Source organism: Dongia sp., from assembly GCF_041906375.1.
Lineage (GTDB): Bacteria > Pseudomonadota > Alphaproteobacteria > Dongiales > Dongiaceae > Dongia.
Genome location: NZ_JAYRJJ010000003.1, coordinates 170806 through 227639 on the forward strand (window position 1 = coordinate 170806; position 56834 = coordinate 227639).

Genomic DNA, 56834 nt, shown 5'->3' on the forward strand with positions numbered 1-56834 from the left:
ACCGTGCTTGGTCATGTACAGCGCGGCGGCACCCCTGAGCCTAAGGACCGCGTGCTGGGCTCAGCCTTCGGCGTGCATGCGGTCGATCTTATCGCCGCCGGCAAGTACGACCGCATGGTCGCCTGGAACGCGCGGCAGGTGATTGACGTGCCAATCCTGGACGCCATCAAGGGAGCCGCCACCGTCGACCCGCAGGGGACTCTGGTGAAGACGGCGCGTGGCTTGGGGATCAGCTTTGGCGATTAGATTGAATGCCGACGATTTCTGGGAATTCAGCCTGGCACTTTATTGCCGGGAGGCGGTCGCAAGCGCGTGCCTGTCCTTGCAGGACCGGCGCGGCGCCGACGTCAACCTCATCCTCGCAATCTGCTGGCTGGCGCGGAGCGGTTACACAGCGAACGATGCCGCGATCGAGGCCGGGCTCGCTGCAACGGGCCCCTGGTCCGATGCAATCCTGCGGCCCTTGCGCGCCGTGAGGCGACGGCTCGGCACGGAATTCCCGGATGTTGCCGCCAATGACCGCCAATCGATCAAGCACGGATTGCTGTCGGTCGAATTGGAGGCTGAACGCGTTTCGCAGCAGAAGATCGTTGGCGCCTTGGCCGAGCATATGGACGGCCTCAGCACAGAACCTGCGCGCGGTCTTGCAGCAATCGGTCTGGAACTCTATTTGGCGCGGCTCGTGGCGGAGCCTGACGCGCAAGATCGCGCTGATTTGGAGGCTGTTCTCGCCGCTCTCTGAGCCCTACGGTTTCATCGCGGGCAGCCAAGAGTCTTCAGAAAATCAGCGCCGTAAAGCAAGGGTCAGATGGGCGCCAGTCCTGGGCTCGCGGCACTGACCTTAACCCCGGATCCCTCTTCGATACCTTGTCGCACCTTGGCTACGATGCGAGTCCGGATCTTTTCCTCGATCTCGGCGCGGGCGTCGGCATCGAGGCCCTGGAGGGATTCTTCCGTCAGGCCGAGTTCGGCAAGGACCATGGCGCGCATCTGCTCGGCCGGGGACTTGCGGGCGAAATCGAGGAAGGTGTCGGTCACATCCTTGATCTTATAGGTCTCATCGAACTCGCCCATGGCGCCGGGAGCAGCATCTTCGGCGCCGGCGTCGATCAGGATGGCGGGTATGACCACATTGCCCGGCCGACCGCTCACCATGCTTACGTCGGAGGTTGCGCCGGTCTGCGACAGGAGGCTGGCAAAGGCGCTGTTGGCGTTGGCTTCCGCGGCCTTCTGCTGGGCATCTTTTTCCGCATCGGTGACAAGTTTTGCGCCGTTGCTGACGGCGCTGATCAGATTAATCGACATGGCGCTGGGCCTTTCTTGCCGCTGTGGCAGGTATTGACGGCAAACAAGCAAGAGCCGTGCCGATGTCAATTTGGTTAACGAATCCGTCTTCTGGAAATGCGTGGTCCTGTCTATTGTACGGCGGCGTAAGAGGATGACGATGATCGACGACGAGGCAATGCGGGGAAAGGTTGAGCAACAGCGCTTCATGGCGCTGCTGGGCCTCTATGCGAGCATTTTCGCCTTCGGCATCTCCTTCGGTGGCCTCGTTCCCTGGATGGCGACCGATATGGATGGCCGCGGCATTTCGGGCTTCTGGATTGGCGTGGTTTCCGCCGCGCAACCTGTCGGAGTCCTGATCATGGCCCCTTTTACCCAGCACATCGTCAGGCGCTTCGGCAGCGGAAATGCAATGATCTGGTGTGGCGTCATTTCGCTGGCGACCATGCTGCCTTTGGCCGAGTGGAACTCGCTTGTCGGATGGATCACCTTGCGTTTTATCAGTGGCCTCGCCGGCAGCGTGCCCTGGGTGGTGACGGAGACATGGATCAATGTCGCCTCTAGCGACCGCAACCGCGGTCGTTCGGTGGCACTCTATGCGGCCGTCATGGCGGCTGGCTTTGCCACAGGTCCCGAAACGCTGAAATGGGCCGTCGAGCTTGGAACGTCGCCCTTGCCCTGGTTCATCGGGCTCCAATTCCTGTCTCTCTTGATCATCGTTCCGCTGCGTCGCCTGGCGCCCCTGCTGGAACACAATGACGGTACGCATGTATTCGGCGTCATCCGGTCGCTGCCGGCGCTGATGTCAGCAGCCCTTATCTCCGGTGCGCTCGACGCGTCGTTCTTCAACTTCCTCGCCATCTGGGGAGAACGCGTCGGTCTGGGTGAATCTTTTGCTTTGACGCTGCTCAGTGTTTTCATCGCCGGCAATGTCCTACTGCAGTTTCCGATCGGCTGGCTCGCCGACCGTTACGGGCCTTATCCGATCATGCTGCTATGCGGCGGTCTGTGCATGTTGGGGCCCTTGCTGTTATGGGGTGGATTGGCAGCCCATCCCGTTCTCCTGGGCGGCGTCGCGTTCGTGTGGGGCGGCTGTGTCTGGGGTGCCTATGCCGTGGCACTTGTTGCCATGGGACGCCGCTATTCCGGCGGAACGCTCGCGGTCGTCAATGCGGCCTTCGTCATGGCCTACACTTTCGCCAATATCGTGGCGCCCCCGATTGCCGGTTCGGCGATGGATTTGATGAACCCGCACGGGCTCATGCTGGTGGCGCTGATCGTTGCCGTCAGCTTCACGCTGCTCGTGGCACTGCGGCGTGCGGAGTTTTAGCGCTCATTTGCGCCGCTTGGCGTCCTTGTCCCAGCGCGTGACATGGTCGAGATGCAGGCCGAAGAGATCGAGCACGCGCCCCAGGCTCTGATCGACCATCTCCTCGATCGATTGCGGCTGGGCGTACATGGCGGGGACCGGCGGCGCGATGATGCCGCCCATTTCCGTCACCGCCGCCATGTTGCGGATATGTCCGAGATGGAGCGGTGTTTCGCGCAGCATCAGGACCAGGCGACGGCGCTCCTTCAGCACGACATCGGCAGCGCGGGCGATCAGGGTCGGCGTGACACCGCTCGCGATCTCCGCCAGCGACTTGGCCGAACAGGGCGCCACGACCATGCCGAGTGTCAGGAACGAGCCGGAGGAGATAGGGGCCGCCAGATCTTCGTTGTTATGGCAGTGATCGGCGAGGGCCTTCACGGCGGCCACCTTGCGGTCGGTCTCATAGGCCAGGGTGAGTTCTGCCGTGCGGGACATGACCAGATGCGTTTCGATCATCGACCCCTTGAGCAGTTCAAGGAGTCTGATCCCATATAGGACGCCAGACGCCCCCGAAATGCCAATTATGAGTCGGGAGGGCGGGTGCGGCTGCTCGGTATCGCGAGGATTCTTATTCATTCCATTATACAATACATATTGTCCGGCCGATTGGGTCAGCCAAGCTTAATCATATGGCGATTTTACCGTGACATCTTGAAGCGCCAAGCCCTCTCTCTCATTTACTTGAAGAGCGGAATGGCGCTAGGATTCCAACCGGTCCAACGAGGGAGATAAAGAACCAGCAAAGCGCGACGGCAAGCAACCGTAATTCTGATCTGATGATCCTAAAACAGATGGGAGAAAGGGTATGGCAATGACTGCGCATTTGGACTCGCTTAAGTCAAAGCACGCCGATTTGGACGCCAAGATCGCCGACGAGGAACGGCGCCCACACCCTGACGAAGCCACCATCCACGCGCTGAAGAAATTGAAACTCCGCATTAAGGACGAACTGACCAGCCTCGAGAAGGTGCACTGAGCGCCTCTCCAGCGGATTTTCGAACAAAACAGACCGCCGTCGATAGCCCGGAAAGGGCCGTCCGGCGGTCTTTTGTTTCGGCCTTGACCTGCCGGCGACCGGCTGGGTAAGGTCACCCCATGAGCATCCTGACGCAAATTCTGGCGCTTACGCTTCGACTTACCGCCCCGGCGTGCTGAATCGCGCCGGCCGCGTGGCCGTTTGGCCCACCCCCGCCAGAAGCTTCGTTATCGTCAGGGATTGCCGATGATCCTTAAAATCGTCATAACCGCCAATATGTTAGAGTGTCTGGGCCAGCCTTTGGGCACGACCTCGCTTAGCCGCCGCCGTCGGAGCTGACAGCGACATCCCCCACCCGGACTTGTCTCCAGGGGGATCCCGGCGGCGGCGCAAAGTCGCTCAACCCATGAACCCAGCAGATGAAATTCCTTCGAGGAAAGTGCCATGCGTATCGATCCCAGCAGCAAATACCGTCCCTTCCAGCCCATTCCCTTGCCTGACCGACAATGGCCGGGAAAGACCATCACCCAGGCGCCGATCTGGTGTTCGGTCGATCTGCGCGACGGTAACCAGGCCCTGGTCGAACCGATGGGGCCGGAGCGCAAGCTCAGGATGTTCCGCACCCTGGTGAAGATGGGCTACAAGGAAATCGAGGTCGGTTTCCCCTCGGCCAGCCAGACAGATTTTGATTTCTGCCGCGAACTCATCGAAGGCGGCCATATCCCGGACGACGTCACCATCCAGGTGCTGACCCAGGCCCGTGACCACCTCATCACCCGCACCTATGAGGCGCTGGTGGGCGCCCGCCGCGCCATCGTGCACGTCTACAACTCGACCTCGACCCTGCAGCGCCGGGTCGTGTTCAATCAGGACATGAAGGGCATCAAGGATATCGCCGTCCACGGTGCGACCCTGGTGCGCGATCTGGCCAAGCAGCAGAAGGGCAATACGGAATTCGTCTTCCAGTACAGCCCGGAAAGCTTCACCGGCACCGAGATCGATTATGCGATCGAGGTGTGCGAGGCGGTGATGGATGTCTGGCAGCCGACCAAGCAGAAGCCTTGCATCATCAATCTGCCGGCCACCGTCGAGATGTCGACGCCCAACATCTATGCCGATCAGATCGAGTATTTCTGCCGCAAGATGAAGAACCGCGAGGCGGCGATCATCTCTCTCCATCCGCACAATGACCGCGGCACCGGCGTTGCCGCGGCCGAACTCGGTGTCCTGGCCGGCGCCGACCGGATCGAAGGCACGCTCTTCGGCAATGGCGAGCGCACCGGCAATGTCGACCTGGTGACATTGGGCCTCAACCTCTTCACGCAAGGGGTGGATCCGCAGGTCGATTTTTCGGACATCAATGAATTGGTGCGCACGGCAGAATACTGCAACCAGCTGCCGGTGCATCCGCGCCACCCCTATGCCGGCGATCTGGTCTTCACAGCCTTTTCCGGATCGCATCAGGATGCGATCAAGAAAGGCTTCTCGGCCATGAAGCAGTCGAACAGCGGCCAGTGGGCCGTGCCCTATCTGCCGATCGATCCGGCCGATGTCGGCCGTTCTTACGAAGCGGTCATCCGCATCAACAGCCAGTCGGGCAAGGGCGGCGTCGCCTATGTGCTCGAAACGGATTACGGCCTCTCGCTGCCGCGGCGGCTGCAGGTCGAGTTCAGCCAGGTGGTACAGGACGTGGCTGACAAGACCGGCAAGGAGATCACGGCGAGCCAGATCTGGCAGTCGTTCAATGACGAATACCTTTCCCTGGCCGAGCCATACGCCTTTGTGAGCCATCAGACCCTTGCTGACAGCCATGCGAGCGAGGTGCGCAATCTGAGCGCCAGCATTCGCGACAAGGGCAAGGAAATCACCATCACCGGTCGCGGCAATGGGCCGATCGATGCCTTCATGGATGCGCTGAAAAAGCATTCCGGCATCGACCTCAAGGTGGTCGATTACCGGGAGCATTCAGTGGGTGGCGGCAATGACGCCAATGCGGTTGCCTATGTCGAGATGGCGATGCCGGATGGCCGCAATGTATTCGGTGTCGGCAAGGACTCGAACATTGTCACGGCCTCGCTGAAGGCGATCATCAGCGCCACCAATCGCGTGGCCAGCGGCAAGGTGGGTGCCGCTGCGAATTGATCGCGCTTTCATCGACTTGAGATATGCGGGCCGTCCTCATGCGTGAGGGCGGCCTTATCTTTTGGCGCAAAAATATTGCGACCTAAGTAGGGGCACGCTAATTCCTTGCCTATGTCATGGTTATGACGATACTGCGGCTCCAGGACAGAGCCGCCAAGCGGTCGCGGGATTTCGGGGAGGGTATGCCGACATGTCAGGGAAGTTCGACGCCATCTATCGCCAATCGATTGAGCATCCGGAGGTTTTCTGGGCGCATGCGGCGAGTGAACTTCACTGGTTCAAGACCTGGGACGATGTGATCGACGGCAGCAATCCGCCGGCAGCGCGCTGGTTCTCCGGCGCCGAATTCAACACGGCATTCAATTGTCTCGACCGGCATGTGGCCGCCGGCCACGGCGCGCAGAATGCCATCATCTATGACAGCCCCGTCACTGGCACCGTCCGGCACATCTCTTATAGTGAACTGCTGGACGAGGTCGCCCGCTTTGCCGGCGGCTTGGCCAAGCGGGGCGTCGTAAAGGGCGACCGTGTCATCATCTACATGCCGATGGTGCCCGAAGCCCTTGTGGCGATGCTGGCTTGCGCGCGCCTGGGCGCTATTCACTCCGTGGTCTTCGGTGGCTTCGCCGCCAAGGAACTGGCGACCCGCATCGACGATTGCCAGCCCAAGCTTATCGTGGGTGCTTCCTGCGGCATCGAGGTCAACCGCGTCGTCGCCTACAAGCCGATGATCGACGAAGCCATCAGCCTGTCGAAGCACAAACCGGCGCATTGCATCATTCTGCAACGTGACCGGGCCCGTGCCGAAATGGTGCCGGGCCGCGACCTCGACTGGAAGGATGTCATCGCAGCCGAGCCGCATGATTGCGTGCCGGTAGCAGCCACCGATCCGCTCTATATCCTCTACACGTCCGGAACGACCGGCGCGCCCAAGGGCGTCGTGCGCGACAATGGCGGCCATGCCGTGGCGCTCAACTGGTCGATGCGCAATATCTACAACATGGAGCGGGGCGAGGTCTTCTGGGCGGCCTCGGACGTGGGTTGGGTGGTGGGCCATTCCTATATCGTCTATGCGCCGCTGCTCTATGGATGCACCACGGTCCTCTTTGAAGGCAAGCCAGTGGGGACGCCTGATGCCGGCGCTTTCTGGCGTGTCATCGAACAGCATAAGGTTGCGACCCTCTTCACCGCACCGACCGCCTTCCGCGCCATCAAGCGCGATGACCCGGACGGGAAGTTGATCGGGAACTACGATATCAGCTCGCTACGCGCCTTGTTCCTGGCCGGCGAACGATCCGATCCGGCAACCTTGGAATGGGCGGAGGAGAAGCTCCGCGTGCCGGTGATCGATCATTGGTGGCAGACGGAAACCGGCTGGGCCATTGCCGCCAATTGCCTGGGCATCGAGCTTCTGCCCATCAAGCACGGTTCGCCGACCCGCGCGGTGCCGGGTTGGGACGTGCGCGTGCTGGGCGATGACGGGCATCCGGCCAAGCCCGGTGAGATCGGCAACATCGTCTGCAAGTTGCCCTTGCCGCCCTCCGCCTTCCCGACGCTGTGGAATGCGCCGGAGCGCTATCGCAAGAGCTATTTCGACCACTTCCCCGGCTATTACGAGACCTCGGATGCCGGCTTCATCGACGATGACGGCTATGTCTACATCATGGCCAGGACCGACGACATCATCAACGTCGCCGGCCACCGCCTGTCGACGGGCGGCATGGAGGAGGTGCTGGCCAGCCATCCGGACGTCGCCGAATGCGCCGTGATCGGTGTCTTCGACGAGGTGAAAGGGCAATTGCCGCTGGGCTTCCTGGTACTGAAATCCGGCATCACCAAGCCACATGAAAAGGTGGTGGCCGAGGCCGTCAAGCTGGTGCGCGACAAGATCGGCCCGGTGGCGGCCTTCAAGACCGCCACCGTGGTCAACCGCCTGCCCAAGACGCGCTCCGGCAAGATCCTGCGCGGTACCATGCAGAAGATCGCCGATGGCGAGGCCTATAACATGCCGGCCACGATCGACGATCCGGCCATCCTGGGCGAGATCGAAGGTGCCCTGAAAGAGGTCGGCTACGCGCATAAGTGAAGTTGATCGCGTAAAAAGTTAGTGTCAGGATATTTTTTCACTTTACAGTACGCTATTTGTTCCCCAAGGATTGCGCGTCATCGCGTGAGCCGAGGGGGGACAATTCATGGGTATCGACGATCTGTGGTGCAGCTGCCGGCTGCCGGGCTTGTGCCTGGCTCTGATCCTGGCGTCGACTGCCTGCACTGGTACTCATGTGGCGCCGGTGCCGCAGCGGGCGAGCGCTGCCGGTCAGGGCGAGGATCTGGCGCCCATCCAACTCGACCGCGTGGTCTTTAATCTGGAACGCGGGCAGTTGATTGGCTCGGCCCGCGGCGGTGGACCCTACACAGGCTGCACACAGAGGGTTGTCGGCGAGCAGATTTATTGGTCGCAAGGCAAGGTCAGCGTTCGCGATGAAGAATTGATGGACCTATTCTATCGGGAACTCCGCGACGCCAACTACAATGTGATAGGCGAGCCGGATGCGTTGTTTGCGAACTATGGCGACAGCCAGCGTGAACCGGAATTTCTGGTTGGCGGCCGGATCGATTCGATCAGCCTCGACATCTGCGATGAAGTGACTGCGTGGGACGCAATACGACTTGGTCAGCAAAGTGGGCTTGGCTCTGTGTCAGTCACCTGGCAGATATTCTCCCCACTTGAAGAAAAGGTGGTTCTGGAAACGAGGACCGAAGGCTCTGCCGAGATCAAGGAAGGAATTCCAGACGGGGACATCGCTCTTGTCTTGCGTGCCTTTGGCGCGGCGGCTCGCAATCTTGCCGGTGACCCGCGGTTTCACGATGCTTTGCTGCACAAGAACAGGAGCCAGCAGGTTGCGGCCAAGGCGGCGCCTCTCGGCGGATGGGGTGACGTGCCGGCGCAGCCGACGCTGGCCTTGCCGGCGACAACTCTCTTTTCGACTCCGATCGGCGCCAACATGTCCCGCATCCAGGCCTCGGTCGTGACCGTCACCACCGGCAGCGGACAGGGGTCCGGCTTCTTCGTCGCGCCGAACCTCGTGATGACCAATCACCACGTCGCACGCGATGCGGCTCGCTTGAAGCTGACCCTTGTCAACGGAACCGAAATCTATGCCACCACCTTGCGCAGCGACAGCAAGCGCGATGTGGCCTTGCTGCAGATCGAGAACGGTGTCTTCACGCCGCTGCCGCTGCGGCTTTCACCGGTTGCAATGACAGAAGAAGTCTATGCGGTAGGCTCGCCGCTCTACGAAAGCCTGGCCGGCACGGTGACGCGCGGTATCGTCAGTCAGCTGCAGCACAATGAGTTCGGGCAACCGCTGATCCAAGCCGATGCGACCATTCAGCCCGGCAGCAGCGGTGGCCCCTTGCTTGACGGTCAGGGCAACGTCATCGGCATCTCTCAGTCAGGTCTTACCGACGGCACCGATCATCTGGTCGGCATCAACTTCTTCATCCCCATCGGCGATGCCTTGCAGCGCATCGGCCTGCAGGTGCAATGACCCCTCCCACAGCCGATCTTGCAGCGGCTTTCAGCCGGCAGGATCGAACGTTGCAACATCTCTAGGGCGCATCAATCGCTCTAGTGCTATCATCGCGCTTGGTCGTCGCGAAAACCCGCAACTTGGCATCGATTTGTTGTGACGTGCGGAAGGTTCGATCGTGCAAGCATCGTCGAATTCCACTGCCCGGCTGTATTTGGTCCTACTGTTCATTGTCTCGGGCGGGCTGCCCGTTGCGCAAGCTGATGACGCCGCCCTGAAATACGGGTGCAATCGTCCAATACGCGTCGGTGTAGAGGAATTCGGCGCAATGTACCACGCGGGTGCTGGTGTCGACGCAGACCTCCTCCAGGAAATGTCGCGCCGGTCAGGTTGCCTTTTCGAGATCAAGAATCTGCTGCGTGTGGATCTGTGGCCGGCCATGACCTCCGGCGAGATCGACATGGCGACAAGTTCGATCTCGACCCATGAGCGCGCCAGGATCGCCCGCTTCGTGACCTTCTTGGGCTTCAAAAATATGATGGTGATGCCGACCAAGGAAGTCGGCACGACTTTTTCCCTGGCGGCATTGGTCGCCAAACCAAAGTGGCGCCTCGGTCTGGTGAAGGGTTTCCGCTATGGGAATTATTATGACTACAATTTGAAGATGCTTCTGGGTGACAATCGGATTGTTGAATTCGAGACGCATGAGCAACTCTTTGCAGCATTGCGCATGGGCAGTGTTGAGGCGATTCTGGCGCCCTCGGTGCACTTCTTCTTCTACCTTACGGCTGACGAACAGCAGCACTTCACGATGATCAACGCGTCACCGGCGCCGCCGACGCCCTCTGGCTTCGCATTCGCGCGGACGCAGTTCACGGCACCACAGGTCGACAATTGGCTGCGGCTGATCGAATCCATGCGCTTAGACAAGACGTTGCATCGCCTGGTCGAACGCCGCATCTCGAAGGCCGCCATGGCGACCCTGATCGAGTACTGAATCGGATAGACCGGGCAACATTTCGAATTTCCTGGGGAGATTGGCCGCATGTCCGCCATTCGTCAGCGCACCAGACCTAGCCTGGAAGTGCCGTTGCATCTGTTGGGCACCTTGGGCGTCACCACGCTGCTCGTCCTGGTCATCACTATTTTTGCCTGGCAGACCTATCGCGGTGCGCAAGACATCCTGCTGCAAACATCGACCGAAACGACGCGCTATATACGCGATACGCTGTCGGAAAAAGTCCAGCGCATCCTATCGCCGGCCCGCAACCAGATTACCTTGCTGGCGCACAGCGCCTTCTCGAGTGCTGATACGCTGGCGCAGCGCCTTGAACAATTGCCGCTGATCGTCGACGCCCTGACCGAAAACCCCATAACCGATGCACTCTATATCGGCTACCCGAACGGCGAGTTCATTCTCTTCCGGCCTTTGCGCAGCGATGGCGTCCGCAAGACTGTCAAGGCACCAGCAACGGCGTCGCTCCTGGTGCAGTCCATCAGCCAGGATGCCGTCGGTGCGATGATTGGGGAATATCGTTACTACGACGACCAAAGTCGACTGCTCGATGCGCGCTTCATGCCGAATTATACCTATGATCCGCGCACCCGGCCCTGGTATCAGACGGCTTCGAGGCAGCCCGGCACCGTGCTGACCGAACCCTATATCTTCTTTACGACCAAATCCGTCGGCGCCACTTTGGCAAGCCGGTCTGCCGACAGCGCCGTGGTGGTCGCATTGGACCTCACCCTGGAATCGATCGCTTCGGAACTCAAAAGCATCAGCATCACGCCGTCATCAGAACTTGCCCTGGTGGGGCCGAGCGGTCAGGTCGTCGCCTATCGTGACAGCGCCAAAATGACGGCGCTGCAGGCCGATGGGTCCTTGCGGCTGGTAACCGTGCCTGAACTGAAAGTGCCGATCCTGGAGCGCGCGGTGGAATTGCTTAAGAATGACCGACCGCGCGACGAGGCCGAGTTGAATGGCCGAAGATGGCAGATCTCCACCACGCGCATAACGATCGAAGGCAGCAATGCTGTCACCATGCTGATCGCCATCCCTGAAGATGAGCTTTTCGCGGGCGCCAGGGACATCGTCGAGGGTCAGGTTACCCTCGCTTTTCTTATTCTACTGGTCGCCATTCCTTTGGGTTGGCTCGGAACGCGCCTGCTGGTGAAGCCGCTCAATCGCCTGGCAAAGGAGACGACGGCGATTGCTGCCTTTGACTTCGAGAAAGACGTCAAGGTGAAAACCGTCATTTCGGAGGTGGGCGATCTCGGTCGCTCGCTCAGCCGCATGAAGGTGACGTTGCGGAAATTTCTGGCGATCGGGCATGCATTGGGGGCCGAGCGGGATCTGCGTCCGCTCCTTGACCTGGTTTTGCGCGAGACGATCGAACTGGTAGAGAGCGACGGCGGTGCCATCTATCTGCTGCATGAGGATTCGCACCGGCTGCACCCGGAAGTCATTCGCTGGCATGACGACAAGCTGCGCGGCCCGGAATTCCACGCCGCGCCGCTGTCGCTGACCGGTGTCGGTCTGGAGGGGGAGATAGACGCGTTGCTGCGCAATGGGCGGATCGGCCTCATCGAGCGACGCCTCGGTTATGACGAACTGGATGTTATGGGGCTCCGCGACCTGGTCGAGCGGGAGCAGCCCGCGCGCATGGCCCTGCTGGTGGTTCCGCTCTTCAATCGCAAGCAGGAAGTTATGGGTGCGCAGATCCTCATCAAGGCGCGACAAGCGGAAGACACCGCCTGGACTCTTGGCGATCGTTTGAAGGAGCTTATTCGCGCCGTCAGCGGCTCGGCCGGCATCGCTATCGAAAACAAGCAGTTGCTGCAGGCGCAGAAGGATCTGATGGATGCGTTGATCAAATTGATCGCCGGGGCCATCGACGCCAAATCCAGCTATACGGGCGGCCATTGTGCTCGCGTTCCGGCGCTGACCAAAATGCTGGCGGAGGCGGCCTGTGCGGAACAGACGGGGCCTTGGGCCGACTTTACGCTGTCGCCCGAGGAATGGGAGGCAGTCGAGATCGGCTCCTGGCTCCATGATTGCGGCAAGGTGACGACTCCCGAATATGTCGTCGACAAGGCGACCAAGTTGGAAACGATCTATGATCGTATCCACGAAATTCGCATGCGTTTTGAGGTACTGAAGCGCGACGCCGAGATTGCCTATTGGCGGGGCCGTCTGGAGGGGGGCGACGAAGGGAGGTTGAAGGCAGAGATGGACCAGGCCCAGCAGCAACTCGACGAAGAATTCGCCTTTGTCGCCAGCTGCAATGAGGGCGGAGAGTTCATGGAGCCGGTGAAGGTGGCGCGGATCAAGGAGATTGCCAGGCGCACCTGGCGGCGGACGCTCAGCAATCGCATCGGAATCTCCTACGAGGAGAAGAATCGAATGGACCGCACGCCGGAGCCGGCCTTGCCGGTGGAGGAGGCGCTCCTTGCCGACCGGGACGATCATGTCACGCCCCTGGAGTCGCGCGACATCATCGCGCCGGACAATCCGTGGGGTTTTCATCTCACGCTCCCCAAATACCGGATGAACCGCGGCGAGATCTACAATCTGTGCATTGGTCGCGGTACGCTCACGGAGGAAGAGCGCTATCGCATCAATGATCATATTTCGCAGACCATCATGATGCTGGAGAGTCTGCCCTTCCCGAAGCATCTGCGGGCCGTGCCGGAAATTGCCGGGGGGCATCACGAGAAGATGGATGGGAGCGGCTATCCGAAACGGTTGAAGCGTTCCGAGATGTCGCCGGTCGCCCGGATGATGGCGATCGCGGATGTGTTCGAAGCACTGACGGCTGCCGATCGGCCCTACAAGAAGGCCAAGAAATTGAGCGAAGCGATCAAGATCATGGCCTTCATGAAAAAGGACAATCATCTCGATCCGGAGCTGCTCGATCTCTTCCTGCGCCGAGGCGTTTGGAAGCGCTATGCCGAGCAGTTCCTGCAGCCCGAGCAGATCGACCAGCCGGATATCGATTTCGTGCTTGGCATGAGCCCGGCCGCCTGACGGCAACCAGATGTAAATGAAAACCGCCAGCCAGCTTGGCGCTGACTGGCGGTATTTCAACATGAAATCGGGCCGCGCTTAGCTGCGCGGCGCGTTCCGGTTGGCACCACGCGGACGATCGCTGCCGGGGCCGCGATGGACGGCGGGCTTGCGCTCGCCCTGTTCGGCGCGGGCGCGATAGTCGATGCGGCGATGCTCACCGTCGGGCCGTACCGGCTCACGGCGCGGCTCGCTGGCGCGGGCCGGCTCCGGGCGGCGGGCGTCGCTGCGATGGCCACCGGCCATGCGGCGTTCCGCTTCGAAACGGCTCTCACCGCCTTCGTCGCGACGCGGGCGATCGTGGTGGGGGCGATCGTCACGGCGCGATGGGCGCGCGTCGCGGGTCTCCGAGCGCGCTTCCGGCTGCCGGTTGTGGCTCCGATCGGCCCGGGCCTCGCCGCGCGGCTGCGCGGGGCGTTCACCGCGGGGTTGGCGGGCTTCCTGCTCGCGGAAATCGCCACCGCGGAAATCGGCATTCTTCTGCGGCGCGCGATCACGATCGCCGCGACCGGCCTGGCTGCGTTCGCCACGCTTCTGGCCGCCACGGTTGCGTTCGCCGCCACCATTGCCGCCACGACCGCCGCGACGCGGCTGCTGCATTTCACGGTCCTGGCGCAGGCTTTGCGCCCGGTGCAGGGAAATCTGTTCGCCACCGGCGCTGTCGGCGGCACCGACGGCCAGCGGATGATCGTCCACCACGGGAATCTTCATGCGCACCGTCTTTTCGATGTCGCGCAGCAGGCTGCGTTCCTCACCGTCACACAGGCTGATAGCAATACCGGTAGCACCAGCGCGCGCCGTGCGGCCGATGCGGTGGACATAGCTTTCCGGTTCCAGCGGCAAATCGTAATTGACGACATGGCTGATATTGTCGATGTCGATACCGCGCGCGGCGATATCGGTTGCCACCAGCACCTTGACGGACCCGTTGCGGAACGAGCCGAGGGCGGTCTGACGCGCACTCTGGCCTTTGTTGCCGTGGATGGCGGCGCTGCGGATGCCGTCACGCTCCAATTGCTCGGAGACCCGGTCGGCGCCACGCTTGGTACGCGTGAAGACGATGGAACGGGTGACGCCTTCACCATTCAGCAGTTCGGCGAGTAGCCGGCGCTTGTTGGCCTTGGGCACCATATAGACGATCTGGTCGATGCGCTCCGCGGTGGTCGATTGCGGGACGACTTCGACGCGCTTGGGCTTGGTCAGCAGGCTGTTGGCAAGATCGGCAACGTCATGCGGCATGGTGGCCGAGAACAGCAGCGTCTGGCGACGGGCCGGCAGCGACCCGACGATCTTGCGGATGTCGCGGATGAAGCCCATGTCGAGCATACGGTCGGCTTCGTCGAGGACGAAGAACTCGACCGAGGACAGGGTCACATGTCCCTGGTTCATCAGGTCAAGGAGGCGGCCCGGGGTCGCGACGACAAAGTCGATGCCGCGGCGCATGGTATTGACCTGGGGAACGGAACCGACGCCGCCGAAGATCACCGTCGAGCGTAGCGGCAGATGCCGACCATAGGTCTTGATGCTGTCATTGATCTGGACGGCGAGCTCGCGCGTCGGCGTCAGGATCAGGGCGCGCATCGACTTGGGCTGCGGCTGCTTGCGGTTCGCCATCATGCGCTGGAGCATCGGCAGCACGAACGCGGCGGTCTTGCCGGTGCCGGTCTGGGCGAGGCCCAGCAGATCATGGCCTTCGAGAAGAGCCGGGATCGATTGCGCCTGGATGGGAGTCGGCTTGGTGTAGCCGGATTCGGTCACCGCCTGCATCAGCGGCTCGACCAGATTGAGGGAAGCGAAATCCGCCAGAATCTGAGGGGCGGAAGTGGAGTGGGTATGCGTATTCAATGCCAGAATTCCTTTTCGGCAGTTCATTGTCATGCCGCAAGGAAGTCACGCGTGCGCCGATGGGCGCGCGGGCAAAGGCCAGCGGGCGAACCCAAGGCGCGCCGCTTGAGAATCTATGACGTGGGATATATCTCGGGACGGACGCCGGTAAAGCGGCCTTTAAGAAGGTGGCCAGTCCAGGCGTAAGCGCGCAGTCCGCGAGAAATGCAGGCGAGATATGAGGCCTAGGGCCCCTTATGTCAAGGTAATTGACATTTTACCCTGCCATGACGCCTCTGTGTCGTCCGCATGGCTGGCGATTTTATCTCGATCTTACCGTAGGTTACTCAGTCCGGTTTGATCTTATAAAGGGTCGCGGACCATTTCAGGAAGGATTGGAAATCGGCATAACCGATCTGATACTGGCCGCTGTTATCGCGGATTCGGCCACCAAATTCGAGATAGGGATTCTGGGTCGGCGGGTAGACCTTGGGATCATTGATGATCAGTTGCAGGTTATCCAGCCCACCATCGAAGCCGACGATCAGTACGGCACGCTTCTCGGCCTTGCTTTCACCTTCATTTGGGGCCGGCTCGATTTGAACCAGGATGGGACGCTCGAACTTGATCTCCTGGATGACGTCCTGCGGCGGGATGGTCTTGGCTTCCTCCCAGCGCATGGCCACGGGAATTTCACCGAAGGTCTCAAGGGCAAATTGCGAATAGCCTTTGACCACGCGGCTCACGGCGGAAAATTCGCTTTCTTCCTGGGCTTTGTAGCAATTCTGCGTGCCGGTTAGAAAGAAGGCCAGGCTGCATTGCATGTCGCCGGGGCCGGTATTGGGCACGTCGTAATAGACCATGATCATCTCGGCAATGCCGGCCCAGGCCTGGCCGGGAGCTGTCTCGGGAGCGGGTGGAATATCGAGCAGCGTCTCGGCCTGCGATGGCGTTGCCCAGGCGATGGCCATAATCGCGGCTGCTGCCAGCCCGGACCGGCGCAATCCCTTGCTCCATGACCAATTCTGCCGCTGCGCCATCCGAAATCTCCCAAGATTGCTTCTTTTGTCCCCGTGACCGGCATTCTTGACGGGTTGGGCGCGGCAGGGCAAGCCGCAACCGGATAAACCCAGGGTGAACAAATGTCGGTCGCCAAAGCCTCGAAGGTGGCGAAAAGTTCCCCGGAGCCGGCGATATGTAGGTTTCCTGGTACGTCAGTTGACAAGAATGGCGCCTCTGGCGCATTCCATGGGCGCCTTTCAATTGGAGCTGCCTCACCATGAAACTCGACAAGGTTCTGAAGTCGCTTGGCCTAGATGCCAAGGCGCTGAAAAAGGGCGATCTCATCGTCCGTTCGCCCATCACCGGCGGTGAAGTCGCCAGGCTCGTCTGCGACGACGCCAAGGGTGCCGCCAAGAAGATCGCCAAGGCCCAGGCCGCCTTCCTCGCCTGGCGTCAGGTGCCGGCGCCCAAGCGTGGCGAACTCGTGCGCCTGCTCGGCGAAGAATTGCGCGCCCACAAGGCGGCGCTCGGCGAACTGGTCTCGATCGAGGCCGGCAAGATCGTCACTGAAGGCCTCGGCGAAGTGCAGGAAATGATCGACATCTGCGATTTTGCGGTCGGTCTGTCGCGCCAGCTCTACGGTCTCACGATCGCGTCGGAACGTCCGGGCCACCGCATGGCGGAAACCTGGCATCCGCTCGGCGTCGTCGGCGTCATCACGGCCTTCAACTTCCCCGTAGCGGTCTGGTCGTGGAACACGGCGCTGGCGCTGGTTGCCGGGAATTCGGTGGTGTGGAAGCCCAGCGAAAAGACGCCGCTGGTGGCACTGGCCTCGGCCAAGATCTTCGCCAAGGCCGCCAGCCGCTTTGCCAAGGAAACCGGCACCGCTATTCCGGACGGCCTGATGGAAGTGCTGATCGGCGCCCGTGAAGTGGGCGAAGTCATGGTCGACGATCCGCGCGTGGCGCTCGTCTCCGCCACCGGTTCGACCCGCATGGGCCGCGAAGTTGCGCCGCGCGTTGCCAAGCGCTTCGGTCGCTCGCTGCTGGAACTGGGCGGTAACAATGCCATGATCGTCTGCCCCTCGGCCGATCTGAAGCTTGCCGAACGCGCGATCCTGTTCAGCGCTGTGGGTACCGCCGGCCAGCGTTGCACGTCCTTGCGCCGCCTCATCGTTCATGAGGACGTCTATGGAAAGCTGCTGCCGCGCCTCAAGAAGCTCTACGGACAGGTCCCGGTCGGCAATCCGCTGGATGCCAAGACGCTGATCGGTCCGCTGATCGACGTTGCGGCTTTCGAAGCGATGCAGAACGCCCTGAAGCAGGCCAAAGCCGAAGGTGGCAAGGTGACCGGTGGCGAGCGCGTCAGCGTTGCCGGCTGCGCCAACGGGTATTACGTGCGGCCTGCCGTGGTCGAACTGCCCAAGCAGAGCGCCGTCATGATGCACGAGACCTTCGCGCCGATCCTCTATGTCGTGAAGTACAGCAACTTTGCCGATGCGATCCACCTGCAGAACGATGTGCCGCAGGGGCTCTCCTCCTGCATCTTCACGCGCGACGTGCGTGAGGCGGAGCTCTTCACCTCCGATGTCGGTTCCGATTGCGGCATCGCCAACGTCAATATCGGCCCGTCAGGGGCTGAAATCGGCGGTGCCTTCGGTGGCGAAAAGGAGACGGGCGGTGGCCGCGAAAGCGGTTCGGATGCGTGGAAGGCTTATATGCGCCGCGCCACCAACACCGTGAACTACTCCGACCAGTTGCCGCTCGCTCAGGGCGTCAAGTTCGACGTCGGCTGAGGTCATAGACTATCTGAAGCGAAGCGGGGTGCAGGCAACTGCACCCCGTTTTCGTATCTACCCCGCCACCACCCAGATCCGCTCCAGGCGGCGGTGACAAGCGGTGACCAATCCGACGGCTCCGCTCGCCAATGCGAGGAACAGGAACAGGCCCGTAGGGCCCCAAGCTTCCATCGCGAAGCCGGCACCGAGTGGCCCCAAGGCGGCGCCGATACCGTTGACGAAGAGCAGGGCGCCCGTCGTCGCCAAAGTGCAACCACCATGAGCGCGGTCATTGGCAAGAGCCGCGCCGATGCCATAGATCGGCGCCATGATGGCGGTGAGCAGCCCCAGGAAAGTCACCAGCATCGGCAGGCCGCTGCTGCCGAAGAGCGCCATCCCGCAGCACAGCGCCAACCCCAGGAAGACGATACCCTTGGCGACCGAGAGGCGCTCGCGCACGCGGTCGGATAGATGCCCGATCGGAAACTGACCGGCGATGCCGGCAATGGCGGCGACCGTCAGCAGCAAGGATAGATCGCCATTGCCGAGGCCGGTCTCCACCGCATAGCTCGGCAGCAGACCATGCAGGCCGCCATTGATGATGCCGGAGCCGAAGCAGATGGCGAGTGCTACCGGCGGGACGGCTCGGAAGTGGCGCAACGTCAGGCTGCCATGCATGGGCACCGGCAGTTCCGCGCGGCGCGACATCAGCACGGGCAAAGTGGTGACGGCGATGACGCCGCCGGCGATGATGAAACTCACGACGCCACCGCTTCCTTCCGCCAGCACCGCCACCGGTGAGGCACCGGCCGTGAGCCACGACGCCGTCATATAGACGCTATAGAGACGGCCGCGATTGCCGCGGGACGCCAGAATGTTGAGCAGGCTTTCGGCGATCGTATAGATGCCGGCCATGGCAAAGCCGCACAGCGCCGAAAGCAGCAGCCAGAACAGCACGTCGAACAGCACGGCATGTGCAATGAGGCTGGCGGCCGCGAGAACGGCCAGCAGCGCGATGGTCCAGCGTGCGCCGAATTGCAGGATGAGATGCCGGCAGACCTGTGTGCCGCCCAGATAGCCGACCGAGTAGGCCGAAGCGACGATGCCGATCATGGCTGTGGAGACACCGCCGGCTTCCAGCCGCAGCGAGATCAGTGGCGAAACCAAGGCAAGGGCGGTCTCGAATCCGGCCACGGCAATGAGGGCCGGCATGAAGAGGAAGAGGGGGGTACGCATGGCGGTAACTCCGGTCGCAAAGCGGACGACAGCAAGGGGAGAAGCGGGCGCGCGCGCTTAGGCGCGGTCCGTTCTGGAACGTCATCAAGCTCAAAGCATGGTGGGCAGGAAGAGCTCTAGCGTTCGATGTCGCCGCGTTCGAGCGGTCCGCTCGGGGGCAGATCCGGCAAGCAGACAAGCGCATGCCGTCCGAGCCAAAGCCCGGGCTTGCGTAATGCGTTATGTACCTGCGGATGGTGCATTGGAGTTCCTTGTGAGGCGGGCAGTCTAGCGATGACTTATAAATAAGTCAATAATTGCAATTATATGAAACGCATTTCCTGAACGACTATTCATTTTTGATAGCCTGGAATTTCGGCTAGAAGCAAGGTTCTAGCAGTATATTCTTATTTTGTTCTTTACAAGAAGCGTATTTTATGTTACGTGTAAAGCATATTTCTTGCGGAGATATGCATGGCCCCCGTTAATCCTCGACCCAGATCCTACGCTGAGCATCCCAGTGGCCCGCTCGCGCCAAAGCCTGCCAATGACAATGTTCTCGGCCATTGGGAGAACGGCGTCTTCCGCTTTGCCTCTCCTGAGGCAAAAGAGAAATGGCGGCGGAAATCCTATGAACAGGGTGTGGGCGAAGAGACCTAGCACCACGGCAAGGCAATCGATTCCAAGAGCGCCGCCATTGTCCAGGCCGGCCTCGGTGGCGCCAATCCCGGTCTCTATCAAGCGCCGGACGGCACCTACCGCCTGATGAATGCAAAGACGATTGAGAGCCAAGAGGCCCGCGACCATCGCAACAAATATCTCACCGGCAAAACGATCGATCAGATCGCCGCGGCCAATGCGATGCCGGGCGCGGATGAGTGGGCGGCGAAGGGCAGGGTTGCGCAGGGTGCAGCAAATGACAATGCCGCCGGTGCAGCAACCGCAACGGCAGCTCAACCGCTGGATAACTCAGCCGCAGAAGACAAGAAGCCGCCTTCGGTAAAGCCACCGGCGCAGACCCATCAAGGCGCCGGCCAAATGATGGCTGGCCGATTTGGCCCGATGAAGTCTGCACTGGAAAGCGCCGACAAACAGAGCGCCGATGACATCGGGCGCATCGCGGTCAACTCAATACTCGGTAACTATGGTGACGAGATCCGGGCCGGCGCGAGTGCCGCAGCGTCGTGGTGGGACGGAAAGTCTTTTGGCGAAGCTTACGACAGCAACCTACAGGCCGAAAGGGAGGCGACTTCCGCGGCACAGGAACGCCAGGGGCTGACGGGCACCGGCGTCGAACTCATCACCAGCTTCATTCCGATCGTGGGCGATGCTTCTGGCGCGTTGGCAGATTTTAAGGATTGGAAAGAACACGGCGATGAGTGGGGATGGAAGGACTATGGCCTCGTCGCCCTTGGCCTCATACCGGAGATGCCAAATCGGAAGGCTGTCAAAGGTGCGGAGAAAATCGGCGAGGAGTTGCTTGAGACGGCTGGCAAGAAGGCCAACGAGATCACGGATCTCGGTAAGAAGAGCGCCAATGCCGAGCAAGCTGCAAAGAGTGGATCGATCGACCATGCTGCCAACCTCGAGGTCGCAAAAGGGAATGTACTTTCTCAAAAGGAAGCTAGGCACCTTGAAACTGAGAACCGTGGACTGATTTATGTTCAGGGAAGTCTTCAAGGTTCAGACCGTGCCCGTGCGCACCAATCGGGTGGAGTTGGTGCTTTCAGTGATATAGAATCTAAAAAATTTGCGGATCCCGCACTTCGATTTGATAACCCAAATCCACGAGGTCTCAACTTCATCCGGTTCGACAGCGCCTTCGCAGCCGCGGACAACAGTCATACAGTGCTTGTAGACAGCAAGACAAAGCTCGCCATCTGGAGCCGAGAGACACAGAAAAAGACAATCAACACACTCGAGCGGGCCAAACACGCCGTTATTCAGAATCCTGGACACAAGGTCATGTATGAGTTTGACAGTGAAACAGCCGCCGAAGAGGCGCTCACTTTCATACGTAAGCACGGCTATTCGCAGTATATCGAAGTTGGGGTCAGAAAACCATGAAGCGCACAGTTCTTGATTTCTATATGCACCATCGCGCACGTCATGAAGAGTCTATCGAAGAGCGACACGTCGCGTTCACTCGCAATATGCTCAAACTCTCAAAGCCGCTTGGATGGGAAGGTCTCCCAATACCTCCAGTCCCTGATTGTGGAGACGAGCTGGGGGCGAGCTTCGACATAGCCTATGGTATGTCCGGATTGGAGCTTCAAGGTCGGTATGTTTACCGAGGTGAAACTTACAAGTATCAAGATGAAGCTACTTACGATGACAAGGTGTGGATTACCTTTCCTACACATAGTCAAGATCTAGATTATCGAGAAATGCTGCACCTTCATCTTGTCAACGCTGTGACGGCCTTTGGCGGCTATGCCGGTCACGGGTATTACGGTACTTATGTCGTTAAATATGAAGGTAGACATGCTGCCGAAATTCGGGCTCTGCACGGTCGCCCCGGTGTTGACGTCAACGGCCGCAATAACATCTTCACGCTCAATGTCGTGCAATACTGGGACGCTGAACTCTGCCAGCGCGCGCTTGGCTATGGCCGCGATGAAGTGATCAAGCGCCTCACCGGCAAGGTACCTCTGGTGAGGCCGCTGATGGACGGGGTCTATGTCGTCTTCAACGACAATCCCGACCTCACCTTCGAGGAGTTCTGCGCTTACAATGACCGGCTGAAGCCGGTCTTGGGGTTGGCATGAGATCGGTCGGTGCGATTACGAAACCCTCGTGGTGGCCGCGGCCGCGCGCAATTTGGAAGTGACGGAACATGAAACGCTGGATCCTCATCTACTCGTTCTCCTGCGCGGCCCTCATCGGTCTCGTCTGCTTTGCACTGTGGGCGTTCAATGACTTCAAGGGGCTGGACATCAGCTGGCGCGGCATGGCGGCGCTGATCGTGGGTTGTGTGCTGGTCTCGGCGCTCAGCATCGGGCTGATGGCGGCGGTGTTCTGGAGCAATCGGGGTGGGCATGATGCCAGTGCGCATCGCGCCGGGCCTGAGCAGGAATGAGGCGGAGCCTGCTCCTCTCTTCTATTTTACGATCGTAAAATAACACTTTCCCCCAGCGCCGCCAGGCGCTATAGGTTGGCAAATGATGGCGGCCCTCCGGTCGCCCGCTTTGCCATTCCGCCACGGGGATTATCTATGCCATTCGATTTCCAGCCGACCGACGAGCAGCGCATGCTGGTTGAAACGACGCGCGCCTTCGTCGAGAACGAGCTCTATCCGGTCGAACGCGAGGTCGACAAGCTGGGCTATGTGCCCAAGGACATCGGCCATGCGATCAAGGAAAAAGCGAAAGCGCTCGGCCTCTATTCCGCCAACATGCCGGAATCCGTGGGTGGCGGCGGACTAGACGTCATGTCGCAGATGCTGTTCGAGCGCGAACTCGGCAAGGCCAATTGGGCCGTGCAGAAATTCGTCGGGCGCCCGTCCTATATCCTGATGGCGTGCAAGGACGAGCAGATCGAGAAATATCTGCTGCCCACCGTGCGCGGCGAGAAGTCGGAAGTCTTTGCGCTCACCGAGCCAGGCGCTGGCTCGGATGCCATGTCGATCACGACGCGGGCCGAGGCCGATGGCGACGACTACATCATCAAGGGCGGCAAGCATTTCATCACCGGCGTGTGGGAGCCGGATTTTGCCATCGTCTTCACGGTGACTGGTGTCGATGAAACGAAGCGGGGCCCCAGGAAGCGCATTACCGCGTTCCTGGTCGATCGCGACACGCCGGGATTCACCATTCGCCGCGGGCCGCGCTGCGTTTCCTACCGGGCCTATGACAATTGGGAGCTCTTCTTCGACAATGTTCGCTTGAACAAGCGGCAGATTCTGGGCGAGGAAGGCAAGGGCTTTACCGTTGCCAGCGAATGGCTGCTGGGCGGGCGGGTCTTTATCGCCGCCAATTGCTGCGGCAAGGCGGAACGTGCCATGGAACTGGCGCTCGACTGGGCCGCGACCCGGAAGCAGTTCGGCCAGACCATCGGCAAGTTCCAGGGCGTCTCGTTCAAGCTCGCCGATATGCGGACTGAGATCGCCGCCGCGGACGCGCTGACAGCCTATATCTGCTGGAAGCTGCAGAACGGCACCATGACCGATGGCGATGCCGGCATGGCGAAGCTGTTCGCGACCGAGATGCTCGGCCGCGTCACCGACCAGGCCATCCAGATCTTCGGCGGCATGGGGCTGATGGAAGAGCTGCCGCTGGAGATGATGTGGCGCGATGCGCGCGTGGAGCGCATCTGGGAAGGTACGTCCGAAATCCAACGCCATATCATCTCGCGCGAAATGCTGCGGGCGAAGGAACAGTAACGCCATGTTCCAAGCGGACCTCCTCAAGGGCAAGCGCGTGCTGGTTACCGGCGGCGGGACCGGCCTTGGCCTTGCCATGGGGCGGCGTTTTCTGGAACTGGGCGCGAAGCTCGCCATCTGCGGCCGGCGCGAGGACGTGCTGCAGGAGGCTGCCGCCAAGCTCACCGCCGAGACGGGCGGCGAGGTGGCTGTCCATCGCTGCGACATTCGCGAAGCAACGCAAGTCGAGGCGATGGTGGCTGCATTGTGGGAAAGCGGCGGCATCGACATTCTGGTCAACAATGCCGCCGGCAATTTCATCGCCCGCACGGAAGAACTGAGCCCGCGCGCCGTCGACGCGGTGCTGGGCATCGTGCTGCATGGCAGCGCCTATGTCACGCTTGCCTGCGGCAAGCGCTGGCTGGCGGAGGGGCGCAAAGCCAACGTGCTGTCCATCGTCACCACCTATGCCTGGACCGGTTCGGCCTATGTTGTGCCATCGGCCATGGCGAAGGCAGGTGTGCTGGCGCTGACACGGAGCCTCGCGGTGGAATGGGGCGGGCGCGGTATTCGCCTCAATGCCATCGCGCCGGGACCGTTTCCGACGCCAGGTGCCTGGGAGCGTCTGGTGCCGAATGCCGAGCTTGCCAAGACCTTCGAGACGCGCAATCCGCTGCACCGGGCGGGCGAGCATATAGAGCTTGCCAATCTCGCCGCCTTTCTGGTGTCCGACTTTGCCGGCTACATCAATGGCGAGGTCGTGACCATTGATGGCGGCGAATGGCTGCAGGGTGCCGGCCAGTTCAATTTTCTCTCCGCCATGTCGGACGCCGACTGGCTGGCGATGAAGCCGAAGAAATAGGCTTTAAGGAATCAGCGTGGCGCGCAGAGCCTGCAAGGCGGCGTGGATGCCGTCATCCTGCACGCGCGGAATCAGTTTGCTGAGATAGGAATCGAGATCGGCCGGCGCCGGAGACGAACTGTCATGGCGCTCTATCCCGAGCCGCCAGAAGATGAAGTCGAGCAATGGCAATCTCTCGGCGAGCATGACCGACGCCAAGGGCTGCAAGGCAAGCGCCAGCTCCTGCGGATCAAGCTCGCCGGCATAGCGAGGGTCGGATTCTTCGGCATAGCAGACCGGCGAACTGCCGCGGGTTCCGGCCACCAGCGTGGCCGAACGATCCGTCACGATGCGGCCCATCGGGATGTCATGCGGCTGCGGATTGATGCTGGGCAATTGGAAGAGGGCGAAACCGATGCCGATCACTTCGGCCGGCCGCTTGCGCGCGGCCAGGGTGCGGTCGAAGAAGCCACCGCCATAACCTAGGCGATAGAGCGCCGCATCGAAACCGACCAGTGGGGCGATGATGGTTTGCGGTGTTACTTCAAGATCCGTTGCCGGAATAGGAATGTCCCAGATGCCGCGCGCCATCGCACAGCCCGGCGTCCAGGGGCGGAAGGTCAAGGGTTCGCCGATCTTGGTGCCGACGGGGAGCGCGATCTCGACACCCTCGGCAGCCAAAGCGCGCATCAAGGGACGAAGATCCGGTTCGCCGCGGAAGGGCCAATAGAAACTGATCGGGCCTTCGGCCTCCTGCAGCAAGGGATGCAGCCGCTCCATGAGAGCTGCCGTCATGCCCTGGCGCAGGGTCGGCGGCAGCGCCGTGGGCGCGGCGAGGATCTTGCCGCGCGCTTCTTTGCGCCATGGCTTTATCTGGTCCCAGGTCATGGCGGATGGCGTCCTCATTTCCAAATCGGCCTGCCGCTGCCAGGGAGGCCGAGCTCAGCCCAGCGTGACGTGACGCGGTCGACAATATCGCGGTCCATGGCGATCTTCTCGCCCCATTCGCGATGTGTTTCCGGCGGCAGCTTGTTGGTGGCATCGAGGCCGATCTTGCCGCCAAGGCCGCTTTCGGGCGAGGCGAAATCGAGATAGTCGATCGGCGTGCGTTCGACCAGGGTCAAGTCGCGCACCGGATCCATGCGCGTCGAGATCGCCCACATGACATCCTTCCAGTCGCGCGCGTTGATATCGTCATCCACGACGATGACGAACTTCGTGTACATGAATTGCCTGAGGAACGACCAGACGCCGAACATCACGCGCTTGGCATGGCCGGGATAGGCCTTCTTCATCGAGACGACGGCGATGCGATAGGAGCAGCCTTCCGGCGGCAGCCAGAAATCGACGATCTCAGGGAATTGCTGCGTCAGCAGCGGAATGAAGACTTCGTTCAAGGCCTCGCCCAACACCGACGGCTCATCGGGCGGGCGACCGGTGAAGGTCGAGAGATAGATCGGGTCGCGGCGCATGGTGACGGCGCTGACCGTGAAGACCGGGAACGGCTCGACTGAATTGTAATAGCCGGTGTGGTCGCCGTAAGGTCCTTCCGGCCGATAATCTTCCAGCGAGACATGACCCTCGAGCACGATCTCGGCCTGGGCCGGTACCTGCAGCGGCACGGTCTTGCAGTCGACCAGTTCGACCTTCTTGCCGCGCAGCATGCCGGCAAAATGATATTCCGACATGGTATCGGGTACCGGCGTCACGGCCGCCAGGATCGTGCCGGGATCGGCACCGATGACGACAGCGGCCGGGAAGGGCTCCCGCTTGGTCTCGGCCCAGCGTGCATGATGCTGCGCGCCGCCGCGATGCTTCAGCCAGCGCATCAGGGTCTGGTTTTTCGAGAGAACCTGCATGCGATAGATGCCGAGATTGAAATCGTCCGACTTGCCCTTGCCCGGTCCCTTGGTAACGACCAGCGGCCAAGTGATGAGGGGTGCCGGCTCGCTTGGCCAGCAGCCCTGGACGGGGAGTTCGTTGAGATCGATCTGATCGCCGGTGAGAACGACATCCTGCACTGGCGCGTAGCCCACTTGCCGCGGCTTCATGGCCAGCGCCGTTTTAAGGAGCGGCAGCATCTCCCAGGCTTCCTTGAATCCGCCCGGCGGTTCCGGCTGCTTGAGGAAGGCCAGCGTCTCACCCAGCGCGCGCAGGCCGGACGGTTCCCGGTCCATGCCCCAGGCCACGCGTTCGACCGTGCCGAACAGATTGACCAGGACCGGCATGCCATAGCGCTTGCCGCTGGCCTTGGAGACCGGGTTTTCAAACAGCACAGCAGGCCCGCCTTCGGCCAGCAGGCGGGTCTGGATTTCCGTCATCTCGAGATGCGGATCGACGGGGGCCGCGACCCGCACCAGGCGACCGCTGCCCTCAAGCTTCTGGATGAAATCGCGCAAGGATTCATATGGCATGACCTCGGCAATCTAGCGGGTTTCATCCGGCTGGGCTAGGCTGCGGGTATGGTCACTTTGTGTCGGATCGAGGACAGAAATGTACCGTGTGGTATTGGGGATTTTCCTGCTTCTGGGAATTCTGCCGAGCTTGGCCGCAGCCGAGCCGCGCCTGGCCCTCGTCATCGGCATTTCCGATTACAACTCGCTCGGGCAGAATGACAAAGCCGAGCTGGGCGTCGCCGACGCCAGGCTCATGGCAAAGACGTTGGAGCAGCTCGGCTTCAAAGTGCAAATGGCCCTTGATACCGACCAGCGAGGCATGAAGAAGGCGCTTAGCAAATTTGGTCAAACGCTGGTCGAAGCGGGGCCAGATGCGACCGGTCTCTTTTATTTCTCCGGGATCGGCGTCGCGGCTTCAGGCGAGCAATTTCTCATTCCTGCCTCAGCCCTCGTTGAAGATGTTCAGGATCTCGACTTGGAGACAGTGAGCGCCAGGACTATCGCACGGCAAATGGATTTCGCCGGCTGCCAGACGAAGATCATGATCCTGGAAACGGACCGAAACAATCCGTTTCCCCATGGCGCCGGACAGTCCTACGCAGGCAACATACCGCTGGATTCTGCCGGTTTCTTTGTGGCCTATGCGACGGGCGATGGTAGCCCGCGACTGCGGGCGCCAGGAGCCAACAACCTGTTCACACAGGCTCTCAGTGAAGCAATGCTGGAAACGAATGTCGACATTGCGGGCATGACTCGATCGGCACGCAATCTGGTGTATGCCGCAACGCAATCCAGTCAGGTTCCGACTGACATGTCCACTTTAGTAGCACCCTATTTCTTCAGTGCCGCGCAGGACTACTAGACCTCGGCTTGAAATCAGGGACCTACCAGCAGGCAATCGCCGCCGGCGGCCTTGATGTCCTGGCAGGCGGCCTGAGCTGCGGCTCGGTCGGCGAAGGGCCCGATCTGCAGGCGATAGAAGACGCCCTTGGTGCCGAGATCGGCGCGTTCGACATGAAGCTCCTGGTCCGCAAGCGGGACACCGATGCGCTTCTTCAGGCGCTTCCACTCACCCTCGATGTCGGCCTCATTGGGGACCGAGGCCAGCTGCAGGCGAATGCCGGCGGCCGGTTCAGCCGGCGGCAAAGCGGCGACCTGCTCTTCAGCCGTGGCGGGGGCGGTGGCTGCAGGTTCCGGCGCTGGTTCGGCTATGGGCGCGGCGGCCGATGCGACCGGCGCCTGATAGCCGGCGGCGGCCTGGTCAGATTGCGCCTGTGCAGCGGCGCGCTGTTCCGCCGTCATGCGCTGGGCCACGATCGATTGATTGGTTTCCGCCATGATGCGCGAGACGCCGGGTGCTGCCCCGCGTGCCGCAAGGGAAAGCCACTTATAGGCTTCGGTGTCGCTCTGCGCGACACCGTCACCCTTGGCGTAGAGCACGCCAAGGCGCGACTGGGCTTCCGGTTCACCGGCTTCCGCCGCCTGCTGCAGCAGGGTGACGCCCTCGGCGGCGCTGCCGCCATGGCCGGCAAGATAGAGCTGCGCCAGCTTCCATTTGGCATAGCCGTCGCCGGCATCGACCAGCGGCTGCAATTCGGCGATGGCCTGATCATATTTTCTGGCCGCGATGGCCGCCTCGGCGGCGGCGAGATCGGCCGCGGCGGGGAAAGCGTAGGCCAAACCCACACCCAGGGGAGCAATGGCCCACAAAAATTTCAATGAAGCCATAGGGTTCCTCCCAAAAACGGCGACGCGACCGCCGGGAAGATAAACCGACAAAGCGAGTCGGGTCGATGGCGCTGACGTCGTCCCCCGATCACGAAATACCCTGAATTCGCGGCAAAATGCCCACTTCGAGGATGACATTGAAGCGTGCCACACTACATCTGTTGAACCGGCAAGGGCCCAAGGAGTTTCTGATGCCGATCCTGGTCAAGTTCATGCTCCGGCACGCATTGGTCGGCTACGCCGCCGCGATCATTTTCGTCGCCGCTATTCTGGCCCTCGATCTCGGTGGGCTCGCGACACTGGTCAGCACGTCCCGCTTCGGCGTGCTGGCTGTTGCGATGCTGACCTTCTTCACCGGCCTCACCTTTGCCAGCCTGCAGATGGGGATCGCCGTCATGTCCCTGAAGGATGAGAGCGCCGCCGATGGCCCGACCGACCATGGCAGTCAGGCCGAGGATCTGTCATTCGAGCCGGTCCCCGTGCGGGTGCGCAAGAAGTAGGTTTATTTAGCGGCGAAGCCGCCCTTGCTGCCGCGACGGTGATCTTCCTCGAACAGGGCCGCAAGCTGCTCCAGCACCGTGCCGCCGAGTTGTTCGGCATCCACCAGAGTCACCGCGCGGCGATAATAGCGCGTGACATCGTGGCCGATGCCGATCGCCACCAGTTCCACCGGTGAGCGCGTCTCGATCCAGTCGATCACGTCGCGCAGGTGATGCTCGAGATAATTCCCGGGGTTGACCGACAGGGTCGAATCGTCGACCGGCGCGCCGTCGGAAATGACCATCAGGATCTTGCGCTGTTCTGGCCGTACGGCAATGCGGTTATGCGCCCACAGCAGCGCCTCGCCGTCGATGTTCTCCTTGAGGATGCCTTCGCGCAGCATCAGGCCCAGATTCTTGCGGGCCCGGCGCCAGGGTGCGTCGGCGGCCTTATAGACGATGTGCCTGAGATCGTTGAGGCGACCGGGATTGCCGGGCTTGCCGGCCGCGATCCAGCTCTCGCGCGATTGGCCGCCCTTCCACATGCGCGTCGTAAAGCCGAGAATTTCGACCTTCACGCCGCAGCGTTCCAGCGTGCGCGCCAGGATGTCGCCGGTCATGGCGGCGACCGTGATCGGCCGGCCGCGCATGGAGCCTGAATTGTCGATGAGCAGCGACACGACCGTGTCGCGGAACTCGGTATCGCTTTCCTGCTTGTAGGAAAGTGGCGTCTCCGGGTTCACGACCACGCGCGGCAGGCGCGCGGCGTCGAGGATGCCTTCCTCGAGATCGAAATGCCACGAGCGGTTCTGCTTGGCGAGCAAGCGCCGCTGCAGGCGGTTGGCGAGTTTCGCCACCACGGTCTGCAGGGCCGTCAATTGCTGGTCGAGCAATTGCCGCAGGCGCGCCAGTTCTTCCGGATCGCACAGATCCGCGGCGTCGACCACTTCGTCGAATTGCGTGGTGAAGGGCTTGTAGGGTGCCTCGTTGCGGCGGCTGAGATCCGGCTCATTCCGGCGCTTTGGGCTGCCCGGCTTTTCGTCGCCGGTCTCAGCATCCATCTCCATGTCGGTTTCTTCCGCGTCGACATCTTCCGATTCCGCGGCGGCGCTTTCGGCAGCTTCCGATTCCAGCTCCATCTGGCTGTCGGACTTCTGCTGTTCCTTACCCTTGGTCTGTTGCTGGTCGTCCTGATTGTCCTGGTCAGGCTCGTCCTGGTTCTCCGGCTCTTCATCCTCAGGGTCGAAATCGTCTTCCGAGGCTTCAAGCTCCATATCGGCCAACAGGCGGCGCGTCGCCTTGGCGTATGATTTCTGGCTGGTCAGGCATTCGCCCAGGCGCTCGATATCCTCACGCACCTTCTGCGGCAGGTCGCCGCGCCACAGATCGACCATGCTCTTGGCAAGATCCGGTACGGCCTGCCCGGTCAGCGTCTCGCGCGCCAGCAGGCGCAGTACATCGGGGAGCGAGCCTTCCTGGCGCGAGGCCACGCGCACGAAGCCTTTCTGCCGGCAATGCTCGTCGAGGGCTGCATTGAGGTTCTGCCGCACGCCGTCCATGCGCTTGGCGCCGATCGCTTCGACGCGCGCCGTTTCCAACGCCTGGAAGATCTCGCGCGCAAGCTGGCTCTTCGGTGCCTCGCGGGCGTGGATCTTCGGGTTGTGATGTCTGAGCTTCAAGGCGATGGCGTCGGACTCGCCCCGCGTCAGTGCCACATCCGCCGCCGGCAGGTGCCGGCCGGGCAGTGGCAAGCGTGCTTCATTGCCGCTGATGCCGCTCGGCCCCTGATTGGGGGCAAAGCTCACCTGCAGTTCCTTGTTGCCCGACATGGCGCGCATGGTGGCGCCCGTGACGCGGCGGAACTCCTCGACCGGATTCTTCGGCCCCGACATCGTTCCCTCGAAATCCGTTCGCTTACGCCCGGATCTGGGCCTGGGTGGCCGAATCCTTCAGATCCTGGCCAAAGCAGCGCTGGTAATACTCGGCGACCACCGGCCGCTCCAGCTCATCGCATTTGTTGAGGAAGGAGACGCGGAAGGCGAAGCCGACATCGCCGAAGATGCGCGCATTCTCGGCCCAGGTGATGACGGTACGCGGGCTCATCACGGTCGAAATGTCGCCGTTGATGAAGCCGGCGCGGGTCAGTTCGGCGCAGGCGACCATGGCGTTGACCTGCTTGCGGCCGGCCTCGTTGTCATAGGTCGGCGACTTGGCGACGACGATGTTCACTTCGTCGTCATGCGGCAGGTAATTGAGCGTCGCCACGATGTTCCAGCGGTCCATCTGACCCTGGTTGATCTGCTGCGTGCCGTGATAGAGGCCGGTCGTGTCGCCAAGGCCCACGGTGTTCGCGGTGGCGAACAGACGGAAGGCCGGATGCGGGCGGATCACCTTGTTCTGGTCGAGGAGCGTCAGCTTGCCTTCGACTTCGAGCACGCGCTGGATCACGAACATCACGTCCGGCCGGCCGGCATCGTATTCGTCGAAGACGAGCGCGGTCGGGTGCTGCAGGGCCCAGGGCAGCAGGCCTTCGCGATATTCCGTCACCTGCTTGCCGTCCTTGAGGACGATCGCATCCTTGCCGATGAGGTCGATACGGCTGATATGGCTGTCGAGGTTGACGCGGATGCAGGGCCAGTTGAGACGGGCCGCGACCTGTTCGATATGGGTCGACTTGCCGGTACCGTGATAGCCCTGGATCATGACGCGCCGGTTGAAGGCGAAGCCCGCCAGAATGGCCATGGTCGTGTCATGGTCGAAGCGATAGCTCTCATCGACGTCGGGTACCAGCTCGGTGCGCTGGCTGAAGGCCGGCACCTGGAGGTCGGAATCGAGGCCGAACATCTGGCGGACCGAGATGCTGATGTCGGGCGTCGAGGACTTGTCGATTTGGGCAAGATTCTGGGTGACCATGATGCGGGGCTCGTCAGCTCGTTAACATCTTTGAAAAGGGCGCTCTTTTTAGGGCAATTCCTGGATTGTGACTAGGTCATTCCCTGCAAAGCAGCCCTGCTTTCGTCAGGTTTCCGTGCAACAGCGGCCCAAGGAGGCCCCAAGGACGTCGCTGTGCCCAAGAAAAGGGCAGGGATTGGGCCAATCGCCGCAGGACCGGCTGAAGCGGCAACCGCTAAATCGGCACCCGCTAAATCGGCACTGGCTCAATCGGCGATGGCTGCGCGTTTCAACGTGCTGTAGGCCTGATTGACGACCTTGAGCCGTTCCTCGGCCTCCTTGTTGCCGCCATTGGAATCGGGATGCAGCTGCTTGGCCAGTACCTTGTAGCGTGTCTTGATGGCATCCCAATCGACCGGCGATGTCAGCTCGAGTACCGCCAGAGCCTGTTCCTCGGCCGATAATTTGCGCCTGGCGCGGGCCTTGGCTTCCTTTTCGGCCTGGCGCTTGGCCTGGCCCATGCGGGCCTCGATTTCGGCCTGGACCTCTTCCGGGAACAGGTCGAACCGGGTTCCGGCGGCGAATTTGTACTGGCGTCCGCTGGCGGTCCGCTGGCCGAGTTTCCAGGTCGGCCGGTCGCCGACGATGGAAGAGCGCACGGATTTCTCGATTTCCTCTGGGCCCATACCGGAATAATAGTCCCAGGTGCGATTGTACTCGCGCACATGGTCGAGGCAGAACCAGTAGTAATCATTGAGCCTTTCGCGCGATTTGGGCGCGCGAAAGGTGCCGGATTCCTTGCAGCCGGCATGGTCGCAGCTCGTCTGGCGCGGCGGCGGGTCCGGGTCGTAATGGCTCCGGCGCCGGTGACGGATGGTCTGTTCTTTCGACATGAAGTTAAGTATGAGGGTCGGAAGGCGTAATCGCAAGGGCGGGAGCACTTGCAGGAAGTCATGTCGCAGTCTAAGCGGATGCGGCGACAGGAAATTTTTTGATAGGTCTGGATCTCATGACGACGTGCCATTGCGGTTCTGGAAAACAGCTGGAAGCGTGCTGCCTGCCTTTGATCAACGGCGCCGCGGCGCCTACGGCTGAGGCTTTGATGCGCTCGCGCTACAGCGCCTTCAAGCTCGGCAACCTCGATTATATCGACAAGACCCATGCCAGCGACATGGACGAGCCCTTCGACCGCGCCGAGGGCGAAGTCATGATGAATGAGATCGACTGGCGCGGGCTTGAAATCAGGCACGTTGTCGGCGGCGGCGAAAAGGACGAGACCGGCGAGGTCGAATTCATCGCTCGTTTCAAGCGCCAGGGCCAGACCGGTGTCCATCACGAGAAGGCCACCTTCAAGCGCGAGAACGGCCGCTGGGTCTATGTTGATGGCGAACTGAACCCGAAAGCGCCGCCGCGCCGCGTCGTCCAGGTCGGCCGCAACGATCCGTGCCCCTGCGGCTCCGGCAAGAAATACAAGAAGTGCTGCGGCGCGGCCGCGTGATTTTCTCGCGTTTCGTTATGCCCGGACTTGATCCGGGCATCCACTCTCACAGCGGCGCCACTGGATCCCCGGGTCAGGCCCGGGGATGACGGGTTTCTCACGGTGCTAGCGAACTTGACGAGGCAGTTATGGGCAAGGTGGCGGACGGCATGGCGGCGAAGTTGCAGGCGGCCTTTGCGCCCTCGCAGCTCAACGTGATCGACGAGACCAACCAGCATCACGGCCACGCCGCCTGGAAGGAAAGCGGCGAGACGCATTTCAAGATCGAGATCACCGCGGCGGCCTTCGCCGGCAAAAGCCGCGTCGATCGCCAGCGCCTCGTCTATGCCGCTTTGGCCGACGACCTCAACGCCGGCGTCCACGCGCTGGCGCTGGTGGTGAAGGCGCCGGGAGAGGCTTAAGCAAAGAAACGCGCGCCGGTGGATTGCGCCGAAGCACAGGGTGGCCTACATGTTTTAGGCGCAAAGGCTCGCAACCATTGCAAGTCAAAGGTACGTTCTGCCCGCTCTCCTGCTGCCCCTGGTAGATAAATTTCTCTTCAATATCCCGAAATAGTCTTGAAAAGGACAAAATTGGTCCTTTATATGGCTGCATGAAAGACAAGCGGCGCAATAAGGCGTTCGGGCAATGTCGGTTGGCCCTCCATCCGGATGCCGGCAAGGCCGTCAGTTTGCGGCGCATGCTGGGAGCCTATGCCGATCTCCTCGCCTGGTTGGATATTACCGTTCCCGATGCGCAATCGGCGGATCTGGTTGCGCTGCATCGTCACTATTACGAAGCCGCCCGGGCTCGCTCCCAATTGCCGGCGCAGAGCGTCGTGCTGGCACTGAGGGATTGGGCGCAACGTCGCCGCGGCTTGATTGTCGAAGGAATGCCCTATGACGAGAAGCTTTTTTCCGTGCGGGGCATCCAGTCGCTCTCCCTGGCGACATTGGAGGGCAGGGTGATCGTGCCGTTCTCAGTAGCTGATTACGGCGATAGCTGGCACGGCAGCGCGCCAGCGCGCCTCATCGATCTCGGTTCGCGCTTCGAATTTCTGATCTCGGCCGAATTGGCCACCGTCGAAACCGCCTTGAAGGAGAAGAACATGGCGACTGAAAGTGCATTGAGCAGGATTGGTCGAGTGATTTCTGGCATGACGCACGCGGCGATCACGGCGGCTGAGCAAAGCAATCCGCCGGCGGTGATGGAACAGGCGATCCGCGAGATCGACAGTGCGGCGGATGAGGTGCGTGCCGAGCTTGGCAAGGCCATGGCAGAACAGCATCGCACCGATGCGCGACGCAAGGAATTGCTGCGCGAACGCGACGAACTGGACGAGAAGCTGCAACTGGCCGTGGCACAAGGCCGCGATGATCTCGCAGAAAGCGGCATCGCCAGGCAGCTCGATATCGAGGCTCAGGTCAGCGTTCTCGACCGGCTGCTCAGCGATGTCGCCGATCGCATTGCCCAACTCAACCAATCGCTCGATGCCGTGCGGGCGAGCCGGCGCGAAGCTGAGGAACGGCTGCAGGAAATGCGCAAAGCCGAACAATCGGCCGCGACAGACGTTGCCGCTTCGCCAGGCGCCAGGAACGGCGCGGCGGCAAAGGTCGAGAAAGCGGCGGCAGCCATTGCGCGCGTGAGCGGCGTCCCGTCGGGTCCCGGCCAGGAGCAGGCAGGTGCAATCGAAGAACTCAACCGCATGGCGCGGGACCACGCCATCCAGGAACGCTTGGCCAGGTTGAAAGCAGCCAACAAAAACTGAGCGAGGTAGTCACGTGAACGACGGTTCGGCTCTGGAGTTCATCCTCGGCCCAGGCACACGACCCTTTGCGGTGTCCGGTCTCATCCTCATCGGCCTGCTGGTGATCGAGGTCATCAGCATGACGATGGGTGTCTCGCTCTCTGCCAAAATCGACGCGCTGTTCGACATCGATACGCCGGACGCGCCGGACCTGGATCACGGTGCGGTGGGGGGGAGCGGGCTGGATATCCATGCCGCAGAAGGCAGCATGTTTGGCACGGCGTGGGACTGGCTCAATGCGGGCCGCGTCCCCTTGCTGGTCTGGGCAATGGCGCTGCTGGCGGCATTCACGACCTTCGGCTACGTCATCCAGGCGATCGCCCATCTGCTGGTCGGCTTCCTGCCGGCGGGCATGGTGGCTGTGCCGTCCGTCATTCTGGCGGTGCCGCTCGCCCGCAATCTCAGTCGCTTGATTGGGCACGTCGTGCCGCGGGACGAAAGTTATGCGATCAGCCGCGACGATCTGGTCGGCTTGACCGGCATTGTTTCCATGGGACCGGTCACGGACATGGAGATCGGCCGGGTTACGCTGAAGGATGCGTATGGCAACAAGCACTTCCCATGGGTGCGCGCAGCGTCATCGGGAATCACCTTGGACAATGGCGCGGTCGTGCTCCTGACCGAGCGGCGCGGTACGGAATATCTCGTCATTGCGGCCGATCCAAAGCTGGTCGCGTGATGCCTGTTCTCTTTTTGAAATCTGCCTTTGAACTCTGATTGTGTCGTTGCTCAAGCTGATGGTCAGCCCTCGCACGACACGGGAAGGAAAATGACATGCTTGACCTGATCATTGCCGTTGCCCTGCCGGCGGTTATCGGCCTGGTTGCGATCCTGGCTATCGGCCTGGTGATCGCGCGACTTTACGCCCGGGCCGAAAAGGATCGGTCCTATGTGCGAACCGGCCTTGGCGGACAGAAGGTCGTGCTGGACGGTGGCTCCATCGTGCTGCCGGTCTTCCAATCGATCCGCTGGGTGAATCTGCAGACATTGCGCCTGGACGTGCGCCGCGAAAACGGCGAGGCGATGATCACCAAGGACCGCATGCGCGTCGATATCGGCGTCGAATTTTATGTGCGCGTGAAACCTGACCAGCAATCTATTGCCCTTGCAGCCCAGACCTTGGGCGATCGCACGAACGATGCCGACGCGCTGCGCGAACTGGTGGAAGCCAAGTTCGTCGACGCTCTGCGCTCGGTGGCGGCGACCATGGTTCTGGCCGACCTGCAGGAAAAGCGCGCCGATTTCGTCAAGCGCGTCCAGGAAACCGTGGCCAGCGATCTCGAACTCAACGGCCTGGAGCTGGAAAGCGCCTCGCTCACTAAGCTCGACCAGACCGATACCAAGTTCTTCAATCCGAACAACGCATTCGACGCGGAAGGCCTGGCGGCCTTGACCAAGATCACCGAAGCCAAGCGCCAGGAGCGGAATCTGACGGTGCGGGCAACCGAAGTCGCCATCGCGCAGCAGGATCTCGAAGCACGGCAGAAGACGCTCGAGATCGATCGGCAGAAGAAGGAGGCCGAACTGTCTCAGGAGCGTGACATCGTCAACAAGACGGCGGAAACCCGCGCCGCCGCCGCGCTGAAGGAAGCCGAAGCCCAACGCGCCGAGGCCGAAGCTCGAATCACCACCCAACAGGCGGTTGCCTTGCGCGAAGCCGAGGCCAAACAGGCCCAGGAACAGGCCCGCATCGCTGCCGAACTTGCCATCCAGCAACGCAAGATCGAGGCGGATCGTACCGCCGAGACGCTGGCCATCGGCAAGAAGCGCGATATCGAGCTTGCCGACCAGGAGCGTGCCATCGCCGTCGCGGACCGCAGCCGCGCCGAATCCGATGCGCGCGCCGAGGCTGAGAAGGCCCGCGCCCTGGCCATCTCGGCAGAGGAATCGGTGACGACCGCCCAGCAGGTCGCCATCGCCGAACGCGAGCGACAGATTGCCGTTCTTGCCGCGCGCCAGGCCGCCGAACAGGAAGCGACCAAAGTCACCGTGCAGGCCCAGGCCGAGCGCAACGCGGCCGAGGATCGTGCCGAGGCCGTTCGCACGTCCGCCAAGGCCGATTCGGATGCCGCTCTCATCCGCGCCGAAGCGCAGGCTAAGACCTATGACGTCGAAGCCGAAGGCCAGCGCAAGATCAACGAGGCCCGCAACGCCTTGTCTGAAGTCATGGTGGAACTGGAAATCATGCGCGAGCGCCTGCGCATCATCCCGGTGGCGATCGCAGAGGCCGTGCGTCCGCTCGAAAAGATCAGCGACGTGCGGATCGTCGACATGGGCGGCGGACTTCCCGGCAACAACATCTCTGGCGAGAATGGCGGCGGGCGGCTTGACGGCCTGATGGGCCAGTTGCTGGCCTACCGCGCCAACGCGCCGGTGGTGGATCAGTTGCTGAAAGAAGCGGGCTTCGCCGAAGGGACCGATCTGGTCAACCGGTTGCTCGTTGGCGCCCAGCCCGTTCCAGGTTCCACTAACGGGCACGCTGCGCCGAGCGTACCGCCCGCCGCACAATAACGGGTCTTGCGAAAATAGCCGGGCTGACCGCCGCGTCAGCCCGGTTTTTTCATGTCGTCGCTCGGCTGGTAAAACGCCGGCCAATGCGTGCGCACGACGTCGCCGTCGCTGGCCAAAGCGTGGCAGGTGTCCAGGAAGCCTGGGCGTTTGCCGGGCGTGGCATCGGCCGGAGGTCCGTCAGTGTCGCTCAAACCCGCGTCGCGCTTGGCTTTCTCCCGGTAGCCATAGATGGTCTGGAAGGCGACCGTGCCCATGGCGCGCAGCATTTCGACGTGATGGGTGCAGCCATGGGCGCCGCTGAAGCTGTTGCGCAGGGTGCGTGACCAGCCCTTGGCCACGGTGGCGCCTTTGAGGGCGTCGAAGGCCGGCGTGATGTCGGCGCAGATGGCGAAGGGCGACGCCGCCGTCACCACGGCGATATCCATGACGGTGAAATGATCGTCGAGCGTCAGGCGGATCTGCATGTCGTGGACCGGATCGCCCGGTTCGACCATGCCGCGCCATTCATTGGGAAAGGCATGATCCTTGGTGTCGACCATGCGCCCTTCGATGTCGAACAGCCCGTCCTTGCGTCGGAAACCGCGGAAATCATAGCGCCTGGTGTGCAGGGGCTCGCGCGCCGCCGGGGTGGGCAGGGCGGTGGGCAGAGCGGTGACCGGCTTAGGCATTCTGGCGACCTTCGCGTTTTTCTTGAGACTTCGCCGGTTTTGCCGGCATGGCGTCGAGCGGCGGCGTCACCTTGATACGGGTCAGTTGGTTGCGTTGCCGCTCCAGAATTTCAAAGCGGAAGCCATGGAAGGCGAAACGCTGGCCCGGCGATGGGATCTGCTGCGCTTCGTGCAAAACCAGCCCGGCGATGGTCGAGGCTTCCTCGTCCGGCAGGCGCCAGGCATATTCGCGGTTGAGATCGCGCAAGGTGACGGTGCCGTCCATCTCCAGGCTGCCATCGGGCTGCGGGCTGACGCCGGCCACGGTGACGTCATGCTCGTCGGAAATATCGCCGACGATCTCCTCGAGGATATCCTCCAGGGTGACGATGCCCATCAGGGCGCCATATTCGTCGACCACAAGGGCGAAATGCTCGCGCCGGCTGCGGAAGGCTTCGAGCTGGGCCAGCAGATTGGTCTGGTCCGGAATGAACCAGGGTGACGCGGCAAGCGAGACGATGTCGAGACCCTCGAGCTTCCACTGATTGGCCTGGACTGCGCGCAACAATGCCTTGGCATGGAGAACGCCGATGATGTTGTCGGCCTCGCCGCGATAGAGCGGCAGGCGGGTGTGCGGGCTCTGCAGCACCTCGGCCACCAATTGTTCGATCGGCTGGTCGGCATCGATCAAGGTCATGTTGCGCCGGTGCACCATGATGTCCGACACCGGCACGTCCTCGAGATCGAGGATCGAGTGCAGCATCTGGCCGGCTTCGCGGATTTCCTCGTCGGCGCCGGCATGGAGCGCGATGGCGCCGCGCAGTTCCTCGAGGCGTTCCTCGGATCCCGGCTCGCTGATGACCTTGACGCCGAAGAGGCGCAACAGGCCGCTGCAAATGATCTGCGTCACATGGGTGATCGGCGAGGTCAGGCGCACCAACGCCAGGACGAGCGGGGCCAGCGTCAGCGCGGAGCGGTCGGCGTGGTTGATGGCGAACGTCTTCGGCAGCACTTCGCCCAGCACGAAGATGATGATGGTGGCCACGATGCCGGCGTAGACCGCGCCAGCGTCGCCCAAATACACGGCGAAGACTTGCGCCGAAAGAATGGCGATGAAGCTGTTCACGCAGGCATTGCCGAGCAGAATCGTGCCGATCACCTGCTCCATGCGGCCGCGCAGCCTGTTGACCACGATGGCACGCTTGAAGCCCTGGTTGGCCAGCGTCAGCATGCGGGCCTTCGACGCTGCGGTAAGCGCGGTTTCCGAACTGGAGAAGAAGGCGGAACCGAAGACCAGGAGCACCAGGACGCCGATGTTCAGCAGGATCCATTCCATCGTCACCATCCACTAGCGAAATGAAAGCCGCCGCGAAGCCGGGGATTCAAGCGGCGATTGCCGATTCCAGAACGGCGCTGACCTCGGCAAGATCGACATGCGCCGGGTGAAAGGTCTGGCCGATGCCGCGTGCCAGCACGAAGCCGATGCGCCCATCCTTCACCTTCTTGTCGCGGCCCATATGCTCGACCAGCCGCTCGGCCGACCAGAAGCGGCCCTGCACCCAGCCCGGCGCCGTCGGCAGGCCGATGCTCGCAAAATGCCGCTGCACGCGGGCGGCGTCTTCCGCCGGGCAAAGGCCCAGGGTGACCGAGAGGTCGAAAGCCATGACCATGCCGATGGCGACACCCTCACCATGCAGCAGTTCGTCCGTAAAGCCGCATTCGGCTTCGAGCGCGTGGCCGAAGGTGTGGCCGAGATTGAGGAGGGCGCGGGCGCCGCTTTCGCGTTCGTCGGCACCGACGATACGCGCCTTGGCGCGGCACGACACGGCAATGGCATGGCGCCGCGCCGCTTCATCGCCTTCGATCACGTCGACGCCATTGGCTTCCAGCCAGGCAAAGAAATCAGGCTCGTCGATGAGGCCGTATTTCACGACTTCGGCATAGCCCGCCAGCAATTCGCGCCGGCCCAGCGTGTCGAGGGTCGCGGTGTCGGCCAGCACCAGGCGCGGCTGATAGAAGGCGCCGACCAGATTCTTGCCATGGGGCGTGTTGATGCCGGTCTTGCCGCCGACCGAGGAATCGACCTGCGCCAGCAAGGTCGTCGGCACCTGGATGAAATCGATGCCGCGCAGCGTGATGGCGGCGACAAAGCCGGTAAGGTCGCCGATGACGCCGCCGCCTAATGCGATGAGCGTGGTGCCGCGCTCGACCTTCATGTCGAGCAGCAGGCCGGTCAGGCGCTCGACCTCGGCAAAACTCTTGGTCGCTTCGCCGGCCGGCATGATGATGCTGTCGACCTTGACGCCGGCCTGGGTCAGCGCATGCTCCAGCCCTTCGAGATGCAGCTTGGCGACGTTGGCATCAGTGACGATCACGACATGGCGTTTGGCCAGCAGCGGCACGATATGCTCGCCCGCCGCGGCGATGAGATTGCGGCCGATCAGGATGTCGTAGCTGCGCGCCCCCAGATCGACCCGTACGCGGTCCGGCTGCGACCGATCGGTGCCGCTTGCCCTGGCAGCCGTCATGACGCCGCTTCCTTGGTTTTGGCGAAATGGTCGTGCAGCGCTTCCATGACCTTGCCCAGCGTCACCTCCGGGGGACCATCCGCGCTGTCGACGATGATGTCGGCCTCGGCATAGAAGGGATGGCGCGTTTCGATGAGTTCGGCGAGCTTGGCGCGCGGATCGACATTCTGCAGCAGCGGCCGGTCGTTGCGGCGCGAGACGCGCTTCAGGAGCAGATCGAGATCGGCGCGGATCCAGATGGAGAGGGCGCGTTCCTTGACCAGGGCGCGGGTGGTCGGGTCGACAAAGGCGCCGCCGCCGGTCGCCAGCACATGGACGGGATTGCCGAGCAGCCGCTGGATGACCCGGCGCTCGCCGTCGCGGAACGCCTTCTCGCCATGCATCGCAAAAATGTCGGGGATCGAGCAGCCGGCGGCCGCCTCGATTTCGCGGTCGGCATCGACGAAGGGCAGGCCCAGATGGCTGGCCAGCCGCTTGCCGATGCAGCTCTTGCCGGCCCCCATGAGGCCTACCAGCACGATGGGCTTGGTCACTTGCGCCAGCACGCCTTGCCCGAACGCCTTGTCGAGGGCGAGATCGGCTGTTTCGCGCGAACCGGCGCGACCGCCTGCGGTGCCGCCATGCACGGCATTATCGTGGGATGTGTCGACCATTTGCCGTGGGTATCAGGCACTTAACCTTCCCGTCAAGCTCCGCCCGGCTGGGGCTGGAATGGGCCGACCCGTCACGCCGAGTTGATGCGCGGGAACCCTAATTGGCGGTTAGTATTTGAACTAGCATTCGAATCCGGCGCTATGGCATGGTGCAGTCGATCCCGACCACGATGCTGCCGGACCATTCGGAAACATTGTCCCGGGCCATGGTTAAGCGGTTGATTTTCCTGACATGAGCAAGCCACTCCTCAGCCTCATCGGCATCGTCGTCGTCATCCTCCTGGGCGGAATCGTCTTCCTCGGCACCTACAAGCTGCCGGCACCGTCACAACAGGTGGAGCTGCAGATCCCGAATGACCGGCTTTCGTTGCAATAAGCCAATGACCCGGACAGCCGGGCAAAGCGGCAAGGCCGCGCGTGCCCTGGCGATGGCCCTGGCGACCGCTGCGGCGCCGCTGGCCCTGATCAGCCCGCTTTCGCCGGCCTGGGCTCTATCCGGTGACCCGACGCCGCTTGGCGTGCCCCTTCCGGCCCCCGGGACGAACCAGCCGCCGGCTGGTGGCGGCATCGAGGCAGCCCCCTTGCCGCCAGCCCAGCCCGCCCCGCCGCCAGTGCAGACCTTGCCCGGCCAAGCCCCCGCGGCAACGCCCTTGCCGGCACCGGTCGCAACGCCTGCCGCTGCCCCGGCACCCAATGCCGCCGCCGGCGATCTCGGCGCGGATCTGTGGCAGAGTTCCGAAGTCTCGCGGTTGATGGGCCTCATACCGAAATTGCCCGCCCCGGTCAGCGTGCCGGCCCTCAGCGACCTGCAGCGGCGCCTGCTACTGACCAACGCCCCCAGCGCCGGGGCGGCTGGGCCGGTCGATCCCTTGATGCCGGTCCGGGCCGACAAGCTCCACCAGATGGGTTTCAACGACGCCGCCGTCGGTCTCACGCAAGGCACGCCGATGCCGGGACCAATGGATCCCCAGGAGGCGGTCGAAAAAGCGCTGCTGGCCAATGATACCAGCGGCGCCTGCCAGCAGGTCGACGGCATCATGGGCCGCACCCAGGCGCCGGACCTCTTCTTCCGCCGGGCCATCATCTTCTGCCAGATCATGCGCGATCAGAACGACCCGGCCTCGCTGGGTCTCGATCTGCTGCGCGAGCGCAACGATCCCGACCCGGCGACCAAGGATTTCATCGCCCTTGCGGCCCTCGCCAATGGCGAGACCAAGCGCGTGCCGAAGAATGTCGCCGTGCCGGATCCGCTCAACGTCGCGCTGATGAAAACGGTCGGCATGAAGGCGCCAGCCGCGATCGGCGCGGCGCCGGTGGTGCCGGTGGGTGTCGGCGGCGCCGTCATGATCGCGCGCGACGCCGGCCGGCCGCTGCCGGAACGTCTCGGTGCGGCGGAAACAGCCTTTCGCTATGGCCTGATCCCGGCGCAGGAGTTGGGCGATCTCTATCTGCAATTGCCGGCTGGCATCGCCGATCCGGCGACGGCCATCGGTATGGGCGACAGCGTCGAGTTGCGGGCGCAGCTTTATCAGGCCGCCTATCGCGGCGCGGTGCCGGCGCTGAAGGCGCGCATCATCGACGCGGCCCTCAAAAAGGCGCGCCAGCGTGGCGATTATGTGAACCAGGCCCAGCTCTATGCGCCGCTGGCGCGCGACATCGCGCCGTCGCGGGAACTCTCCTGGTTCGCGCCGGAATCTGCCCGCCTCATGTTTGTAACCGGTCAAGCCGACAAAGGCGGTTACTGGCTGAACACGGTCGCGGCGAATCTCGGTGTTTTCAGTCGGCCCGGCGAAAAGGAAGGCCTCGATCTCCTGGGGCGTGTCGCCGGTCTCCCCGGCAGCGGCGATCCGGTCGCGGCCTGGGCCACGGCCAGTGGCACGGCCAATCCGCGGGTCGAACTGCTCTACACGCTGCTGTCGGGTCTCAATCAGCCGGTGGCATCGACCATCGCCGGTTCCTTCCAGGCAGCCCCCATCATCGCCCCCGGTTCGGCAGCTGCTGAAGTCGTGGCGGCTGCCTCGGGCAAGCGGAAGGGCGAGACGATCCTGCTTTCCCTCATCGCGATCGGTGGCGACAAGGCGATTGCCGCTGATCCGGCGACCCTGGGCAGCGCGCTGCGCAGCATGATCGATCTGGGGTTGGAGGCGGATGCGCGCCGCATTGCCCGCGAAATCGCCGTCCTAGCCGGGCTGTGACTGCCGAGCCGGCCTTCGGCGCTTTCTTCGAAATGCTGGCGGCGGAGCGCAATGCAGCAGCCAACACCTTGGCGGCCTATCGCCGCGACCTGGAAGACGTTGCTGGATTCCTGACGGCACGCCGCGGGTCTCTGGCACAGGCCAGTGCCGACGATCTGCGCGCCTATCTCGGCCGCCTGGCCGACAATGATCTTTCGCCGCGCACGCAAGCGCGCCGCCTCTCCGCGCTGCGGCAGTTCTATCGCTTCCTGGTCGAGGATGGCCGGCGCCAGGACGATCCGACGGCAGCGCTGGATGCACCGAAACTCGGCCGGCCATTGCCCAAACTGCTGTCGGAAGAAGAGATGTCGGCGCTCATCGAGGTGTGCCGCGGCCTTGATGGCGCGGAAGGTGCGCGTCTGCTCGCCATGATCGAACTGCTCTATGCCACGGGGCTGCGCGTCAGCGAATTGGTGCGCATGCCGGTCGCCGTGATGCTGCGCGACCAGCCATTCCTGACGGTGAAGGGCAAGGGCGGCAAGGAACGCCTGGTGCCGCTCAACCCGCCGGCCAAGGCAGCCCTCGCGGCCTATCTCGAACACCGGCCACGCTTCCTGCGAGAGGGCCAAGCCTCGTCCTTCTTGTTTCCATCGCGGGGCAAGGAGGGGCACCTGACGCGCCAGCGTTTCGGGCAGATGCTGAAGGAGATCGGCCTCAAGGCGGGAATCGATCCGGCGCGGATTTCGCCCCATGTGCTGCGCCACGCTTTTGCGACACATCTCCTCGACCACGGTGCCGATCTGCGCAGCCTGCAGAAGATGCTGGGGCATGCCGACATCGCGACCACGCAGATCTACACCCATGTTCAGCAGGAACGGCTGAAATCCTTGGTGGAAGCGCACCATCCCCTGGCCAAGGCGGGCAAATCCACATCGCGAAAGCGTTAAACAGTCCCGGACAAGTAAATTGGCCAAACCATGCCGCTCCGGGCACAGGCATTGTGCAGCGCAAAGGCGAGGATTGACAGCAGCCCGGACCCCGGGCCAATAACAGTCGCAACCATCTGGGCAGGAAGTGAAAGATGAGCTTCAAGATCGTCGACCAGGCACCCGCGCGCCTCAACCGCAGCGAACTCGCCGTTCCCGGCTCGCAGCCGCAGCTCTTTGAAAAGGCGGCGAAATCCGCTGCCGACGTGATCTTCCTCGACCTCGAGGACGCGGTGGCGCCCGACGACAAGGCCCAGGCCCGCAAGAACATCATCCAGGCCCTCCACGACATCGATTGGGGCACCAAGCAGTTGTCGGTGCGTATCAACGGCCTCGATACCCATTACATGTACCGGGACGTCATCGACGTGATCGAGCAGGGCGGCGAGCGCCTCGACCTCATCATGATCCCCAAGGTCGGCACACCCGAAGACGTCTATGCTGTCGACATGCTGGTGACGCAATGCGAAGCAGCTATCGGGCGCAAGAAGCGCATCGGCTTCGAGATGATCATCGAAACGGCGCTGGGCATGCAGAACGTGCACGCGATCTCGGCCGCCTCGAAGCGCAATGAAAGCCTGCATTTTGGTGTGGCCGATTACGCCGCCTCGACCAAGGCCAAGACCACCAATATCGGCGGCGCCAACCCGGCCTATTCGATCCTCACCGACAAGGATGCGGCTGGGAACCGCGACGTGCATTGGGGCGACATGTGGCACTATGCCGTTGCCCGCATGGTGGTGGCGGCCCGCGCCAATGGTCTGCGTCCGGTTGACGGACCGTTCGGCGATTTCGGCGATGCCGACGGCTACAAGGCTGCCGGCGCCCGCGCCAACGTGCTGGGCTGCGAAGGAAAATGGGCGATCCACCCGTCTCAGGTGGCCCTTGCCAACGAGCTTTTCAGCCCGGCCGAGGCCGAGGTGAAGAAGGCCGAACGCATCATGGAAGCGATGGCTCAGGCCCAGAAAGAGGGCAAGGGCGCCGTGTCGCTGGATGGCCGCCTGATCGATTTGGCTTCAATCCGCCAAGCCGAGGTGCTACTTGCCAAGGCGCGACAGATTTCCGGCGCCAAGTAACGCGACCGGCCCAAGGAGAGTTTTGCGAGAATGGCGACCTACCTCGAATTCGAGAAGCCGATTGCTGAACTGGACGGCAAGATTGCCGAACTGAAGCATGTGGCCACCGGCGGTGACATCAACATCGCCGAAGAAGTCGCCAAGCTGCAGGGCAAGACCGAAAAGCTCCTGCGCCAGACCTACGCAAAGCTGACGCCTTGGCAGAAGACGCTGGTCGCGCGCCATCCGGAACGGCCCCATTTCCGCGACTATGTCGCGGCGCTGGTGACCGATTTCGTGCCCTTGGCGGGCGACCGTGCCTTTGCCGATGATCGTGCCATCCAAGGCGGCCTCGGTCGCTTCCGTGGCCGCCCGGTGGTGATCATGGGTCACGAGAAGGGCAACGATACGCAAAGCCGTGTCCGCCACAATTTCGGCATGGCCAAGCCCGAAGGCTATCGCAAGGCCATTCGCCTGATGGAACTGGCCGAACGTTTCGGCCTGCCGGTGGTGACGCTGGTCGATACGCCGGGTGCCTATCCAGGGGTCGAAGCGGAAGCGCGCGGCCAGGCGGAGGCGATCGCGCGCTCGATCGAAACCTGCCTCAAGATCAAGGTGCCGCTGGTCTCGGCCATCATCGGCGAAGGCGGTTCCGGCGGTGCCATCGCACTGGCTGCCGCCAACCACATCGTCATGCTGGAACATTCGGTCTATTCGGTCATCTCGCCGGAAGGCTGCGCCTCCATCCTGTGGCGCAGCGCCGAGCAGGCGAAGGATGCGGCCGAAGCCCTGAAGCTCACCGCCGAGGATCTGAAGCAGCTCGGCGTCATTGACGAGATCGTGGCCGAACCCCTGGGCGGCGCGCATCGGGCGCGCGGTGAAACGGCGGCGCGGCTTGGTGATACGCTGGAGGCCGCTTTGGCCAGGTTCGACAACCAGCCGGGCGAGGATGTCCGCGCCGAACGGCGCCAGAAGTTCCTCGATATGGGCCGGCAGGGCCTGAATGCTTAAGTCCCCGATGCGTCTCGCGGCCCTCATTCTCGCTGGTGTCATCGCCGGTGCTGGTATCGCCGCCGCGCAGGACGACGACATGTTCATGCCGGGCGTCATCGGCGCCGAACAGGGCATGTCGGCGATCGATTTCGATTCCGCCCGCATGAGCTTCTTCAACCAGGCGGATGCCAATGGTGATCTGGCCTTGTCCCCGGACGAGATGCGCCAGGCGATGGCCCATGGCGGCTCGCCGCTGTTCGAGGGCAGCGACATCGACGGCAATGGCGGCATCAGCCTTGATGAATATATGGAAAGCGGCAACGAGCTGTTTTCCGGCCTCGACGCCGATGGCGACGGAGTCTTGAGCTCCGGCGAAATGTAACGCCCAAGCTCCAACCCGGCCGCTCGCGCAGGGTTCCCCACCGACCGCCGTGTAACGTTATGAAGAGGCTGCGAGGCAGCCTTCCATGACGGAGTCTCGGTAATGAAAAATTCCAATCGTCTCATGCTGTTGGGCGGCGTTGTCGGCCTGATGCTGAGCGCTGCCGTCCCGGCTTTGGCGGATTTTGGCCCCTGGACCGATGCGGACACCAACAAGGACGGGACGATCGACCGGGCCGAATTCGACACCCAGCGCGCCAGCCATTTCAAGACGGCGGACGCCAATGCGGACGGCTTTGTGACCGCTGAGGAAATGCAGGCCTTTTTCGAGGCCCAACGCGCCAAGATGGGTATGCAGAATGGTGACATGGGCGCCAAGTTCCTGCAGCGCTTCGATGCCGACAAGGACGGCAAGCTCACCGCGACCGAATGGCCGACCAAGGGTCGCATGACCTTTGCCGATGTCGACGCCAATGCCGATGGCGCCGTGACGGCCGACGAACTTGCCAAGATGCGCAAGCCTCATGATGGCAAGGGCGGGCCGGACGACAAGAATCATCTGGCGCGCTTCGACACTGACAAGGACGGCAAGATTTCGGCCGCCGAATGGACTGCCCAGGGCGACAAGATCTTCGCGCGCCTTGACGACAACAAGGACGGCAAGATCGCCAAGGATGAGATGCCCAAGCGTCACAAGCGCGGCGCCGAAGACTGCCCGGCAACCGCGCAGCCCTGAACGCAAGCAAGGCCCTTCGTAAGAGATGGCTCAGCGTAAGAGACTGGCAAGATGGGCAATGGCATGGCCATAATCGCAGCTCACAGCGCCCCTGGTCCGCGGACCAGGGGCGAAGCAGCCGGAGTTGTCTTGATAAAGCCAGCGCAGGATCGGCAGGTAGCGAACGATACCGGCGCACTGGCTGGCGACGACGACGATCGCTTACTGAGCGGCATTGCCGCCGGCGACAGAACCGCCTTCCAGCGCTTGCGCGAGCGGCATCTCAACCGCGTCTTCTCGCTGGCCCTGCGCGTCACCGGTTCGCGGGCCGATGCCGAGGACGCGGTGCAGGAAGCTTTCACCCGGGCCTGGCGGAAGGCCGCAAGCTGGCAGCCGGGCGAGGCGAAATTCTCCACCTGGCTCTACCGGGTGACGATGAATCTGTGCATCGACGCCCGCAGGAAGCCGCGCGCCGAGCAGCTCGATCCGGATCTGCCGTTGCGCGATCCGAGCCCGGGCGCCGAGGCGGTGTTGCTGGCGGCGGAGCAGGAGGCACGTGTGCGCGCCGCCATGGCCGAGCTGCCGGAGCGGCAACGCGAAGCCATGGCACTTTGCTACACATTGGGTCTCAGCAATGCCGACGCAGCGGAGACCATGGAGATTTCGGTGAAGGCCTATGAATCACTGCTGGTGCGCGCCAAGCGGGATATCCGCACCAGATTGGAAGGAACGGATCGATGACCAGACGCATGCAAGATGACGCGTTCGAAGCCCTGCTGGGGAACGCTCTCAGGATCGAAGCGGCGCCGCCTGCCTTGGCGCAGCGCCTTGATGCCGGCGGCGCGCGGTCGGGCTTCTGGCTGATGACGCTGCTGTCGCCGGCGCGCATGGCCGCCAGTGCGGCGATCCTGTCGCTGGCGATGGGCTTTGCCCTCGGCTGGGGCAATGCGCCGGTCAGCGATGAACTGGAACTGGATGTGGTGGCCTCGCTCTATGCCGCCAATGATGTGGGGGAATTCTGATGACTTTCTCTGGCGCCAAGGCGAAATGGCTGCTGGCCGGTGCGATCGTCTCGCTCTGTCTCAACCTGTTCCTGCTCGCCGGCATGGTGGCCGGCCGCATGCACGGGCCCTGGGGCGGACCTGAGGGCAAGGGCGGCATGGTGATGGCGACGGTCCCGCCGGAACTGCGCTCGGTCATCGGCGAAAAGCTCAAGGCGCGCGGCCCCGAATTCAAGCAGGAACGCGACAACATGCGCGCCTTGCGACTCAATGTGGCGGACGCCCTGGCGGCCGAGCCCTTTGATCCGGCAGCCCTCGATGCCGCGCTGGCGACCCTTGAGCAATCGGCCGGCAAGCTGCTGCATCACGCCCAGGAAGGCTTGGCGCAGATCGCGGCCGAATTGACGCCGGAACAGCGCAAGCAATGGGCCGAAGGCTGGCGCAAGATGGGTCCGCGCCGCTGAGCGCCGGATCTGGGCGCCGGGTTTGGGCGCCGGATTGCCCTATTCGGCGGCCTGGTGCTGCGACGCCACGTCGGCATGGTGATGCGGTGCCTCGAACTTGGCCAGCAACGCCGCCCGCTGGCTGCCGACCCGCGCCATCGCCGCTTCCTTGACATGGCCGAAGCCCCGGATCTGCTCCGGTAGGGCGGCAAGGGCCACCGCGGTCGCATGATTGGCGGCATTGAGCTTGCCCAGCAACGCCCCGATCAGCTCTTCGTAATCGACGATCATCTGCCGCTCGGCACGCCGCTCCTCGCTGAGCCCGAAAATGTCGAAGGCGGTCCCGCGCAGGCTCTTGAATTTGGCGAGCAAGCCGAAGGCCCACATCATCCGTGGCCCGAATTCCTGCTTTTTGAGATGACCCGTTACCGCATCGCGCTTGGCCATCAAGGGCGGCGCCAGGTGGAAGTGCAGCTCGTAATCGCCGTCGAAGCGGTCGCGGATCTCCGACAGGAAGCGGCCGTCGGTATAGAGCCGCGCTACCTCGTATTCGTCTTTGTAGGCAAGGAGCTTGGCATAGCTCCAGGCGACGGCCTTCGCCAGGGCATCGCTGCCCGGCATCACGGCCTGTTCCGCGGCAGCGACCCGGTCGACCAGCGCCTGGTAACGCGTGGCCAGGGCGGCATCCTGGTATTCGGTGAGGTGCCGGCGGCGATGGGCGACGATGTCGGCCAGCGTTTCGGGAACGATTTCTTCCGCCTGTGCCGGTGCAGCCGCGCGTTCCACGGCTTTGAGATCGAGTGCCGCCTGCCGGCCCCAGGCAAATGACTGCCGGTTGCTCTCGACCGCGACGGCGTTGAGCTTGATCGCCTGGTCGATGGCCGCGGCACTCACCGGAATGAGGCCGCGCTGGTAGGCATAGCCCAGCATGAAAAGATTGGTGGCGATGGAATCGCCCATCAGCGCGGTGGCGATGCGGGTGGCGTCGATGAACTCAATGGCGCCGGCGCCGGCGGCCTTGGTCAGAATCTGCTTCAGATCGCCGGCCGGGAAACTCCAATCCGCATCGCGGGTGAAATCGCCGGTCGCAATCTCATGCGTGTTGATCAGGGCCTTGCTGCGGCCGATATCGAGCTTGGCCAGCGCATCGAAAGAGCCGGAGACGACGATGTCGCACCCCAGCAGCAAATCGGCATTGCCGGCGGCAATGCGTGTCGCAAAGATGTCGCCGGGCTTCTCCGAGAGGCGCACATGGCTGAAGACCGCGCCGCCCTTCTGCGCCAGCCCCGCCATGTCCATCACCGAACAGCCCTTGCCTTCGAGATGCGCTGCCATGCCAAGGAGGGCACCGATGGTGACGATGCCGGTGCCACCCACACCTGTCACCACGATGTTATAGGTGCGCTCGAGACTGGGCAGCGTGGGCTCGGGGAAGTCCGCGGCGTCCAGTTTCTTCGGGTGCGGCTTGCGCAAGGCGCCGCCATGGATCGTCACGAAGCTGGGGCAGAATCCCTCGACGCAGGAGAAATCCTTGTTGCAGCTTGACTGATCGATCTGCCGCTTGCGTCCCAAAGCGGTCTCGGCCGGGGCGATGGCGACGCAATTGGAGACCTTGCCGCAATCGCCGCAGCCCTCGCAGACACGTTCGTTGATGAAGGCGCGCTTGGGCGGGTCGACCATCAGCTTGCGCTTGCGCCGGCGGCGCTTTTCAGCAGCACAGGTCTGGTCGAAGATGAGCACGGTGACGCCGGGGATAACGCGGAGGTCGCGCTGCACGGCATCGAGCCGGTCGCGATGATCGATGCTGGTGCCGCCGGGGAACTGGCTGTCCGATCCGTATTTCTCCGGCTCGTCGCTCAAGATCGCAACGCGGCCCACACCTTCGGCGGCGACCTGCTGCGCCACCATGGCGACGGAGAGCGGCCCGTCCATCGGCTGGCCGCCGGTCATGGCGACGGCGTCGTTGAACAGGATCTTGAAGGTGATGTTCACCTTGGCCGCCACCGCCGCGCGGATGGCGAGGAGACCCGAATGGTAATAGGTGCCGTCGCCCATGTTCTGGAACACATGCTCGGTCTTCGAGAACGGCGCGCGGCCGATCCAGGTGCCGCCTTCGCCGCCCATATGGGTGAAGGTCGAGGTGTTGCGGTCCATCCATTGCGACATGAAGTGGCAGCCGATGCCGGCCAGCGCCACGCTGCCCTCGGGCACCTTGGTCGAGCTGTTATGCGGGCAGCCGGCGCAAAAGTAAGCGATGCGCTTGATCGGCGGGTTGAAGCCCTTCAGTGCCGCTTCCTTGGCGTCGAGGAACTTCAGCCGCTCATTGATGCGCTGGCTGGTGAGGTAGCGCTCGATCCTTTTCGCGATGACGCGGGCGATGCGGGCCGGCGTGAGCTCGTCGGCGGAAGGGAGAATCCAATCGCCGCTCTCGTCGAACTTGCCGATGACGCGCGGGCGGACATTCTCGCTCCAGTTATAGAGCTGTTCCTTGAGCTGGTTCTCGATGAGGGCGCGCTTTTCCTCCACCACCAGGATTTCCTCGAGCCCTTCGGCGAACTGGCGGATGCCGTTCCGCTCCAGGGGCCAGGTCATGCCGACCTTGTAGAGGGAGAGGCCGATCTCACGCGCATAATCCTCGTCGATGCCGAGGTCTTCAAGCGCCTGGCGGACGTCGAGATAGGATTTGCCGCAGGTGACGATGCCGAAGCGGCGCTTGGGCCCATCGATCACCGCCTGGTTGAGATTGTTGGCGCGGGCATAGGCAAGGGCGGCGTAGAGCTTGTATTTGTGGAGACGCATCTCCTGCTCGAGCGCCTGGGCGGTGGCAAAGGGCGAGGCGGGGAGGCGGATGTTGAGGCCACCCTCCGGCATGTCGAAATCGGTGGGAATGTTGACGTGGAAACGCTCCGGGTCGAGCGAGACGGAGCCGGAGCTTTCGGCCGTGTCCGCCACCACCTTCATCGCCACCCAGCAGCCGGAATAGCGCGACATGGCCCAGCCATGCAGGCCGTAATCGAGAATCTCCTGGACACCGGATGGGTTGAGGACCGGAATCCCCGCATCCATGAACGCATATTCGCTCTGATGCGCCGTGGTCGATGATTTGCAGGTGTGGTCGTCGCCGGCCAGCAGCAGCACGCCGCCATGTTTGGCGGAGCCGGCCAGATTGCCATGGCGCAGCACGTCGCCGCTCCGGTCGACGCCGGGGCCTTTGGCGTACCACATGGCGAAAACGCCATCATATTTGCTGTCGCCGAACAGGTCGCTCTGCTGGCTGCCCCAGATGGCGGTGGCCGCCAGGTCCTCGTTGACGCCCGGCTGGAACTGGATGTGGTGACGGTCGAGGAAGCTCTTGGCCTGGGTGAGGGCAAGGTCGATGCCACCCAGGGGCGAGCCGCGATAGCCGGTGACATAGCAGGCGGTGTTGAGGTTGGCGCGCTCGTCGCGGCGGCGCTGCATCATGGGCAGCCGCACCAGGGCCTGGAGGCCGGTGAGATAGACACGGCCCGTGTCGATTTCGTATTTGTCGTCGAGCGAGACGGTGGCAAGTTTCGTCAAGGAAGCGGCCTCCACAGGCAAAAGATGGGGCTTCGCACGGCCCGTTTCCAGCGACGATCTTCCGATTCCGCCAGCTTGTCCAGGGGCTTGGATGTATGCTGAATAACTAGTTCGATTTGGTCGCAACTTCCCCGGCGTGATAGCGTGAAATTGCGTGCCGGCCGGCGAAACGGCACGACTATTGTTGCTGCAATGCAGTGGGCATCAAGGGCGGAATCAGGGATGGCGGATCAACCGAGCAGAAGTTCCGGGCGCTATGATGCGCTGGGTCCGCATTTCGCCGCCCGGCAACGCCTACTGGCCGGCGCCGTCGCCGCCTGCGTTGCCTATGGCGGCCTGTGGTCCGTCGGCATCGCCGGCCCGCTGCTGGTGGCGCTGGCCTGGGATTTCGGCGCCGTCGTCTATCTGCTGCTCACCTGGGTGATGATGCTGCGCTCGACCGCCGACCATATCGCGCGCCGCGCCCGTCTGTTCGACATCAGCCTCGGCGAGATCGTCATTCTCACCGGACTTGCCGCCGCCTTCAGCCTTTATGCCGCCGCCGGTGTGCTGGGCGCTGCCAAGGAACAAGCGGATGGCAGCAAGGCACTCTTCCTCGCGGTCGGGGTGGGCACCATCGTCCTTTCCTGGTTTTTCGTGCACACCCTGTTCGCCGTCCACTACGCCCATGAATTCCACGACGAAGACCGCGAGGCGGTTGGAAAGCCACGCGGTGGCCTGGATTTCCCCGGTGAAAGGCAACCCGACTATTGGGACTTCGTCTATTTCGCGGCCGTCATCGCCATGACCTGCCAGGTCTCGGATGTCAGCGTCGACAGCCGCGCCATGCGCCATCTGGTGACGGCCCATGGCATCATCAGCTTCTTTCTCAACACGGTGATCGTGGCCCTGGCCGTCGGGATCGCCGCCAGCCTGATCTAAAGGGACCATCTTTCATGCAAGCGCGCGACCATTTCCTCACTACCTCGCTGGACGATCTGCTGGCCCGGGGCGAAAGCGGCGACGGCTTTCCGGAAGCCGCTGGGTTGCTGCGGCGTGTCGCGGGCGAGGTGCCGGCCTATGGCCAGATACTCAAGGAGAAGGCGATCGACCCGGCCGCGATCCGCAGCCCGGCCGATTTTGCGAACCTGCCGCTGCTCGACAAGGCGAATTATGTCCGCCGCTTCAGCCAGGACGAGGTGGTCTTCGGCGGCGATCGCGGCCGCTGCGATTTTTATGCCGTCTCCTCCGGTTCGACCGGCGAGCCCACTTTCTGGCCGCGCGCGGCGGCCGACGAATATCCGGTCGCTGTCCGTTTCGAGCAGGTCCTCCATGACATGTTCCGGGCGCATGAAAAACGCACGCTCGCCATCGTCTGCTTTGCCATGGGAACCTGGGTCGGCGGCATGTTCACCACCTTCTGCCTGCGCGCCGTGGCCGAGAAGGGCTACTGCGTGATGATCGCGACACCCGGCAACAAGCCGGACGAGATCCTGCGCATCGTCGAAAAGCTCGGCCCGGATTTCGACCAGACAATCCTCCTCGGCTATCCGCCCTTCCTGAAGGAAGTGATCGATGCGGGCCGCGCCAAGGGGCTGGATTGGGGCCGCTTCCATCCGCGCCTCGTGCTGGCCGGCGAGGTCTTCAGCGAGACCTGGCGCGAATTGATGGCCGAGCGCGCGGGCGTCGAGGACATCATCCATTTCGCGGCTTCCCTCTACGGCACGGCCGATGCCGGCGTGCTGGCACAGGAAACGCCGCTCTCCGTCGCCATCCGCCGGTTCCTCGCCAAGCGGCCGGACCTCGCGCAGGCGATCTTCGGCGATACACGCCTGCCCACCCTTTGCCAATACGATCCGGCGGGTCGCTATTTCGAAGTGGTGGACGGGACCCTGGCTTTCAGCGGCGACAATGGCGTGCCGCTCATCCGCTATCACATCGCCGACCGCGGCGGCATCATGACCTATGCCGATATGATGGCGCGCCTCGCAGCAGCCGGCTTCGACGCGAGCTTCGTGCTCAAGCATCGCCGCCAGCCTTTCGTCTGGGTGTTCGGCCGGGCCAATTTCACCATCTCCTATTTCGGCGCCAACATCTTCCCCGAAACGGTGAGCCTCGCCCTCGAACAACCCACGGTGCGCGGCTTCGTCACCGGCAAATTCGTGATGGAGGTGAAGGAAGGCCTCAGTGACAAGCCGGCCTTCGCCCTTGCCGTCGAACTGGCCCAAGGTGTCGCGGCAGCGGATGCCATCTCGGAAGTTATCGCCGAGACCGTGCTCGGCACCCTGCGCGAACTCAACAGCGAATTCGCCAACTACGTGCCCTCTGATCTGCAGCGCCCGCTGATCACACTCTATCCGCAAGGCCACCCGGACTACTTCCCAGTCGGCGTCAAACATCGCTACAGCAGATGAAGACAGGCGATACCCGACGTAGCATCGTCGCGAAGAATCTGCCGTTGCGTTTGGTGCCGCGACGCACGCGGGTCATGATATGGCTCGTCTTCGTCTTGGCTTGGTGCGGGATGACCTTCAGCTCCCTCGTGCCCGCGCTATATGCAATGTATCGGCCTCATTTGCCTTGGGAGCGTGTGCATTCAGGTGGTGGCGACTTTTTTTCGGCAATCTTTTTGACGGTCGGAGCTGTTCTGTTGGTGCGTGCGGTGATGGCGGCGCTGCCGAACAGCCCGTACCGATATCTGGAAATCGATGAGGAAGGCCTCACGCGTCGAGACTTTAGCAAGCTTCAGTATGTTGCCTGGAAGGATATCGAGTGGATATCCGTCGTCGAACGGTGGCAAAGTCGTGGCAAAGGCCGGTCGCGACATTGGTGGGTCCTTGCCGAGAATTCAGCAAACGCCTTTGAGCATGATGCCGACCGTCGCATCCAGGCTGCGTCCCTGGCGTATGATGCAAATGAGTTCAAACCGCTCATCGGTGGTGGTGGAGAGACGGCCGAACAACTCGTCAGTCTCTTGCGCGAAGGATTGGCGAAGGTGAAGAGGGGCGAGCCAATCATTGCCTTGCCCGTGCCGCCTCTCTTGCAGAGTTTAGCCGTTGAGATGCAGATGGAATTGCCGGCAAGTGAGGGTCGGAGGAACGACGGCAGTACGAGCGCTATCGAACGCTGAACGAGGAAGCCGAGTGTCGCAATCGCAAGAAATGAAACTGCCATTTAGGGTCGTTCCACATCGGGGCCAAATTCGCCTTGGCGCCTTCTTGATGGGCACGCTGATTGCTGTCATCGACCTGCTATTTGTTCGGGCAGCGCTGCAGGGCGCGTTTTCTTTATCGTCGCTCTCAGCCATGGCGGTGCTGCTGTTCGTCGCCAATGCCTGGTATGGGGCCGTTTTTGTTTCCTGCCTGCAGCGCGGTAGTCCCTTGGACCATATCGAAATCGACCAAGAGGGGATCAGGCGGCGGTATATGTTGCGGTCCAGAAAAGTTCGCTGGGATGAGATCGGGCAGTTTGCTGTCTTGGAGCACATACCTTTCTTTGATCGCGCCAGAAGACGTTCATGGTTTTTGCTTGTCGAGCCACTAAAAATATCCCGGGTCGATAGCGATAGGATCCGCCGAGCGCTGTTTGCTGTCGATGCTGCCGAGTTTGGCCCGATGAGTGCGACCGGACAGGAAACCGGAGCGTTGCTGGCAGATTGGCTGAACGAGTTGCTGACGCAATCGCGCCGGGCGCCGCTGCCCGATCAAGTTTCTGTGCCACGGGAACTCTTGATGTCTGTATCTGAATACGCGTCCGGACTGGGTGAGAAGCCGCCTCTCGGCAAGGCACGACGCAGCACGGTTGAACGATGAATTCGACGGTAAGAGCATAAATGCAGTCAGGCGTGTCTGCGGTCATGGGGGCGGATGATGAAGGAGGGGGCATTGGAGAACGGGGATTTGCGCAGGATCGATCTGCCGATACGTCTGGCGCCCAGCCGGCAGGCGGCGCTTTTCGGGGCTCTTTTCATGGTGGTCTGGCTGGGGATGCTGGTCTTCATCTCCTCGAAGACGGTACCGGACGCCATCCAGGACATGAG

53 protein-coding genes (2 of these 53 only partly in view) are annotated in these 56834 nt (G+C 62.5%); 37 read left to right on the plus strand and 16 right to left on the minus strand.

Annotation, left to right across the window (positions count from 1 at the left end; translation table 11 throughout):
* A protein-coding gene (locus ACE3OA_RS12285; protein ID WP_374311072.1) for an ATP-dependent 6-phosphofructokinase crosses the window boundary here: on the plus strand, nt 1-246 show its final stretch. The gene continues 846 nt to the left of window position 1, outside the view; the window shows 246 of its 1092 coding nt (coding positions 847-1092); its start codon lies off the left edge, out of view; the stop codon is at nt 244-246.
* Nucleotides 236-742 (plus strand): TIGR02444 family protein, encoded by a 507-nt coding sequence (locus ACE3OA_RS12290; protein WP_374311073.1) that lies wholly within the window; start codon nt 236-238, stop codon nt 740-742. The genes ACE3OA_RS12285 and ACE3OA_RS12290 overlap by 11 nt, the downstream gene beginning before the upstream one ends.
* A gap of 62 nt (nt 743-804) precedes the next feature.
* On the opposite strand, the gene ACE3OA_RS12295 is transcribed toward ACE3OA_RS12290, so the two are convergent.
* Complete coding sequence (locus tag ACE3OA_RS12295) at nt 805-1305, minus strand: hypothetical protein (protein WP_374311074.1); 501 nt, start codon at nt 1303-1305, stop codon at nt 805-807.
* Between the two features lie 139 nt (nt 1306-1444).
* Between ACE3OA_RS12295 and ACE3OA_RS12300 the strand changes: the two genes are divergently transcribed.
* Complete coding sequence (locus ACE3OA_RS12300; RefSeq protein ID WP_374311075.1) at nt 1445-2614, plus strand: MFS transporter; 1170 nt, start codon at nt 1445-1447, stop codon at nt 2612-2614.
* Between the two features lie 3 nt (nt 2615-2617).
* Here ACE3OA_RS12300 and ACE3OA_RS12305 read toward each other — a convergent pair whose 3' ends face one another.
* Nucleotides 2618-3232: a UbiX family flavin prenyltransferase gene (locus ACE3OA_RS12305; RefSeq protein WP_374311076.1), complete on the minus strand. Its 615-nt coding sequence runs from the start codon at nt 3230-3232 to the stop codon at nt 2618-2620.
* Between the two features lie 235 nt (nt 3233-3467).
* Here ACE3OA_RS12305 and ACE3OA_RS12310 point away from each other — a divergent pair, with 235 nt between their 5' ends.
* From ACE3OA_RS12310 to ACE3OA_RS12335, 6 genes are all read left to right on the plus strand, one after another.
* Complete coding sequence (locus ACE3OA_RS12310; RefSeq protein WP_374311077.1) at nt 3468-3632, plus strand: YdcH family protein; 165 nt, start codon at nt 3468-3470, stop codon at nt 3630-3632.
* A 444-nt stretch (nt 3633-4076) separates the two neighbouring features.
* Complete coding sequence (gene leuA, locus ACE3OA_RS12315) at nt 4077-5774, plus strand: 2-isopropylmalate synthase (protein ID WP_374311078.1); 1698 nt, start codon at nt 4077-4079, stop codon at nt 5772-5774.
* Between the two features lie 190 nt (nt 5775-5964).
* Entirely contained in the window at nt 5965-7860 is a 1896-nt protein-coding gene (locus ACE3OA_RS12320) for a propionyl-CoA synthetase (protein ID WP_374311079.1), read from the plus strand.
* Nucleotides 7861-7966: 106 nt separating this feature from the next.
* A complete protein-coding gene (locus ACE3OA_RS12325) occupies nt 7967-9325 on the plus strand; it encodes a S1C family serine protease (protein WP_374311080.1) in 1359 nt (452 codons plus the stop codon).
* 310 nt (nt 9326-9635) lie between these two features.
* Nucleotides 9636-10304, plus strand: coding sequence for a substrate-binding periplasmic protein (locus ACE3OA_RS12330; protein WP_374311081.1), 669 nt, complete (start codon nt 9636-9638; stop codon nt 10302-10304).
* A gap of 48 nt (nt 10305-10352) precedes the next feature.
* Nucleotides 10353-13334: an HD domain-containing phosphohydrolase gene (locus ACE3OA_RS12335; protein ID WP_374311082.1), complete on the plus strand. Its 2982-nt coding sequence runs from the start codon at nt 10353-10355 to the stop codon at nt 13332-13334.
* A gap of 78 nt (nt 13335-13412) precedes the next feature.
* On the opposite strand, the gene ACE3OA_RS12340 is transcribed toward ACE3OA_RS12335, so the two are convergent.
* Nucleotides 13413-15218, minus strand: coding sequence for a DEAD/DEAH box helicase (locus ACE3OA_RS12340; protein ID WP_374311083.1), 1806 nt, complete (start codon nt 15216-15218; stop codon nt 13413-13415).
* A 326-nt stretch (nt 15219-15544) separates the two neighbouring features.
* A complete protein-coding gene (locus tag ACE3OA_RS12345) occupies nt 15545-16237 on the minus strand; it encodes a hypothetical protein (protein ID WP_374311084.1) in 693 nt (230 codons plus the stop codon).
* Nucleotides 16238-16476: 239 nt separating this feature from the next.
* On the opposite strand from ACE3OA_RS12345, the gene ACE3OA_RS12350 reads away from it, so the two are divergent.
* Entirely contained in the window at nt 16477-17994 is a 1518-nt protein-coding gene (locus ACE3OA_RS12350) for an aldehyde dehydrogenase family protein (RefSeq protein WP_374311085.1), read from the plus strand.
* A gap of 57 nt (nt 17995-18051) precedes the next feature.
* On the opposite strand, the gene ACE3OA_RS12355 is transcribed toward ACE3OA_RS12350, so the two are convergent.
* Nucleotides 18052-19212, minus strand: coding sequence for an MFS transporter (locus tag ACE3OA_RS12355; protein WP_374311086.1), 1161 nt, complete (start codon nt 19210-19212; stop codon nt 18052-18054).
* Nucleotides 19213-19956: 744 nt separating this feature from the next.
* Between ACE3OA_RS12355 and ACE3OA_RS12360 the strand changes: the two genes are divergently transcribed.
* The 5 genes from ACE3OA_RS12360 (at nt 19957) to ACE3OA_RS12380 (ending at nt 24413) form a co-directional block, all read left to right on the plus strand.
* A complete protein-coding gene (locus ACE3OA_RS12360) occupies nt 19957-21258 on the plus strand; it encodes a hypothetical protein (RefSeq protein WP_374311087.1) in 1302 nt (433 codons plus the stop codon).
* A gap of 320 nt (nt 21259-21578) precedes the next feature.
* On the plus strand, nt 21579-21959 hold the full coding sequence (locus ACE3OA_RS12365; RefSeq protein ID WP_374311088.1) for a hypothetical protein: 381 nt from the start codon (nt 21579-21581) through the stop codon (nt 21957-21959).
* Between the two features lie 68 nt (nt 21960-22027).
* Complete coding sequence (locus tag ACE3OA_RS12370) at nt 22028-22270, plus strand: hypothetical protein (protein ID WP_374311089.1); 243 nt, start codon at nt 22028-22030, stop codon at nt 22268-22270.
* A 135-nt stretch (nt 22271-22405) separates the two neighbouring features.
* Nucleotides 22406-23572 (plus strand): acyl-CoA dehydrogenase family protein, encoded by a 1167-nt coding sequence (locus ACE3OA_RS12375; protein WP_374311090.1) that lies wholly within the window; start codon nt 22406-22408, stop codon nt 23570-23572.
* A gap of 4 nt (nt 23573-23576) precedes the next feature.
* On the plus strand, nt 23577-24413 hold the full coding sequence (locus tag ACE3OA_RS12380) for an SDR family oxidoreductase (protein WP_374311091.1): 837 nt from the start codon (nt 23577-23579) through the stop codon (nt 24411-24413).
* Between the two features lie 3 nt (nt 24414-24416).
* Here the strand turns inward: ACE3OA_RS12380 and ACE3OA_RS12385 are convergent, their stop codons facing one another.
* Both ACE3OA_RS12385 and ACE3OA_RS12390 read right to left on the minus strand, forming a co-directional pair.
* A complete protein-coding gene (locus ACE3OA_RS12385) occupies nt 24417-25280 on the minus strand; it encodes a 5-formyltetrahydrofolate cyclo-ligase (protein ID WP_374311092.1) in 864 nt (287 codons plus the stop codon).
* Between the two features lie 14 nt (nt 25281-25294).
* On the minus strand, nt 25295-26806 hold the full coding sequence (locus tag ACE3OA_RS12390) for a UbiD family decarboxylase (RefSeq protein WP_374311093.1): 1512 nt from the start codon (nt 26804-26806) through the stop codon (nt 25295-25297).
* Nucleotides 26807-26885: 79 nt separating this feature from the next.
* Here ACE3OA_RS12390 and ACE3OA_RS12395 point away from each other — a divergent pair, with 79 nt between their 5' ends.
* Nucleotides 26886-27650 carry a caspase domain-containing protein gene (locus ACE3OA_RS12395; RefSeq protein WP_374311094.1) on the plus strand — a complete coding sequence of 255 codons (765 nt, stop codon included), beginning with the start codon at nt 26886-26888 and terminating at the stop codon, nt 27648-27650.
* Between the two features lie 14 nt (nt 27651-27664).
* Here ACE3OA_RS12395 and ACE3OA_RS12400 read toward each other — a convergent pair whose 3' ends face one another.
* Complete coding sequence (locus ACE3OA_RS12400) at nt 27665-28516, minus strand: tetratricopeptide repeat protein (protein WP_374311095.1); 852 nt, start codon at nt 28514-28516, stop codon at nt 27665-27667.
* A gap of 191 nt (nt 28517-28707) precedes the next feature.
* Between ACE3OA_RS12400 and ACE3OA_RS12405 the strand changes: the two genes are divergently transcribed.
* Nucleotides 28708-29016: a hypothetical protein gene (locus tag ACE3OA_RS12405; protein ID WP_374311096.1), complete on the plus strand. Its 309-nt coding sequence runs from the start codon at nt 28708-28710 to the stop codon at nt 29014-29016.
* Nucleotides 29017-29018: 2 nt separating this feature from the next.
* On the opposite strand, the gene cobT is transcribed toward ACE3OA_RS12405, so the two are convergent.
* From cobT to ACE3OA_RS12420, 3 genes are all read right to left on the minus strand, one after another.
* Nucleotides 29019-30887: a cobaltochelatase subunit CobT gene (gene cobT / locus ACE3OA_RS12410; RefSeq protein ID WP_374311097.1), complete on the minus strand. Its 1869-nt coding sequence runs from the start codon at nt 30885-30887 to the stop codon at nt 29019-29021.
* Between the two features lie 22 nt (nt 30888-30909).
* Entirely contained in the window at nt 30910-31908 is a 999-nt protein-coding gene (gene cobS / locus ACE3OA_RS12415; RefSeq protein ID WP_374311098.1) for a cobaltochelatase subunit CobS, read from the minus strand.
* A gap of 245 nt (nt 31909-32153) precedes the next feature.
* A complete protein-coding gene (locus tag ACE3OA_RS12420; RefSeq protein ID WP_374311099.1) occupies nt 32154-32780 on the minus strand; it encodes a DnaJ domain-containing protein in 627 nt (208 codons plus the stop codon).
* A gap of 209 nt (nt 32781-32989) precedes the next feature.
* On the opposite strand from ACE3OA_RS12420, the gene ACE3OA_RS12425 reads away from it, so the two are divergent.
* From ACE3OA_RS12425 to ACE3OA_RS12445, 5 genes are all read left to right on the plus strand, one after another.
* Nucleotides 32990-33385, plus strand: a complete 396-nt coding sequence (locus tag ACE3OA_RS12425; protein ID WP_374311100.1) for a YchJ family protein — start codon at nt 32990-32992, stop codon at nt 33383-33385.
* 128 nt (nt 33386-33513) lie between these two features.
* A complete protein-coding gene (locus ACE3OA_RS12430; RefSeq protein ID WP_374311101.1) occupies nt 33514-33786 on the plus strand; it encodes a BolA family protein in 273 nt (90 codons plus the stop codon).
* Nucleotides 33787-34019: 233 nt separating this feature from the next.
* On the plus strand, nt 34020-35132 hold the full coding sequence (locus ACE3OA_RS12435; RefSeq protein WP_374311102.1) for a PspA/IM30 family protein: 1113 nt from the start codon (nt 34020-34022) through the stop codon (nt 35130-35132).
* Between the two features lie 13 nt (nt 35133-35145).
* A complete protein-coding gene (locus ACE3OA_RS12440; RefSeq protein ID WP_374311103.1) occupies nt 35146-35850 on the plus strand; it encodes an OB-fold-containig protein in 705 nt (234 codons plus the stop codon).
* A 95-nt stretch (nt 35851-35945) separates the two neighbouring features.
* Nucleotides 35946-37682: a flotillin family protein gene (locus ACE3OA_RS12445; protein ID WP_374311104.1), complete on the plus strand. Its 1737-nt coding sequence runs from the start codon at nt 35946-35948 to the stop codon at nt 37680-37682.
* A gap of 35 nt (nt 37683-37717) precedes the next feature.
* Here ACE3OA_RS12445 and ACE3OA_RS12450 read toward each other — a convergent pair whose 3' ends face one another.
* From ACE3OA_RS12450 to ACE3OA_RS12465, 4 genes are read right to left on the minus strand one after another with little or no spacing between them, the layout of a single operon-like run.
* Nucleotides 37718-38350: a DUF2889 domain-containing protein gene (locus tag ACE3OA_RS12450; protein ID WP_374311105.1), complete on the minus strand. Its 633-nt coding sequence runs from the start codon at nt 38348-38350 to the stop codon at nt 37718-37720.
* A complete protein-coding gene (locus ACE3OA_RS12455) occupies nt 38343-39665 on the minus strand; it encodes an HlyC/CorC family transporter (protein ID WP_374311106.1) in 1323 nt (440 codons plus the stop codon). Before ACE3OA_RS12455 ends, ACE3OA_RS12450 begins: the two co-directional genes overlap by 8 nt.
* Before the next feature lie 46 nt (nt 39666-39711).
* On the minus strand, nt 39712-40857 hold the full coding sequence (gene aroB, locus ACE3OA_RS12460; protein ID WP_374311107.1) for a 3-dehydroquinate synthase: 1146 nt from the start codon (nt 40855-40857) through the stop codon (nt 39712-39714).
* Nucleotides 40854-41510 carry a shikimate kinase gene (locus ACE3OA_RS12465; protein ID WP_374311108.1) on the minus strand — a complete coding sequence of 219 codons (657 nt, stop codon included), beginning with the start codon at nt 41508-41510 and terminating at the stop codon, nt 40854-40856. The genes aroB and ACE3OA_RS12465 overlap by 4 nt, the downstream gene beginning before the upstream one ends.
* Nucleotides 41511-41742: 232 nt before the next feature.
* On the opposite strand from ACE3OA_RS12465, the gene ACE3OA_RS12470 reads away from it, so the two are divergent.
* The 10 genes from ACE3OA_RS12470 (at nt 41743) to ACE3OA_RS12515 (ending at nt 49279) form a co-directional block, all read left to right on the plus strand.
* On the plus strand, nt 41743-41886 hold the full coding sequence (locus tag ACE3OA_RS12470) for a hypothetical protein (RefSeq protein ID WP_374311109.1): 144 nt from the start codon (nt 41743-41745) through the stop codon (nt 41884-41886).
* A gap of 4 nt (nt 41887-41890) precedes the next feature.
* On the plus strand, nt 41891-43705 hold the full coding sequence (locus tag ACE3OA_RS12475) for a hypothetical protein (RefSeq protein WP_374311110.1): 1815 nt from the start codon (nt 41891-41893) through the stop codon (nt 43703-43705).
* Nucleotides 43702-44631 (plus strand): site-specific tyrosine recombinase XerD, encoded by a 930-nt coding sequence (gene xerD, locus ACE3OA_RS12480; protein WP_374311111.1) that lies wholly within the window; start codon nt 43702-43704, stop codon nt 44629-44631. Before ACE3OA_RS12475 ends, xerD begins: the two co-directional genes overlap by 4 nt.
* A 134-nt stretch (nt 44632-44765) precedes the next feature.
* On the plus strand, nt 44766-45746 hold the full coding sequence (locus tag ACE3OA_RS12485) for a CoA ester lyase (RefSeq protein ID WP_374311112.1): 981 nt from the start codon (nt 44766-44768) through the stop codon (nt 45744-45746).
* A gap of 30 nt (nt 45747-45776) precedes the next feature.
* Nucleotides 45777-46736: an acetyl-CoA carboxylase carboxyltransferase subunit alpha gene (locus tag ACE3OA_RS12490; RefSeq protein WP_374311113.1), complete on the plus strand. Its 960-nt coding sequence runs from the start codon at nt 45777-45779 to the stop codon at nt 46734-46736.
* The gene (locus tag ACE3OA_RS12495; protein WP_374311114.1) at nt 46729-47100 is read left to right on the plus strand and encodes a hypothetical protein; all 372 of its coding nucleotides are present in this window, start codon (nt 46729-46731) and stop codon (nt 47098-47100) included. The genes ACE3OA_RS12490 and ACE3OA_RS12495 overlap by 8 nt, the downstream gene beginning before the upstream one ends.
* A gap of 102 nt (nt 47101-47202) precedes the next feature.
* Nucleotides 47203-47835 carry a hypothetical protein gene (locus ACE3OA_RS12500; RefSeq protein WP_374311115.1) on the plus strand — a complete coding sequence of 211 codons (633 nt, stop codon included), beginning with the start codon at nt 47203-47205 and terminating at the stop codon, nt 47833-47835.
* A 129-nt stretch (nt 47836-47964) separates the two neighbouring features.
* Nucleotides 47965-48555 carry an RNA polymerase sigma factor gene (locus tag ACE3OA_RS12505; protein ID WP_374311116.1) on the plus strand — a complete coding sequence of 197 codons (591 nt, stop codon included), beginning with the start codon at nt 47965-47967 and terminating at the stop codon, nt 48553-48555.
* A complete protein-coding gene (locus tag ACE3OA_RS12510; protein ID WP_374311117.1) occupies nt 48552-48836 on the plus strand; it encodes a hypothetical protein in 285 nt (94 codons plus the stop codon). The genes ACE3OA_RS12505 and ACE3OA_RS12510 overlap by 4 nt, the downstream gene beginning before the upstream one ends.
* Entirely contained in the window at nt 48836-49279 is a 444-nt protein-coding gene (locus tag ACE3OA_RS12515) for a periplasmic heavy metal sensor (protein ID WP_374311118.1), read from the plus strand. The genes ACE3OA_RS12510 and ACE3OA_RS12515 overlap by 1 nt, the downstream gene beginning before the upstream one ends.
* Before the next feature lie 39 nt (nt 49280-49318).
* On the opposite strand, the gene ACE3OA_RS12520 is transcribed toward ACE3OA_RS12515, so the two are convergent.
* The gene (locus tag ACE3OA_RS12520) at nt 49319-52831 is read right to left on the minus strand and encodes an indolepyruvate ferredoxin oxidoreductase family protein (RefSeq protein WP_374311644.1); all 3513 of its coding nucleotides are present in this window, start codon (nt 52829-52831) and stop codon (nt 49319-49321) included.
* Nucleotides 52832-53038: 207 nt separating this feature from the next.
* Between ACE3OA_RS12520 and ACE3OA_RS12525 the strand changes: the two genes are divergently transcribed.
* From ACE3OA_RS12525 to ACE3OA_RS12545, 5 genes are all read left to right on the plus strand, one after another.
* Nucleotides 53039-53737 (plus strand): DUF1345 domain-containing protein, encoded by a 699-nt coding sequence (locus ACE3OA_RS12525; RefSeq protein WP_374311119.1) that lies wholly within the window; start codon nt 53039-53041, stop codon nt 53735-53737.
* Between the two features lie 14 nt (nt 53738-53751).
* Nucleotides 53752-55209, plus strand: coding sequence for a phenylacetate--CoA ligase family protein (locus ACE3OA_RS12530; RefSeq protein WP_374311120.1), 1458 nt, complete (start codon nt 53752-53754; stop codon nt 55207-55209).
* The gene (locus ACE3OA_RS12535) at nt 55206-55925 is read left to right on the plus strand and encodes a hypothetical protein (RefSeq protein WP_374311121.1); all 720 of its coding nucleotides are present in this window, start codon (nt 55206-55208) and stop codon (nt 55923-55925) included. The genes ACE3OA_RS12530 and ACE3OA_RS12535 overlap by 4 nt, the downstream gene beginning before the upstream one ends.
* A 91-nt stretch (nt 55926-56016) precedes the next feature.
* Entirely contained in the window at nt 56017-56607 is a 591-nt protein-coding gene (locus ACE3OA_RS12540) for a hypothetical protein (protein WP_374311122.1), read from the plus strand.
* A gap of 87 nt (nt 56608-56694) precedes the next feature.
* Nucleotides 56695-56834, plus strand: partial view of a hypothetical protein gene (locus tag ACE3OA_RS12545; protein WP_374311123.1) — the 5' end (the start) only. Its footprint extends 595 nt past the window's final position; 140 of the gene's 735 nt are visible here — the first part of the coding sequence; it begins with the start codon at nt 56695-56697; its stop codon lies beyond the right edge, outside the window.

Excerpts from the sequence above, each read along its gene's own strand:
- ACE3OA_RS12295 (WP_374311074.1), bottom strand. The coding sequence starts at position 1,305 with ATGTCGATTAATCTGATCAGCGCCGTCAGCAACGGCGCAAAACTTGTC.
- ACE3OA_RS12300 (WP_374311075.1), top strand. The coding sequence starts at position 1,445 with ATGATCGACGACGAGGCAATGCGGGGAAAGGTTGAGCAACAGCGCTTC.
- ACE3OA_RS12305 (WP_374311076.1), bottom strand. The coding sequence starts at position 3,232 with ATGAATAAGAATCCTCGCGATACCGAGCAGCCGCACCCGCCCTCCCGA.
- ACE3OA_RS12310 (WP_374311077.1), top strand. The coding sequence starts at position 3,468 with ATGACTGCGCATTTGGACTCGCTTAAGTCAAAGCACGCCGATTTGGAC.
- leuA (WP_374311078.1), top strand. The coding sequence starts at position 4,077 with ATGCGTATCGATCCCAGCAGCAAATACCGTCCCTTCCAGCCCATTCCC.
- ACE3OA_RS12320 (WP_374311079.1), top strand. The coding sequence starts at position 5,965 with ATGTCAGGGAAGTTCGACGCCATCTATCGCCAATCGATTGAGCATCCG.
- ACE3OA_RS12325 (WP_374311080.1), top strand. The coding sequence starts at position 7,967 with ATGGGTATCGACGATCTGTGGTGCAGCTGCCGGCTGCCGGGCTTGTGC.
- ACE3OA_RS12330 (WP_374311081.1), top strand. The coding sequence starts at position 9,636 with ATGTACCACGCGGGTGCTGGTGTCGACGCAGACCTCCTCCAGGAAATG.
- ACE3OA_RS12335 (WP_374311082.1), top strand. The coding sequence starts at position 10,353 with ATGTCCGCCATTCGTCAGCGCACCAGACCTAGCCTGGAAGTGCCGTTG.
- ACE3OA_RS12345 (WP_374311084.1), bottom strand. The coding sequence starts at position 16,237 with ATGGCGCAGCGGCAGAATTGGTCATGGAGCAAGGGATTGCGCCGGTCC.
- ACE3OA_RS12350 (WP_374311085.1), top strand. The coding sequence starts at position 16,477 with ATGAAACTCGACAAGGTTCTGAAGTCGCTTGGCCTAGATGCCAAGGCG.
- ACE3OA_RS12355 (WP_374311086.1), bottom strand. The coding sequence starts at position 19,212 with ATGCGTACCCCCCTCTTCCTCTTCATGCCGGCCCTCATTGCCGTGGCC.
- ACE3OA_RS12360 (WP_374311087.1), top strand. The coding sequence starts at position 19,957 with ATGAATGCAAAGACGATTGAGAGCCAAGAGGCCCGCGACCATCGCAAC.
- ACE3OA_RS12365 (WP_374311088.1), top strand. The coding sequence starts at position 21,579 with ATGCTGCACCTTCATCTTGTCAACGCTGTGACGGCCTTTGGCGGCTAT.
- ACE3OA_RS12370 (WP_374311089.1), top strand. The coding sequence starts at position 22,028 with ATGAAACGCTGGATCCTCATCTACTCGTTCTCCTGCGCGGCCCTCATC.
- ACE3OA_RS12375 (WP_374311090.1), top strand. The coding sequence starts at position 22,406 with ATGCCATTCGATTTCCAGCCGACCGACGAGCAGCGCATGCTGGTTGAA.
- ACE3OA_RS12380 (WP_374311091.1), top strand. The coding sequence starts at position 23,577 with ATGTTCCAAGCGGACCTCCTCAAGGGCAAGCGCGTGCTGGTTACCGGC.
- ACE3OA_RS12385 (WP_374311092.1), bottom strand. The coding sequence starts at position 25,280 with ATGACCTGGGACCAGATAAAGCCATGGCGCAAAGAAGCGCGCGGCAAG.
- ACE3OA_RS12390 (WP_374311093.1), bottom strand. The coding sequence starts at position 26,806 with ATGCCATATGAATCCTTGCGCGATTTCATCCAGAAGCTTGAGGGCAGC.
- ACE3OA_RS12395 (WP_374311094.1), top strand. The coding sequence starts at position 26,886 with ATGTACCGTGTGGTATTGGGGATTTTCCTGCTTCTGGGAATTCTGCCG.
- ACE3OA_RS12400 (WP_374311095.1), bottom strand. The coding sequence starts at position 28,516 with ATGGCTTCATTGAAATTTTTGTGGGCCATTGCTCCCCTGGGTGTGGGT.
- ACE3OA_RS12405 (WP_374311096.1), top strand. The coding sequence starts at position 28,708 with ATGCCGATCCTGGTCAAGTTCATGCTCCGGCACGCATTGGTCGGCTAC.
- cobT (WP_374311097.1), bottom strand. The coding sequence starts at position 30,887 with ATGTCGGGGCCGAAGAATCCGGTCGAGGAGTTCCGCCGCGTCACGGGC.
- cobS (WP_374311098.1), bottom strand. The coding sequence starts at position 31,908 with ATGGTCACCCAGAATCTTGCCCAAATCGACAAGTCCTCGACGCCCGAC.
- ACE3OA_RS12420 (WP_374311099.1), bottom strand. The coding sequence starts at position 32,780 with ATGTCGAAAGAACAGACCATCCGTCACCGGCGCCGGAGCCATTACGAC.
- ACE3OA_RS12425 (WP_374311100.1), top strand. The coding sequence starts at position 32,990 with ATGCGCTCGCGCTACAGCGCCTTCAAGCTCGGCAACCTCGATTATATC.
- ACE3OA_RS12430 (WP_374311101.1), top strand. The coding sequence starts at position 33,514 with ATGGGCAAGGTGGCGGACGGCATGGCGGCGAAGTTGCAGGCGGCCTTT.
- ACE3OA_RS12445 (WP_374311104.1), top strand. The coding sequence starts at position 35,946 with ATGCTTGACCTGATCATTGCCGTTGCCCTGCCGGCGGTTATCGGCCTG.
- ACE3OA_RS12450 (WP_374311105.1), bottom strand. The coding sequence starts at position 38,350 with ATGCCTAAGCCGGTCACCGCTCTGCCCACCGCCCTGCCCACCCCGGCG.
- ACE3OA_RS12455 (WP_374311106.1), bottom strand. The coding sequence starts at position 39,665 with ATGGAATGGATCCTGCTGAACATCGGCGTCCTGGTGCTCCTGGTCTTC.
- aroB (WP_374311107.1), bottom strand. The coding sequence starts at position 40,857 with ATGACGGCTGCCAGGGCAAGCGGCACCGATCGGTCGCAGCCGGACCGC.
- ACE3OA_RS12465 (WP_374311108.1), bottom strand. The coding sequence starts at position 41,510 with ATGGTCGACACATCCCACGATAATGCCGTGCATGGCGGCACCGCAGGC.
- ACE3OA_RS12470 (WP_374311109.1), top strand. The coding sequence starts at position 41,743 with ATGAGCAAGCCACTCCTCAGCCTCATCGGCATCGTCGTCGTCATCCTC.
- ACE3OA_RS12475 (WP_374311110.1), top strand. The coding sequence starts at position 41,891 with ATGACCCGGACAGCCGGGCAAAGCGGCAAGGCCGCGCGTGCCCTGGCG.
- ACE3OA_RS12485 (WP_374311112.1), top strand. The coding sequence starts at position 44,766 with ATGAGCTTCAAGATCGTCGACCAGGCACCCGCGCGCCTCAACCGCAGC.
- ACE3OA_RS12490 (WP_374311113.1), top strand. The coding sequence starts at position 45,777 with ATGGCGACCTACCTCGAATTCGAGAAGCCGATTGCTGAACTGGACGGC.
- ACE3OA_RS12495 (WP_374311114.1), top strand. The coding sequence starts at position 46,729 with ATGCTTAAGTCCCCGATGCGTCTCGCGGCCCTCATTCTCGCTGGTGTC.
- ACE3OA_RS12500 (WP_374311115.1), top strand. The coding sequence starts at position 47,203 with ATGAAAAATTCCAATCGTCTCATGCTGTTGGGCGGCGTTGTCGGCCTG.
- ACE3OA_RS12510 (WP_374311117.1), top strand. The coding sequence starts at position 48,552 with ATGACCAGACGCATGCAAGATGACGCGTTCGAAGCCCTGCTGGGGAAC.
- ACE3OA_RS12515 (WP_374311118.1), top strand. The coding sequence starts at position 48,836 with ATGACTTTCTCTGGCGCCAAGGCGAAATGGCTGCTGGCCGGTGCGATC.
- ACE3OA_RS12525 (WP_374311119.1), top strand. The coding sequence starts at position 53,039 with ATGGCGGATCAACCGAGCAGAAGTTCCGGGCGCTATGATGCGCTGGGT.
- ACE3OA_RS12530 (WP_374311120.1), top strand. The coding sequence starts at position 53,752 with ATGCAAGCGCGCGACCATTTCCTCACTACCTCGCTGGACGATCTGCTG.
- ACE3OA_RS12535 (WP_374311121.1), top strand. The coding sequence starts at position 55,206 with ATGAAGACAGGCGATACCCGACGTAGCATCGTCGCGAAGAATCTGCCG.
- ACE3OA_RS12540 (WP_374311122.1), top strand. The coding sequence starts at position 56,017 with ATGGGCACGCTGATTGCTGTCATCGACCTGCTATTTGTTCGGGCAGCG.